The organism is Pseudomonas syringae pv. tomato str. DC3000 (assembly GCF_000007805.1).
Taxonomy (GTDB): domain Bacteria; phylum Pseudomonadota; class Gammaproteobacteria; order Pseudomonadales; family Pseudomonadaceae; genus Aquipseudomonas; species Aquipseudomonas avellanae.
This window is the reverse complement of the sequence record NC_004578.1, coordinates 115,344-171,772: the sequence shown is the minus strand read 5'-3', so window position 1 is coordinate 171,772 and position 56,429 is coordinate 115,344. Positions and strand designations below refer to the sequence as shown.

Genomic DNA, 56,429 nt, shown 5'->3' with positions numbered 1-56,429 from the left:
CCGAAAACACCCACGCCATCATCGGAATCGCATCCAGCTGCTGCCCCGTCAACAAGGTATAAGCCGGAATCGGCGCCACCAACCCACCGGAAATAATCGACGCCGCCGCCGACGCTACCGTCTGATTGATATTGCTCTCGTGCAACGTCCACGGCGGCTGATGGGGCGAGCGTTTGGCCAGCCCTTGCCAGATGGCGTAACCGATCAGCAGCGCAATGATCGACATGTTGAACGACCAGCCGATCTTCAGGCCTGCGTAGACATTGGAAGGGGTTAGCAGGATGCCCAGAACGATGCCGGTGATGACGGCACGCAGGCTGAGTTCGCGCTGGACCGGGGGGATTTGCGGGGTTGGGGCTGTAGGCATGCGAAGTCCTTTCGGCGGTTGGCGTTGAGGATGTTACAACTACGGCATTAGAAGGGAGTGTTGAGGTGGGGGACGGTTCAGGAGAGGCATGGCCTCTCGGCATTGTGTAATGTCGTTTCCGTGGCGCAGCGTCTTACGGATAAACCCGCCTATGCCGGCAGGCTTGTAGCGCCCGCCAATGACAATGGGCATTCGAATGTCCTTACAGTCACCGTGCCATCCGGCGCCTGCGAATCCATGCAGCCATGTGGTAACCGCCTCCTGCGGTAAACACGATTGCGAACAGGCCCGTCAGCAGGCTCACGCCCCATAGCGCGCCCTGGTCTTCAATGATCGCGGTGCTGGAGGGGGCTTCGCCGAGGTAGAGCACTGTCACCGGGTCGCCCACCGAATAGCCGAATATAAAGCCGCCTTGGGGGTAGCTGACCGCTTTGCCCACAGCATCGGTGAAGTCCACTTGTGGGTGGCTGCCGCCCGCATTCAGGGCGCTGACATGCCCTTCAGCGCGTTGCGCCTGGGCCAGGAAGTTAATCCGGTCAACGACCAGGCAAACAGTAAGGTAGAGCAGGCACAGGCCCAGCGGGATGAAAATCAGCGCGCGGGGCAGATCACCTCGGCCGGAAGTGGGTGTTTTGGTCATGGCAGGTCCCTTGCGTTGTCCGTAGCGCCAGCCATTACAGTGAACCGGCCGGAGTCTGTCAATTGGATACGGTTAACAAGCAGCGCAATGCGCCGTTTCATACCCTCACAACACTTGCACACCCGCACACCCGCACACCCGTCCGGCATAACATCACCGTATCCACACCACCAAAGCCCTGCCCTCCATGCCCATACCCTCTGCCTCACGCCTTCGCCACCTGTTCGCGCTAACGGCCCTTACGCTGCTCGCCGGTTGCTCCAGCGTTTCCTACTACGGCCAGTTGGCGCAGGGCCAGTGGCAGTTGCTGCAGGCGCGTGAGCCTGTGGAGAAGATTATTGCCGACCCGACTCGGGACGCAGGCTTGCGCGAGCACTTGGCTCGGTCACAGTTGGCGCGCAGGTTTGCCAGCGATCATTTGCATCTTCCGGATAACAAGAGTTATCGCCTGTATGCGGATCTGGGGCGGCCTTATGTGGTGTGGAATGTGTTTGCGACGGACGAGTTTTCGCTCGAGCCGGTGACGCACTGTTTTCCGATTGCCGGGTGTGTCGCGTATCGCGGTTATTACAGCCCTGGCGGGGCGCGTGGCGAGGCGGCGTTGCAGCGCCAGGCGGGCAAGGACGTTTATTTGAGTGGCGTGGAGGCCTACTCAACGCTGGGCTGGTTCGATGATCCGATTCTCAGCTCGATGCTGGGTTGGGGCGACGAGCGCTTGGCGACGCTGATTTTTCATGAGTTGGCGCATCAGCGTTTTTATGTGAAGGACGACACCGAGTTCAATGAGTCCTACGCCAGTTTCGTCGAGCAGGAAGGTACGCGGCAGTGGCGTGCTGCCCGGGGCTTGCCGCCGGAGAGTGTTTCTCAGTCGGCGCGGCGTGATCAGTTCATTCGGTTGGTGCTGGAGACTCGCGAGCGGCTAAAGGCGCTTTATCGTCAGCCGTTGTCGGCAGAGGTGATGCGGGCGCGCAAGGCTGCGGAGTTCGAGCGGTTGCGCCGTGATTATCGGCAGATGCGTGATGAACAGTGGGCGGGCGACAAGCGTTTCGATGGCTGGGTCAACGGCCCGATGAACAACGCCAAGTTGCTGCCGTTTGGCCTTTATGATCAGTGGGTGCCAGCATTTGCGGCGTTGTTCAGGCAGGTCAATGGCGATTGGCCGGCGTTTTATCAGGCGGTGGAGGCGCTGGGCGGGCTGCCGGTCGAGTCGCGCAAGACGGCGCTGCGGCGGTTGATGCACTGAGCGCGATCATCGTTACTACGCTCCGCGTGGTAATGCCTTTCTGGACGCTCTGCGTCCGGTCTTGAGTGAGCGGCGCTGCGCAGATTTGTAACGCAGAGCGTCACGGGATGCATTCCTAAGCTGGAGCGTAGGAATGATAGTTACGGCTTATCAAACCCCTCAGCCAGATGCTGGTCCTTGAGCTTCACGTAGTTGGTGGCGCTGTACGGAAAAAAGGCGATTTCCTTTTCGGTCAATGCACGCGCCTGTTTGACTGGCCTGCCGACATACAAAAAGCCGCTTTCCAGCACTTTGCCCGGTGGCACCAGGCTGCCTGCGCCGATGATCACTTCATCTTCCACCACTGCGCCATCCATGATGGTGGTGCCCATGCCGACCAGGATGCGGTTGCCAATGGTGCAGCCATGTAGCATCGATTTATGGCCGATGGTCACCTCGTCGCCGATCAGCAGCGGGAAGCCGTCGGGGTTGAAGGGGCCGGCGTGGGTGATGTGCAGCACGCTGCCGTCCTGCACGCTGGTGCGCGCGCCGATGCGGATGCGGTGCATGTCGCCGCGTACGACCGTCAGCGGCCAGATGGAGCTGTCGGCACCGATTTCGACGTCACCGATAACCATCGCTGAATGATCGATAAAGGCCCGTTCGCCGAGGGCTGGGGTGTGGTCCTGAAACTTGCGAATGGCCACGATAGGCTCCTTCTTTGGCAGTGATAGACGTCTGGAACAGGTTTGGGTGCTGCGCACGGCATCGATTGTAATTAAGATGGCTGAGTGTTTCTTCCAGGCAAGGTGCAAAACCGTGAGCGCGAACAACCCTCTTCTGCAATCGTACGACCTGCCACCCTTTTCGGCGATTCGTGCCGAACATGTCAAACCTGCTATCGAACAAATCCTGGCCGACAACCGTGCCGCGATTGTCGACATCCTCAGCAAACAGGGCTCGACGCCGACCTGGGCCGGGCTGGTGTTGACCATGGACGAGCTGAACGACCGCTTGGGCGCTGCCTGGAGCCCGGTCAGCCATCTGAATGCCGTGTGCAACAGCCCTGAACTGCGTGAAGCGTATGAGTCGTGCCTGCCGGCATTGAGCGCCTACTCCACCGAGATGGGCCAGAATCGCGCACTGTTTCAGGCTTATGAAGCGCTGGCCAACAGCCCTGAGGCCGCAGGCTTTGACGTCGGTCAGAAGACCATTCTGGAGCAATCGCTGCGCGACTTCCGCCTGTCCGGCATCGACCTGCCGCCCGAGCAGCAGAAACGTTATGCGCAAGTGCAGAGCAAATTGTCCGAGCTGGGCAGCCAGTTTTCCAACCAGTTGCTCGATGCCACTCAGGCCTGGACCAAGCTGGTCGCTGACGAGTCCGCCCTCGCCGGCCTGACCGATTCTGCCAAGCAACAGATGGCCGCAGCTGCCAAGGCCAAGGACCTCGAAGGCTACTTGATTACCCTGGAATTCCCGAGCTACTACGCGGTAATGACCTACGCCGAAGACCGTGCCCTGCGCGAAGAAGTCTACGCAGCTTACTGTACCCGTGCTTCGGACCAGGGTCCCAACGCTGGCAAGAACGACAATACGCCGGTGATGGAGCAGATTCTCGATCTGCGCCAGGAGCTGGCGCAGTTGCTCGGCTACGCGAACTTTGCCGAGCTGAGCCTGGCGACCAAGATGGCAGAGTCCAGTGATCAGGTGTTGAGTTTCCTGCGTGATCTGGCCAAACGCAGCAAGCCGTTCGCTGCTCAGGACCTGGAGCAGCTCAAGACTTATGCGGCCGAACAGGGTTGCCCGGACCTGCAAAGCTGGGACAGCGGTTTTTACGGCGAGAAGCTGCGCGAACAGCGTTACAGCGTTTCCCAGGAAATCCTGCGCGCCTACTTCCCCATCGATAAGGTGCTCGGCGGCCTGTTTGCCATCGTCCAGCGTCTGTACGGCATCGAGATTGCCGAGCAGAAAGGCTTCGACACCTGGCACCCGGACGTTCGTCTGTTCGAGATCAAGGAAAACGGCCAGCACGTCGGGCGTTTCTTCTTTGATTTGTATGCTCGCGCCAACAAGCGTGGCGGTGCCTGGATGGATGGCGCCCGTGATCGTCGTCGCACTGCGCAAGGTGCGCTGCAAAGCCCGGTGGCTAATCTGGTATGCAACTTCACGCCGGCCGCTGCCGGTAAGCCTGCGCTGCTGACCCACGATGAAGTCACCACCCTGTTCCACGAATTCGGTCACGGCTTGCACCACCTGCTGACCCGCGTCGAGCATGCGGGTGTTTCCGGTATCAATGGCGTGGCATGGGATGCGGTCGAGTTGCCGAGCCAGTTCATGGAAAACTGGTGCTGGGAGCCTGAAGGTCTGGCGCTGATCTCCGGTCATTACGAAACCGGCGAGCCACTGCCGCAGGACCTGCTGGAGAAAATGCTCGCCGCCAAGAACTTCCAGTCCGGTCTGATGATGGTGCGTCAGCTGGAGTTCTCGCTGTTCGACTTTGAATTGCACGCCACCCACGGTGACGGGCGCAGCGTGCTTGATGTGCTGGAAGGCATTCGTGACGAAGTGTCGGTCATGCGTCCGCCTGCCTATAACCGTTTCCCGAACAGCTTTGCGCACATCTTTGCAGGCGGTTACGCAGCCGGTTACTACAGCTACAAGTGGGCCGAAGTACTGTCTGCCGATGCGTTCTCCAAGTTCGAGGAAGACGGCGTGCTTAACGCCGAAACCGGTCGGGCGTTTCGCGAAGCCATTCTGGCGCGTGGCGGCTCACAGGTGCCGATGGTGCTGTTCGTCGACTTCCGCGGACGTGAGCCGTCGATTGACGCATTGTTGCGTCACAGTGGCTTGAGTGAGGACGCGGCAGCATGACCGATACACCGGCAGTCATTACCAAGAAACGCTTCATCGCCGGGGCTGTATGCCCGGCGTGCAGCGAGCCTGACAAACTCATGATGTGGAGCGAAAACGACGTGCCGCACCGCGAGTGCGTCGGCTGCGGGTACAGCGATACGCTCAACGAACAAGGTATTTCGATACCCAAAGAGCTGGGCACGCGGGTTAACAAGGCGGTGGTCAAACCGGCGGATCCGAAGGTCCAGGGCGTGCAGTTTTTTCCGAATCCAAAGTTGAAGAAGCCGGTTGATCTGGGATGAATTGATCTGCGTGTTTCACGTGAGGCGTTTTAACTAAAAGGTTCGCTCGTTTGAGCGAACCTTTTTTTATCAGCCCCTCGCCGTCGAGGCTCTCAAGAGCGGAATCACCAATCGGCAAGCTCCCCCACCTTTTTTCTGAACGCCAGCGCCAAGTCATGGAGCACGTCTTCGTCCCTGCCCAATTCGCCTTCTATTATCTTGTATCGCCCGTGAGGGTAGAGTTTTATCAGGGCATGTTCTTGCAGTTCATCTTCCTCGTAAAACTCAATGGCTATTACAGGATGGTTATGTCGCTCAGTATCTTCAGCCCACAACCGAATCTCGTACTTGACCATCACCCACCTCTTTTTCAGGTAAATGCGCCTGTACCCGATAGCCGAGTTGGCGTTTCGCTACACTAGGCTTGAATAAAAAGTGCGTCTACTGACAGAACTGACAGGTGGTTTTTTGTACATGAAGGAAAAGCATCTAACGATGGCAGAAATAACGCTGATTAGTGCAGTCTGGACAAGCGGCGGGTGCCGCTTGCCCTTGAGCAGGTGTATAGCTTCAGGCTGATGCCTGCAGCCTGCGTTTCTCTGCCAGCACGCTACGCCCGTAAAGCACGGCAATGGCAGTAAGGGCGATGGCCTGTGCACCGAGCGAGTACAGGTCGGCGTGAATGCCCAGCCAGTCGAACTCGAAGAACGGCACTGGCCGGGTACCGAAGATGCCAGCTTCTTGCAGGGCCTTGACGCCATGCCCGGCGAACACCACCGACAGCGCACACAGCAGTGCAGCGTTGATGCCAAAGAACAGCGACAGCGGCAGTTTCGCCGAGCCGCGCAGAATCACCCACGCCAGACCGACCAGCAGCACAAGTGCCGTGGCGCCGCCCGCCAGCACTGCGTTGTGCCCGGCTGGTCCTGCCTGCAGCCACAGGGTTTCGTAGAACAAAATGACTTCGAACAGCTCGCGATACACCGAGAAGAACGCCAGCACCGCGAATCCGAAACGGCCACCGCCGCCGACCAGGCTGCTTTTGACATAGTCCTGCCAGGCAGCTGCATGGCGACGGTCGTGCATCCACACGCCTAGCCAGAGCACCATCACGCTGGCAAACAACGCGGTGGCCCCTTCCAGCAACTCACGCTGTGCGCCGCTGACGTCAATGACATAAGCCGCCAGTGCCCAGGTCCCGAGACCGGCCAGCAGCGCCAGGCCCCAGCCCACGTTGACGCTGCGCACGGCGGACTGTTGGCCGGTGTTACGCAGGAACGCCAGAATCGCCGCCAGCACCAGAATCGCTTCCAGCCCTTCGCGCAGCAGGATCAACAGGCCTGAGATGTAGCTCAGCGAAAGGCTCAGACCATCGCTGCCCAGCAGGCCTGCCGACTCTTTGAGTTTGGCTTTGGCCACCTCAAGCTTTTGCTCGACCTGTGGTAGCGGCAGGCTGTCCTGCAATGATTGACGGTAAGCCATCAGGCTCTTTTCGGTGTCTTTACGGACGTTGGCATCGACGTTATCCAGCGAGCTTTCGACCAGCTCAAAACCTTCCAGATACGCCGCCACCGACAAATCGTAGGCCTGCTCGCGATCACCCGCCTTGTAGGCCGCCAGGCTCTTGTCCAGCGTTACACCGGTGTAATCGAGCAGTTGCGCCGGGCCGCGCTGCACCTGCGGCGGTTGTGCGCGCTGGGCGCGGAAGGTCGCTGCGGCGTCCGGGCCTTCCGCAGCCTGTACCTCGGCGGGGGTTTGACGGGCCAGGTCTGCCAGGTTGAACGCCTTGGTGGCAGTGGCCACAGGTTGCGCGCTGAAGCTTGCGATAGAGGTCGCGATGTCCCAGCGCTGGCGATCATCCAGCTGGTCGGCGAACGCGGGCATATCGGTGCCGGCAATGCCAAGGCCGAGGGCGTTGTAGAGATCGTAAAGACTCAGGCGATCCAGCCGCGCAGTGTCACGCAGGTTCGACGGCGGCGGCTCCAGACCGATACCTGCCGGGCCGTCACCTGCACCGGTGTCGCCATGACAGACCGAGCAATGCTGAGCATACAGAGGCGCGCCACGGGCTGGGTCTGGCGTGATGGCGGGTGCCTGGCTGACCTCATAGGCCACAGCCAGTTTTGCCGCCAGTTGCCGTGCCTGACGCGCAACCTGTGTGCCGTCCTGTTTGCTGCTCACGGCATTTTTCAGCTGCGCAACAGCCTGTTCCAGATCCGCGCGCTCGGCGCGTTGCGGCAGAGCGAGCACAAGGCCTTGTAGCGTGGTCAGGGCTTCAATCTGCTGCTGGTAGTCGGCAGCTTCGACAACCTTGCCATCCGCCACGCTGGCCGGGTAGTCAGCACCCAGATAATCCAGCAGGTGCAACGCCTGGGCTGCGCCCTCGACAGGGTCGGCCAGCGCGATGCTACTGCACAGCGTCAGTAGTGGCACCAGCAGCCAGACAAGGAAACGAGAACGGAGGGGCATTGCAGAATCTCAACAAGAATGCGATGCGTTGCATTGTTCACTCCGCAGGAGTGCTACTCAAGAGTCGAGATGGATTTTTGTTACTGAATTTTACGATCAGCCCATATGGGTTCCTGAAACAGTGCCTGATGCCCTGTTTCAGGTGATCGGGACACGGGCAAAAGCCGGTGTGCGGCCGATTCAGGCCGTGCCGCGGTGCAACGTCGCGAGAAAACCGGCCGCGCCGACGAACAGGCTGGCAAAGGTGCGGTTCAGGCGACGCTGTTGGCGAGGGGTCTTGAGCGCACGCAACACCTTCGACGCCAGCCCTGTGTAACCCGCCATGACGATCAGATCGACCACGACCATGGTCGCGGCGATGATCACGTACTGCATGAACAGCGGAGCAGTCGGCTCGATGAACTGCGGCAGGATCGCCAGGATGAAGATCAGCGCCTTGGGGTTGCTGATGTTGACCAGAAAACCGCGGAACACCAGCGTCATCGGCTTGCCCACCGGCCGCACGGCGGATTCGTCGGCAAGGTCGGTGGGCGATGCGCGCCACTGTTTGATGCCCAGATAGACCAGATACGCCACGCCGAACCACTTGATCAGCGTGAAGGCCATCTCGGAAGCTGCCAATACCGCGCCAAGCCCGGCCGCGACAATCGCGATCTGCGCCACCAGCGCTATCTGCAGCCCCAAGGCATTCCAGTAGCCGCGCAGGAAACCGTATTGCAGGCCGCAGGACATCGAGGCGATGGCACCCGCGCCAGGAGAGAGGCTGATAATCCAGCAGGCCGCAAAAAAGCCCAGCCACGTTTCAAGTGCCATTGCGCACCTCGCGAAAGTCGAATGTTCGATAAATTAATGCGTGTTGTTTCGCAAAGCCAATTATTTCTAGTCCTGCTCATCCGCCGGTTTTGCAGCCACCATCTGCGGGAACAGATCACTGCCGCGCCAGCGACGCACCGACTTCTGAAAGAACTGGCTATTGGGCACCTGAACCAGCGCGCCGCCGGCTTCCGGGGTCTCGATCAGGGTGGTGAACATCAGGTTGATGGCGACCACCCTGCCCTTCACGCCGGGCTTGTCCAGCGTATCGACCAGCTCGACCATGTCGCCAATGCGGAACGGGCCGATGGTGAAGATCAGAATGGCGCAAAGCAGGTTCGACAGCACGCTCCACATTGCGAAGAACGCGACAGCCGCGACCGCGACAAAGCCGGACAGCGCAGTCCACAAAACCGTTGCCGAAACACCAAGCCTGCCCAGCACGAAGACGAAAGCGCTGCCCATGATCAGCCAGCGCAAGCCGCCGCGAACCGGCACCAGCAGCTCCGGCGGCAGCGGATAACGTTCGCCCAGCCCGGTCAGAAAGCCGCCCACGACGCGTTGCAACACATAGCCGGCCAGCAGAATCAGCAAAATCTGCACGCCGATCAACAGCGGTTCTATCCAGTAGGCGGATATCGGCAACCCCAGGACTTCCATCAGACTTCTGCCTTGATCACGACAATGCTTCCAGCTCGGCCTGCATAGACTCGAGCAATTCCAGTGCTTGCATCCAGGCGTCTTCCAGCTCGGACTCACGCACTTTCAGTTTCGCCTGCTCGGCCAGCAGATCGCGCAGCTTGTCCTTGTTGGCAGCCTCATAGTTGGTGCTGTCCGCCAGTGCCTCTTCGACCTTGGCGAGTTTTTCATTCACCAGGCCGAGGTCGCGCTCCAGCTTGTCGGCTTCGCGCTTGTGCGGGGCCAGTTGCTGACGCAAGGCCGCTGCCTGTTGGCGCTGGGCTTTTTTGTCGGTCTTGTCGGCATTGACCGGCGTGTTGCTGACCGGCGCGTTGCGCAGTCGGTAGTCCGCCAGCCAGCGCGTGTAGTCATCCAGATCGCCGTCGAACTCCTGCACGCGGCCGTCGGCCACCAGCAGGAAGTCGTCGGTGGTGCTCTTGAGCAAGTGCCGATCGTGAGACACCACCAACACCGCACCGCCAAATTCCTGCAGGGCCATGGTCAGCGCCAGACGCATTTCCAGGTCCAGGTGGTTGGTCGGTTCGTCGAGCAGCAGCAGGTTGGGTTTTTCCCAGGCAATCAGTGCCAGCGCCAGGCGGGCTTTTTCACCACCCGAGAAATTCAGCACCGGCTCGTCCAGACGCGCGCCACGGAAGTCGAAGCCGCCGAGGAAGTCGCGCAGGGTCTGCTCACGCTCGGTCGGTGCCAGGCGCTGCAAGTGCAGCAATGGGGTGGCCTTGGCGTCCAGTGAGTCGAGCTGATGCTGGGCGAAGTAGCCAACCGTGAGGTTTTCACCACGCACCAGCCGGCCGCTCTGCGGCTCAAGCTCGCCAGCCAGGTTTTTGATCAGTGTCGACTTGCCGGCGCCGTTGGGGCCTAGCAGGCCAATACGTGCGCCCGGCGTCAGTTGCAGCTTGACCTTCTCCAGGACGGTCTTGTCGCCATAACCCAGGCGCGCGTCGGACAGGTCCAGCAGCGGGCTGGAGATCTTGTCCGACTCACGGAAGACGAAGTTGAAGGGCGAGTCAACGTGGGCAGCGGACAGCTCTTCCATGCGCTCCAGCGCCTTTATGCGGCTCTGTGCCTGGCGGGCCTTGGTGGCTTGTGCCTTGAAGCGCGCAATGTACTTCTCCATGTGCGCACGTTGCACTTGCTGCTTCTCGTAGGCCTGTTGCTGCTGGGCCAGACGTTCGGCGCGGGCCCGCTCGAAGGCGCTGTAGCCACCGCGATACAAGGTGATCTTGCGCTGCTCGACGTGAGCGATGTGATCAACCACGGCATCGAGAAAGTCCCGGTCGTGGGAAATCAGCAGCAAGGTGCCGGGGTAACTCTTGAGCCAGTCCTCAAGCCACAGAATGGCGTCGAGGTCCAAGTGGTTGGTGGGCTCATCGAGCAACAGCAGGTCTGAAGGACACATCAACGCCTGCGCCAGGTTCAGGCGCATCCGCCAGCCGCCGGAGAAGCTGCCAACCTGACGTTCCATCTGCTCGTTGGTGAAGCCCAGGCCCGCCAGCAGCTTGCGCGCACGCGCGTCGGCGGTGTAGCCGTCGGCACTGTCGAGCTCCGAATGCAGGCGCGCCTGAGCAGCGCCGTCCTGCGCCGCTTCGGCCTCGGCCAGCGAGCTTTGTACTTCGCGCAGGCGCTCATCGCCGTCCAGCACGTAGTCCACTGCCAGGCGTTCGAGGGTATCGACCTCCTGACGCATGTGCGCGATGCGCCAGTCGGCGGGTAGCAGGCAGTCGCCGGCGTCGGGCGTCAGCTCTGCGCGCAGCAAGGCAAACAGGCTGGATTTCCCGGCGCCATTGGCACCGATCAGGCCGGCTTTATGGCCGGCGTGCAGGGTCAGCTCGGCGTCTTCTAGCAGACGTTGCGGACCACGCTGTAAGGTAAGGCTCTGAAGTCGAATCATAATGGCGGCGGAGTCTACCAGCTTCGTCCTGAACAGGTGGATCACTATGCCTTCAGCGCTCTGGAGTTTCACCCTCGATTTCTACGCCCGACCGGGTGTGGAGCAGGCTTGTCTGACGCTGCAAGCCAACGGGGGCAATGTGTGCATGGTGCTTTGCGGGGTCTGGCTCGGTGCGCGCGAAGTGGCCTGCACCGCGCAACGATTAGCACAAATAAGACAATTGGCGACGCCCTGGCACGACGATGTGGTGCGTCCGCTGCGTAATTTACGCAGTGAATGGCGAAATGCGGCACTTGAGGATGTTGCGCTTGGCGGGTTGCGAGCAAAGGTCAAGGCGCTGGAACTGGAGGCCGAGCAGAGTTTGATGGCACGGCTTGAGGGGCTGAGCGCAGATTGGCCCGCTGGCGAGGCAAGGGATGCCGAGGAGTGGCTGATCGGGCTTGTCGATGAACGTGCAGAAGGCTGTGTCGAGGGTCACCGCGATGCGCTGCATGTGCTGCGCATCGCGGTGGGGCGTAGCGACGACCAGCTTTAGGAAGCGCTGGTTGGCGTTGCATTGTCGGCAGGTTTTGCCGATGCAGCGGCCGGTGCGGCAGGTGTCGGCTTGGCAGCGGCTGGCGCTGGTGTTGCCGACTTGGCGGCAGCTGGCTTGGCAGCGGGCTTGACGGCAGCAGGTTTGGTCACTGCTTTCACGGGCGCTTTGGCAGGCGCTTTCACAGCGGGCTTGGCGACCGCCGGCTTGGCAGCAGCTGGTTTGGCAGCGCTGCTCGCAGGTGCCTTGGCCGCAGCAGGTGCTTTGGTGACGGCAGGTTTGGCAGCTGGCTTAGCGGCAGTCGATTTGGCTGCAACGGGCTTGGCGGCTGCGGCTGACCGTGCTGCTGGCTTGGCTGCGGTTTTTGCCGGGGCCTTGACCACTGCAGGCTTGGCAGCCGGTTTTGCAGCGACCGCAGGTTTGGCTGCAGCTTTGGCAACCGGCTTGGCAGCGGCTGCTTTCACCGGCGGCTTGGCAGGTGCTTTGCTCGGAGCTTTTGCGGGGGCCTTGGCAGCAGGCGCCTTGGTTGCGGCTTTCGGGGCTGCAGGCTTGGCGCTGCGGGTGGTCAGAATCTTGCCGACGGCTTCTTTTACGCGACCGATACCCTGCGCAAGCTTGAGGCTCTCTTGAGCATCACGCTTGAGGTGCAGAATGTAGGTGCGGGTTTCAGTCTGGCGCGATTTGAGCGCATCAAGCAATTCTTCCAGTTCAGCCACGGCATCTTTGGCCTTGGTCTGTGCCTTGGATTTTCCGGCGGTGGCAGCGTCCTGCAGTTTGATGCGGGAGTTGTGCAGTTTTTCCTGCGCCTTGCCGCGTTGTTTCTCAAGCTTGGCGAGCAGTTTTTCGGCATCAGCCAAAGCTTGGGAGCATGCGTCTTCCAGATGTTCTAGCAAGCTGCCCGATAATTGTTGGAGCAAATGCAACGGAGTGTTTACTGGCTTCTTTTTGGCCGACATGACTTACCTCCTGGGTGACGAAATTGCGGCTCATACTAGGCTTCTGCGCGCATCGCCGCTAGGGCATCTTGACACCACCGAAGGGGCGCTGTTGCATACTGTCAAAAATGATTGCTTGATACGATGCGCAGGCATTGTGAAATTCACTTCGCAAGACTCGTCACTGCACGCGCTTGCGCTGGCATAATCGCTGCCTTCCCAGGCCGGAGAGCATTAATGTCGCGCTACTTGTTAACGTCGTTGTTCCTCTTGCTACCCTTGGCTCAAGCCGCCGAAGCACCACCGGACAATGATGCTCATGACCTTGCATACAGTCTGGGCGCCAGTCTTGGCGAGCGCCTGCATCAGGAAGTCCCGGACCTTGATCTGAAGGCGTTGGTCGATGGTTTGAAACAGGCTTATCAGGGCAAGCCGCTTGCGCTCAAACAGGAGCGTATTGACCAGATCCTGCGTGAGCATGATGCAGCGATCGCGCAAGCCGAGACCGCAGGTACCGATGCGCCTACCGAAGCCGCCCTCAAGGCCGAGCGCACGTTCATGGCCGGCGAGAAGGCCAAGCCAGGCGTCAAGGAACTGGCCGATGGCATTCTCATGACCGAGCTGACACCGGGCACCGGCCCCAAGCCTGATGCCAATGGCAGAGTCGAAGTGCGTTATGTCGGTCGTTTGCCGGACGGCAAGATCTTCGATCAGAGCACCCAGCCTCAGTGGTTCAGGCTCGACAGCGTGATCAGTGGCTGGACCAGCGCGTTGCAGAACATGCCGACCGGCGCGAAGTGGCGCCTGGTGATCCCTTCGGATCAAGCCTACGGCGCCGAAGGTGCTGGCGACCTGATCGATCCGTTCACACCGCTGGTGTTCGAGATCGAGCTGATCGCGGTTTCACAGTAAGCGCGCCCCAAGCCGAGTCTCCAGACATGCAAAAGGGTGCAAAAGCACCCTTATGGCAACGCTATGGACATGCACCGCGGGCATTCAGACCTGAGCGGCGACTTCTTCCTTGTGGGAGGTGTGCAGCACTTCAATCAGGCAGTCTTCCAGCTCGAAGCGCTCATGCAGCAACTGCCCCAGCTGGTTGAATTCCTTGGCCACGACCGCAGCGTCCGAGCAATCACCCTTGTCGCAACGATCATTGAACGTCAACGCAAACTTGGTGATGACATCGAGACGGGGATAGATCGTGTCAGCCAGCTCGAGCCCGCGCTCGTCGTTGAATGCCCGGGCTTCGTCACCCAGCTGTTCGTAGACTTCGAAGTGCCCGGCCGATACATAGTCAACCAGAATGCCGCAGAAATTCTGCAGGCCTTCACGGTCAGCTGCCAATGCCTCGGGTGTGTCGCCCAGTGCATCGTAAGCCTCGATCAGTTCGAGACGACTTTGGAGCCAGCGATCAATCAGCTTGTTGACTCCACCCCAGCGTTCCTGAGCATTCTGACAACTTTCCAGCATGGTCTTCTCTCTTCCCTTCAGGGGTATGCGGTCCTGTGCCGTTCTTGCTGGTCAGCAAGAACCTGGCCTGATAGATGCGTCAGGACAGCATATTTCCAGTGACGCGTGCGGCCCAGATTATGCTCGCTCGACAAGGCCATCAAGGTACGCAGGAGATAAAGTTCATACAAGCGTTTAATACTCGCCCTGACTTTTGCCAGCCAGCCAGTGGCTGAATTCGCTCAAGAGGGGGTACAGCGGCAGCAACGCAATGCCTGTAAATGCCAGCAGACTCCACTCAGGCAACGTGATGCCGAACAGCGACCAGGTGATCTCCGCGCAAAGCAGCGCATCGCTGCGCAGGCGGTCGACACAGGTGTCCAGCGACAACAGCCCCATGACGTGTTCCAGCCGGGCAATGAACGGTATCAATTGATCGGCGGAAGCCGTTTGCAGCCAGACCTGAACACCTGCTGCGCCCACTCCGGCGAGGGCGATCAGTAACAGCCCCAGACTGTAACGACGCCACCCGACCTGGCCCGGCGCGTGACACGTTGCCGTCAGCGCCAGCAGGCCACAACCGACAATGGCAGCCCGTTGCAAAAGACAGAGCACGCACGGGTCCAGGGCAAAGGCTTGCTGCAAATAAAGGGCGGTGCTGAAGATCGATGCACATGCCAGAAAGGCCATGAAAAACAGAAAGCGTGTGCGAGCCAGATACATGGCAAATCCGTAACAAAGGACGAGGCGATTACGGTAGAGGAAAGGGTGCGGCGCTTTCAAGGTGGCGGCGTACGGATGCGTCGCTGTTTACCGAGGAAAACAAGCACACCGTGGTGTGGTTCTTTTACATATCGGTGTAGGACGATTCTTACGCGCTGATTTTTCGGCTGTCGAAGTAAAACGGAGAGCCCTCGCACAGGGCTCTCCGGCAGATTCAGGCCTTGGTCAGCGCCGGCAAAGGACGAGACAAAAAGCGCTCGTCGAGCAGGCCCAGGCCTTCCTGGAACAGCATATTGCTGCGATCCGTCTCGCCCAGTTGCGCCAGCAGGCGTGCGAGCTCTGCGCAGGTCTCCGGGTTGCGCTCCAGACGCAGGCTGCTCTCCAGGTAATCCCGCGCCTTGCCCCACAGTCTGCCTTGCAGGCAGATGCGGCCCAGGCTCAGCAGCAGGCTTGGGTCAGCAGGATGATGTTTGAGCCAGCCCTCTGCCGTTTGCAGTTGCTTCAACGGGTCACTGCCGCGTACCAGCCCGTAGAGCCGCGCCAGATGGCTGTTGTAATCGCGCTTGAGGGCTGCGCGAAGCACCTCTTCAGCCTGAGCCTCGGCACCCAGGCGACGCAGTTGATCGGCATACGCCAGCACCAGTTGCGGTTCCTGGCGTTGCGCGGAGCTAAGCCCCTGCCAGGCCGCTTCCAGCGAAGGCAGGCCAGTGGGCGCGCCTTCGTGTTCATCGCGGTACGCCGCCAGCGTGAGGTTCTCGCCCCAGGCGCGGCGCTCCAGTTCGGCCAGCTCCTTGGGCGGCAGGACCTTGTCCTTGCGCAGTTCCGGCATCAGGCGGATCAGGTCGGACCAGTCACCACGTTGCTGGTACAGGCGCTGCAACTGACGCAGAACCTGCGGGTTGTGCGGGTGACGCTCGTTCATCGCCTGCAGTGTGACGAGTGCACCGTCGGTGTCGCCACGGTCCTGCTGCAACTGAGCGTGATTCAAGGCGACTGCCAGCTCGGCTTGCGGCTGACGTTCCAGTGCGCGTTCCAGCAGCGCGTCGCAGTCTTCGTAGCGACCTTGCTCATTGGCAGCGCGCGCAGCACCAATGTAGTAGAGCAATGGATGAGCATCGGCCTCGGCTGCGCGTTGCAGATGACGTTGCGCGCTGGACCAACGGCCCTCGGCAAGGTCCATCTGGCCTTGCTCGATAGCGATTTGCACGCGGCGACGGCGGTTACGACGCGACCACGGGTTGACCACACGGCCCGAGGTCGTCAGCAGCGTGATCAGCAGCCTCAGTATGGCGATGACCAGCAGAACTGCGACCAGCAGCGCCAGGGTCGCCCACAGGCTCGATTCATAGCGGAAGTTCTGGTACGCAATCAGTACGTAGCCCGAATGCTCGGCCACAGCGACACCGATCAGCGCCGCTGCGACGATCGCGATGAAGAACAGCACATAGACGCGCTTCATCGGCTGGTCCCCTGCTGCGCCTCGGCTGGCTGGCCGGCGGCGTGACGGCGTTCAAGGTAGGCTTGCACCGAGCTCAGGGTCGGGGCCAGGTCGGGGGTCTTGACCGATACCGGCTTGCTGGCCAGCGCCTCAAGCCCCTGCCCAAGCACCTTGCTCTGTGGGTCGTCCTGGTTGAAGTTGGCTTTCAGTACGTTTTGCGCTTCGGTGATGGCCTGGCTGTAGACCTGTGGTTCACCGTTGAGCGCCGCCCATTGCGCCTGCTCCAGTGCCAGGCTCAGGGCCAGACGCACTTGTGCCAGACTTTGCCCTGCCAATACCGGGCGGATGTCCTTGTTAGCGTTGAAATCGACACGGAAGTAATGGGAAATCTCGTCCCACCATTGCGACCAGCGGCTTTGCTCGGTGTTGTCGGCAGTCAGCCCCAGAAGCGACTCGCCCTTGTCTTCGTACTCGGGCGCCAGCTTGTTGAGCTGTACGGCCTGCTCACGCAAGGCGCCTAGTTGCAGAAACAGCCCGGTGCGGTCCGGTTGCTCGACACTGCGCAGGGCGGCAAGGCTCTTGGCCAGTTGCTCGCGGGCAGCGAAGGAGCCCGGATCATCCTGCTCACGCAGAATTTCGTCGGCACCCTGCACCAGTGCCTGGGCGCTGTTGATATCTTGCAGCGCCGAAAGACGCAGGCTGGCCAAGCGCAGCAGATGTTCAGCCTCGGCCAGACGCCAGTCCTTGCGGCTGGCACCCAGAACAGTTTCGAGTCGCTGGCTCAGACGCTGCTGATCGCCCTGCAACTGCGCGACCAGACGGCGACTGTCTTCCAGTTGATTGGCTGGCGGCAATTGCGCGAGTCGCGCGCTCAGTTGCTGGTCATTCTGCGCCAGCACCAGCGTCTGCTCGGCGATGTCCTCGACCTGACCGCGCTGCTGCTGGTGTCCGGCTTGCAGCATACGCAGTTGCCAGACGCCCCAGCCCGCGACGGCGATACCGGCGATGCCAAGCAGCAGCGCCAGAAATACCAGACCGCTGCTGCGGTTGCCGGTCCGCTCGACGCGTACCGGTTCAGGCTTGGATGCAGGCGTTTTCAACACCGATTCTTCGTCTTTAGGCAAGGCTGTTTCGCTCACGTATCCCATCCTTTGCATTTTGGCGTAATAGCGTAAACGACAAGTGTCGATCAATACGCTTTGACGGCAGGCTGGGGTTGATCCCGCAACGCTGCCAGCAATGCCGCTGCGCTGGCGCCACGACAATCAATAACGTTCCGGGCGCCCGCTGCCTGCGCAAGGCTGGCAACCCGGGGGCTCGGTACAAACAGCGGCAGACCGGCCAGATCCGGCCATGAATCACCTGCCAACTGAAGCAAATGTTCAAAACCCTGCCCACTGCTGACCACCAGCCCGTTCAAGCGTTCCACCTCTACGCGTTGCAACAGGGTGCCGGGGGCGTGCTGCGGCAGGTAGCGACGGTACAGCGGCAGGTAATCGACACCCACCCCCCGTTCGCGTAATTGCTCGGCCAGCAGTTCACGTCCCTCATTGCCGCGCATGATCAGTACGCGACTTCCAGGTACGGCAATCGCCTGTTTAAGGCGTGGATGGTCGAGCAAGGCCTCGCTGTCATCGCCCTGCTCCGGCCAGCTCGCATCGAGTCCGTAATCAAGGAGTATCTGCCCGGTTGCTGAACCCACACTGAACCACGGCTGCATAGGCGGTTGCGGCCACACTTCATCGATCAGTTCGATGGCCAGCCGCGCAGCAGGTTTGCTGACCACGATGACTGCACTGTAATTGAGCAGCTCGAAAATGATCGAACGCTGTGCAGGCGTCAAGGGTAAAGGCTCGGTTTCAAGTAAAGGCAGACTGCTGCTGAAGATTCCGGCATCTGCCAGCACCCTTGCCAGCGCCGCCGATTCTTCGGCGGGACGGGTCAGCAGCAGACGCCAGGCACTCATTCGTTGTTGGCCTCGCCGTAGACGGCCTTGAGGATCTCGGCAGCCCCTTGAGCCAGCAATGCTTCGGCAACCTGCACGCCCAGCGCCTGTGCAGAGGTCTGCGGCGCTCGGGCGTCGGCGTGCAGCAACACCCGCCCTGACGGATCGCCGACCAGCCCGCGCAGCCAGACATCATCGCCTTCCAGCACTGCGTAACAGGCGATAGGCACCTGACAGCCACCATTGAGGTGCTTGTTCAGCGAACGTTCGGCAATCACCCGCACAGCGGTGTCTTCATGGTGCAGCGGGGCCAGCAGGGCATGAATTTCGGCATCGACGCTGCGGCACTCGATACCCACAGCCCCCTGGCCACCCGCTGGCAGGCTGTCATCGACGCTGATCGCCGAGGTGATGCGGTCTTCGAAGCCCAGGCGGATCAAGCCGGCAGCGGCAAGAATAATGGCGTTGTATTCGCCGGCGTCCAGCTTGGCCAAACGGGTATTGACGTTGCCACGCAGGAAACGGATCTGCAGGTCAGGACGTCGCGCCAGCAGTTGGGCCTGGCGGCGCAGGCTGGAGGTGCCGACGATGCTTCCCGCCGGCAGTGCGTCCAGGCTCTCAAAGGTATTGGACACGAACGCATCGCGCGGGTCTTCACGCTCGCAGATGCAGAACAGACCCAGCCCCTGGGGGAAGTCCATCGGCACGTCTTTCATCGAGTGCACGGCGATGTCGGCGTTGTCTTCCAGCAACGCCGTTTCCAGCTCTTTGACGAACAGGCCTTTGCCGCCGATTTTCGACAGCGGGGAGTCGAGCAGCTTGTCGCCACGGCTGACCATGGGCACCAGGGTAACGAGCAGGCCGGGGTGAGCCTGTTCGAGGCGAGCTTTTACGTATTCGGCCTGCCAGAGCGCCAGCGCACTTTTGCGCGTGGCAATGCGGATTTCGCGAGAGGACATTGAACAATCCGTACTGAGTAGATGCGCCGGATAATAACAGCTCAGCCGGGGCGGCTTCAGCGCTGTCTGAAAACTTGGTCAGCGCACTGATCCCGATCAGCCCAATCGGCCAGTGGCTGGACGCTGCAACAGCTGTCAAACGACCAACCGGAAAACACACAGACCTGATACGCCTGTCAGTTCTGTGCCTCGGCTTCGCCGCCAGGCTCCAGGGGTAGAGCCCTAGAGCTGCTGCATCATTTTGCGCACACCCGCTACATGGCGGCGACTGACGATCAGCGCATCGCCATTCAGGCCTCTGAGGAACAGCTCGAAATGCCCCACCGGCGTGCGCTTCATGCTTTCGATTCGCTTTCGGGCTACCAGCGCATTGCGGTGAATACGCACGAACCGGTCGCCGAACTCGTCTTCCAGTGCCTTGAGCGGCTCGTCCAGCAGGACTTCACCACCTTCGTGGCGCAGGGTGACGTACTTGTGATCGGCGATGAAGTAGATCACCTGATCCAGCGGAATCAATTCGATACCTTTTCGGGTACGCGCACTGATGTGCGTGCGCGGCCCGGAACCGCTTTCTGCCGCCGGCCGTGTCATCGCCGCCAATTGCACGCGGTTTGGTCGCTCGGCCTTTTTCAACGCTTCGATAAGATGCTCGGCGCGCACAGGCTTGACCAGATAGCCGACCGCGCTGACCTGAAAGGCTTCCAAGGCAAATTCGTCGTGGGCGGTGCAAAAGACCACGGCGGGCGGAGCTTCCCGTTCGCACAGTTTGGCAGCCACCTGCAGGCCGTCGATACCCGGCATACGGATATCAAGTAGCACCACGTCAGGCTTGTGCTTTTCGATCAGCGCCAAGGCTTCTTCGCCATTGGAAGCGCTGTCTTCCAGTACTCGATAACCCTCGATTTCATTGACCATGCGGCTCAATCGCTCGCGGGCCAGGGGTTCGTCATCAACGATCAGGACATTCATATAGCTCTGGCTTCCTGCGTGAGTCTCGCACAAGGATAGCGTAGACAGGTGTAGTGACGACCGTCACGGCGCTCCACGCTCAGACTGGCGTGCGGGCCAAAAAGTGCCGCAATACGCGCACCTATATTCGACAGGGCCTGTTGAGTACCGTTGGAAGTCTGCCGATTGGCAACTTCTTCATAGGGATTGCTGACGCTCAATATGAACTCTCCCCCTTTATAGTCCGCTTCGACCGTTACCACGCCTCCGTCAATTCGCGGAGCAATGCCATAAATCAAAGCGTTTTCAAGTAATGGTTGCAAGGTTAGCTGGGGAATCGGCAAGTCATCAGGAATTGCGCTCACCCTCCAGTCCAACTGTAGACGCTCGCCGAGACGATATTGCTCAATCGATAAATATCGTTTTGCCAATGCCAGCTCTTCGCTCCACGTCACCAGGCTGCCGGGCTTGGCCAGACTGGCACGAAACAAGTCGGAAAGATCCAGCACTGCCTGCTCGGCCTTGCCCGGATCGCTGGCGACCAGGCTGGCGATGCTGTTGAGAGTATTGAACAGAAAGTGCGGGCGGATTCGCGCTTGCAACGATTCAATCCTGGCCCGCAGCTCGCCCTGCTGCTGTTTGCGCCACTGACTCTGCAAGTAGAAGTAGCGCAGCATCAGGGCTGACATGATCAGGGCGATGGTCGAGTAACGCAGGTAGCGCTCGACCATCCCGCTGATTGAAATCCGCCCGGTAAGCTGACAAACGTCGGTGACGGCTGTGCAAAGAAGGGTCAGGCCGACGACCAGCAGGCAACTGAGCATGCCGGCCAGCCCCGGCGTCAGGCGCGCCAGCCAGGGTCGCAAGCCGCAGAGCAGCGCTGCGGACAGCAACACGATCCACTGCACGAACAGCGACATCAGCGCCAGACGTACCCAGTCGAAACCGGCACGCATCGGTTCTACCAGCACCAGAATCACCACCAGCAGCTCGGCCAGCACGACAAGCACCAGCAATGCCTGCGGCAGGCACAGTTCGGGGAGAAAAAAATCTTTGCCGGGCGCAGGCCTGGCAGGGGTTTTCACAGGTTCTATTCGCATGCTTGCAGTCTCTGCCCAAGCCTTGTCAGCGGCAAGCCATCCGGAAATAAAAAAGCAGCAACCCTGTTATCATCGCAACCGCCCTTGTGCCAGGTATCGGGCACGCCACTTTCTGTTGAGCAACGAGCGAATCCATGAGCACCGACAAGACCAACCAGTCCTGGGGCGGCCGCTTCAGTGAACCCGTCGACGCGTTTGTCGCGCGTTTCACTGCCTCCGTCACCTTCGATCAACGCCTGTATCGCCACGACATCATGGGCTCCATCGCCCACGCCACCATGCTGGCCAAGGTGGGCGTCCTGACCGACGCCGAGCGCGATACCATCGTGGACGGCCTGAACACCATTCAGGCCGAGATCGAGGCCGGCAACTTCGAATGGCGCGTCGATCTCGAAGACGTGCACATGAACATCGAGGCCCGCCTGACCGATCGTATCGGTATCACCGGCAAGAAGCTGCACACCGGTCGCAGCCGTAACGATCAGGTCGCCACCGATATCCGCCTGTGGCTGCGTGACGAAATCGACCTGATCCTCAGTGAGATCACCCGCCTGCAAAAGGGCCTGCTGGTTCAGGCCGAGCGCGAATCCGATACCATCATGCCCGGCTTCACGCACCTGCAGACCGCACAGCCGGTCACATTTGGTCACCATATGCTGGCCTGGTTTGAAATGCTCAGCCGTGACTACGAGCGTCTGGTGGACTGCCGCAAACGCTTGAACCGCATGCCTTTGGGCAGCGCTGCGCTGGCAGGCACCACCTACCCGATCGACCGCGAGCTGACCTGCAAACTGCTGGGTTTCGACGTGGTGGGCGGCAACTCGCTGGACGGCGTTTCGGACCGTGACTTCGCCATTGAATTCTGCTCGGCTGCGTCCATCGCGATGATGCACTTGTCGCGCTTTTCCGAAGAACTGGTGCTCTGGACCAGTGCGCAGTTCCAGTTCATCGATCTGCCGGATCGCTTCTGTACCGGCAGCTCGATCATGCCGCAGAAGAAAAACCCTGACGTGCCTGAGCTGGTGCGTGGCAAGAGTGGCCGCGTATTCGGCGCGCTGATGGGCCTGCTGACCCTGATGAAAGGCCAGCCGCTGGCTTACAACAAGGACAATCAGGAAGACAAGGAGCCCCTGTTCGACGCTGCCGACACCCTGCGTGATTCGCTGCGTGCGTTTGCCGACATGATCCCGGCAATCAAACCCAGGCACGCCATCATGCGCGAAGCGGCGCTGCGCGGGTTCTCGACCGCTACCGATCTGGCTGACTATCTGGTTCGCCGTGGCCTGCCGTTCCGTGACTGCCACGAAATTGTTGGCCATGCCGTGAAATATGGCGTCGAGACCGGCAAGGACCTGGCTGAAATGAGCCTGGAAGAGTTGCGTCAATTCAGTAACCAGATCGAGCAGGACGTGTTCGCCGTGCTGACCCTGGAAGGCTCGGTCAACGCCCGTAACCATGTCGGCGGCACCGCACCTGAACAAGTCCGCGCCGCCGTGGCTCGTGGCCAGGAGCTGCTGGCCGGGCGTTGAATGCAACCAAGGCTTTCCTGGAGCCTGAGGAACGACAACTCAACGATCGTGCGACGCTCCGCGTCGCATGCTGTTCCGGACGCTCTGCGTCCGGTCTTGAGTATGCGGCGCAGCGCAGATTTGTGACGCAGAGCGTCACCCACGGCATTCCTACGCTGTGGACTGCCCCCCGGAAGTTGGACAGTTTTAGCTTGCCGCCTGAGTCCTGTATTTTACGGGGCTCAGGCCGCCTAGCTTCAGCTTAATGCGGTCATGGTTGTAGTAGCGGATGTACTCCTCCAGACCTGCCGTCAGCTCTTCTATGCTTTCAAATCGTTTCAAGTAGAAAAACTCGGACTTAAGCGTACCAAAAAAGCTTTCCATCGCAGCGTTGTCCAGGCAATTTCCCTTACGAGACATGCTTTGCTTCACACCCTTTGCCGCCAGTTTCTGACGGTACTGCGCGTGTTGATACTGCCAGCCTTGATCCGAGTGCATCACAAGCTTCGGCTCGTCTTGCAACTGCTGCAACGCCTTGTCCAGCATACTGGTGACCAGCTCAAAGCACGGCCTGGTAGACAATTCGTACGCCACGATCTCACCGTTGTACAGGTCCATCACAGGCGAGAGATACAGCTTTCGATTGGCCACTTTAAACTCGGTCACATCGGTCACCCATTTCTGGTTCGGGCGTTGCGCCGTGAAATTGCGCTCCAGCAAATTCGGTGCAATTTTTCCGACGGTGCCCTTATAGGAACGGTATTTTTTTGGTCGAACAACGGAGCGCAGACCCAGTTCAGCCATCAATCTCTCCACAACCTTCTTGTTGACCAGCGTGCCTGAGTTGCGGATAACCGCTGTGATGCGCCGAGCCCCATAAAGACCTCTCTCCTCGTGATAAATCCGCTCTACCTCCTGCTTTAGAGCAGCATCTGGATCGGGTCTGGATTGCACCTGAACCTGATAGTAGAACGTACTGCGCGCCAAGCCCGCCAGCGTCAGAAGGGCGCAGAGCGAGAAGCGGCTCCTCAGTTGTTTGACGATCAGGGCTTTTTCTTTTGCCGTCGTTGCTGCTCCTTCAACTCTTCCAACTTTTTTAGGTAAGCGTTCTCCATGCGCAGGTATTCGAGCTCGGCCATTAACTGGTCACGCGTCTTCTGCGTATCGTCGTCGATTACTGGTGCGGTGGGATAAGGCTTCTTGGGCATGGCAACAGACTTTCTTCTCTTGGGAACGTAGGGGGCTAGATCGTTACTGTAATGCTGCTGTTCCCAAATGACTATTTGGCCAGGATCACCAATACCAAAATGCGCTGCGGTCTGGCGAAGGGACAGCCCGTGCTCGCGCTTGTGCTCCAGCACTGAGCGTTTGAAGGCTTCGCTGTACCGAAGACCAGGCTTACGATGGCCTGTGTGCCCATGGCTCTTGTAATTGGCGACCCAGCGTCGAAGCAGGCTGGAATCGATCGAGAACTGGCTGGACACCTTGCGAAAGCCTATGTTGCCTGCAAGATAGGCTTTGACGACGGTGAGCTTGAATTGCTCTGAATACTTGGCCATTTGAACACCCCCATTAGGTCGGATTGGTGTCCAACTTCTTGGGGGCAGTCCACTGGAGCGTGAGGAACGATAACCTCAACTGTCGTGCGGAAGTTTTTCAACGATCGTGCGACGCTCCGCGTCGCATGCCGTTCCGGACGCTCTGCGTCCGGTCTTGAGTATGCGGCGCAGCGCAGATTTGTGACGCAGAGCGTCACCCACGGCATTCCTACGCTGGAGCGTGAGGAACGATAACCTCAACTGTCGTGCGGAAGTTTTTCAACGATCGTGCGACGCTCCGCGTCGCATGCCGTTCCGGACGCTCTGCGTCCGGTCTTGAGTATGCGGCGCAGCGCAGATTTGTGACGCAGAGTGTCACCCGCAGCATTCCTACGCCGGAGCGTGAGGAACGATGATCTCAACTGTCGTGCCGAAGTTTTTCAACGATCGTGCGACGCTCTGCGTCGCATGCCGTTCTGGACGCTCTGCGTCCGCTCTTGATTGTGCCGCGCAGCGTCAGCCGATTTCCCTCCAGCGCACCCCGCCGTTATCATCGCCGCATCTTGTGAGGGACTTATCCGATGCTCAATGGCCTGTGGCTTGGTTTTTTTGTCGTGGCGACGATTTCTGCGCTGGTGCAGTGGCTGGTGGGCGGCAATGCGGGGATTTTTGCGGCAATGGTCGAAAGCATCTTCGCCATGGCCAAGCTCTCGGTCGAAGTCATGGTGCTGTTGTTCGGCACCCTGACGCTGTGGCTGGGCTTTTTGCGCATTGCAGAGAAGGCCGGGATCGTCGACTGGCTGGCCAAGGTGCTGGGGCCGCTGTTTCTGCGCCTGATGCCGGAAGTCCCGCCAGGCCACCCGGCGCTGGGCCTGATCACCCTCAACTTTGCCGCCAACGCACTGGGGCTCGATAACGCGGCCACGCCTATCGGCCTGAAGGCCATGCGCTCGCTGCAGGAGCTCAACCCGAGCAAGACCGCTGCCAGTAACGCGCAAATCCTGTTTCTGGTGCTCAACGCTTCATCACTGACCCTGCTGCCAGTGACAATCTTTATGTACCGCGCCCAGCAAGGTGCTCCCGATCCGACCCTGGTGTTTCTGCCTATCCTGCTGGCCACCAGCGTCTCGACGTTTGTCGGCCTGTTGTCGGTGGCGTTCATGCAGCGCCTGCGCCTGTGGGACCCGGTGGTGCTCGCCTACCTTATCCCCGGCGCACTGCTGCTTGGTGCGTTCATGGCCTTTCTCGGCACCCTGTCGGCCGCAGCGCTGGCGGGCCTTTCGTCGATTCTCGGCAACCTCACGTTGTTCGGCCTGATCATGATGTTTCTGATCATAGGTACGCTGCGCAAAGTGCTGGTCTACGAGGCGTTCGTTGAAGGCGCGAAAGAAGGCTTCGATGTCGCCAAGAGCCTGCTGCCTTATCTGGTCGCCATGCTCTGTGCGGTCGGCGTGCTGCGCGCATCCGGCGCATTGGACTTCGGCCTGGAAGGCATTCGGCATGTGGTGCAATGGCTGGGGCTGGACACACGCTTCGTCGATGCGCTGCCGACCGCGATGGTCAAACCATTCTCCGGCAGCGCGGCCCGGGCGCTGCTGATCGAAACCATGCAGACACAAGGCGTGGACAGTTTCGCCGCACTGGCTGCCGCGACGATTCAGGGCAGTACAGAAACCACGTTCTACGTGCTGGCGGTATACTTCGGCGCCGTTGGCATCCAGCGCGCCCGACACGCAGTAGGCTGTGCCTTGCTGGCGGAGTTTTCCGGCGTTGTGGCGGCAATCTTCGTCTGCTACTGGTTCTTTGGTGCCACCGCCACCTGAGGCGTCACTGAGCCGGAGCTGCGGGCGCTGACTCAGCCGCAGCAGGCGCCGGTGCCGGTGCCGGTGCCGGTGCCTGAGGTTGCGCCGGTGCCGATTCAGGCGCAGCTTCGTCGCTCGAGTCGCCACCCGGCTTGAGTTTGATGATCCGCCCGGTAGGTCGCTTGACGGCCGGTTGATCTTTGTCGGTCACCACGAAACGCAGAACGCCGATCATCTGACCGTCCTCGGTCAATACCCGTACCTGCCAGCGCCCTGTCACGTCCTCCGGGAAGTTCTGCTTGCGGGTCCAGGCGCGATAGCCCTCCTTGCGCCCACCGTGGATGTCCAGGGCAATGCGGTCCATCTCCTTACCTTCGTGCCACCACACATGGTAGATGCGCTCGTCCAGTCCACGCGGCGCGTTGATGGCGGTGTAGGCGTACAAACCGCCATTGCGCAGTTGTTTGACGCTGATCAGCGAGATGCTGTCGCCCGGCGTCCGGTTCTTGTTATCGAAATCCGGGCTGACGGCCACTTCGGTCAGCCAAAGAGTCGCCGGTGGTACCCACGAACGCAGCAGCCAGCCCGCAGCGCCAATAGCCAGAATCATCGTGATCACCGTCAGCGCGTTACGCCAGGTATTGAGCGCGAAGGTCGACATCAGGCTGGGGACCGACAACAGCATCGCCACGCCCAGCGCCAGTTTGTAACTCTCGGCGGTGGTCAGGTGCAGAATGATCGGTAGCGCGGTAAGCAGTGCAGCAAACAAGGTCAGCGTGTGCAGCGTCATGAACAGCCAGCGTTTGGGGGCCAGCCATTTGTAGTACAAGGGGTCGATGATCGAGATCAGCCCGGCAGCCCCGAGTGCCGCCGTGAACACCGCCTGACCGCTGTTCCAGGTGGTGGTGATGAAAAAGAACGGCAGTACGAAAAACAGACTTTCCTGGTGGATCATCTGCGTGCCGTAGCGCAGCAGGCCCTGCGGAATCTCGCGGCCCAAGGCCTTGTTGAGCAACCCGACCATGGTGTTTTCGACCATCAACCACAGCCAGCTGATCAGCATCACCACGGCGATCCAGGTCGCCAGCGCTTCCTGGCGGTCGACCAGAATGAAACTGGCGATACCGGACACGAAACCGAACGCCGCAATGAGCCCCGGGTAGCGCTGCATCAAGTCGAGCACGGGTGTCACAAAGCGGTTCAGATCACGCATTTCAGTTGTTCACTCGGTTTGAAACATACAAAAAACGCGCAGCTTAACAAACGCTGCGCGCGGCACGCACCCAGAGTGCGGTTCGGCGTCAGAATTCTATGCTTTGCCCCGTGCCCGCCAGCGCCACACGGCCAGCAGCACGATCAGGCCCAGCACGCCACCCGCCAACCAGTACAGTCCGTCATAGCTGAACAGCGGTTTTTCGATGCGCATATAGCCTGGCTGTGCGAGTAACTGGCGCATGGCCTGGTTGGCTGTTTCCAGCTTGACCGCCTTGATGCGCTTGGCCGGATCCTCGAAACGCCCCTTTTCGTAATCGTTGAGCGCGCTCCAATAATAGTCGGCCAGCGCACTATTGCCTTGCGTGGCCCACGATTGCCGGTCGATGGCGAGCTGCTGCAGCCGCGCAAACGTGGCGGGCTGCATACCGTCTTTTTGCAGGCGCTCGACCAGTGCCCGAATATCCCGCTCGGCTTCATCGGTATCATTGCGTTCGACGTCAGCATTGAGGCTCAGAAACCCCACATCGCCGAACACTTCGCGCTCGGCAGACGGCCCATAAGACAGGCTGCGTTTCAGGCGCAGTTCCGTATAGAGCGCCCAGTCCAGGTAAGCCTTGACCAGATCCCAGGTTTCGTCGTGCTGGTCGTCAAGCTGCGGCTCGGGGTAGATCAGGTGCAGCTTGGCGCTCTCGCCCAGCCCACCGCGCTGTAATTCTTGTCGCGCTTGTGCCGAGCCGCTGCCTGGTGCCAACGGTGGGTGATCAATCGGGTCGGTAGGTGCGAGTTTGCCGTAGGTGCGCTCCAGATAGGCAGGCAGGAGCTTGTCCAGATCGCCGACCACGATCAGCGTCATGTTGTTGGGCGCATACCAGTTGGCGAATACGTCTTCGATGTGCTCAAGCTTGATGCCGCCCACTTCGGGACGCTCGGCGCACTTGAGCCCCATCTCCACCGCCAGTTGGCTGATGGCGCTGCGGCCTGAGTCTCGGCGGTCCAGCAGGCGCTGCAAGTGTGAAAAATGCCCGCCGTCTTCGCGCTCTACCACGCGTTTGACGCCGTCCAGACGCGCCTGACTGAGCTCTGTGCGGGTCATGATTTCCAGCAGCAGGTCCAGCACCTTGCGTTGATTGCGCGCAGGCGCTTCGATCACAAACGTGGTGTCGGCGTTGCTGGTGAAGGCGTTCCACTCGCCGCCCAGCGCCTGCATGCGCTCTTCCAGCCCGCCTTCGCCGCCGTCATCAATACCGCTGAACAGCAGATGTTCCAGCAGGTGCGGCAGCTCCTTGTCCTGGCAGGGGAAATCGTCAAAGCCGATGCCCACCACCAGGCGAATGGCGACGTGACCTTTTTCATAGCCGGGTTTGAGCAAGACCTGCAAACCGTTGGGCAGCAGGTAGCCCTCGACCTGAAGGCGGTCAAGGGCAAACGAGGGGAGTGAACCGAGAAGCAGACAAGCGAACAGCAGGCAACGCATAAAACAGCTTTCCTGGCGGGCCGGTATGTTTAACAGACTTCATACCTGGCCTTACGTTCACAGTGATCGTTCGGGCTGGTCCTCACTCGACAAGGCCCCGGTGTCGGACGTTTCCAGCACCACGTAGGCACTGCTGCAAAACAGCGAGTTGAGGCGCTTCATGTCGGCAATCAGTTCCAGGTGCAGAGAACTGGTCTCGATACTTTGCACGACTTTATGTCGCAGACGGCTCACATGCGCGTGCGCCAGGCGACGCTCCTGAGCCCTGAAACGGCGCTTCTCACGCAGCAATTGCCGCGCGCTTTCTTCGTCGCCGCTGAGAAATACCGAAAGGCCCAGGCGCAGATTCGACTGCAGTTGAACCTGTAGATCGGCAAGCTCTTCAAGCCCGACCTCGGAGAATGAGCGACGATGCGAAGTTTTCTGCTGCTGGATCTTGCGCAACATGCGCTCGATCAGGCCGCTGGCCAGTTCCAGGTTGATGGTCAGCTCGATGATTTCAGCCCAGCGCCGGTTGTCGTGCTCGCCGAGGTCTTCGCGGGGCATTTGCGCCAGGTACAGTTTGATCGCGCTGTACAGTGCTTCGACGTCATCGTTCAGACGCCGTACTTCCTGAGTGACCGCCGTTTGTGTGCCGCGCAGCACGGCCAGCATCGAGCCGAGCATGCTCTCGATCAGGTCGCCCATGCGCAGCGTTTCGCGTACGGCGTTGGCCAGTGCGAGGCTGGGCGTCGCCAGCGCGGTCAGGTCCAGATGCCGAGGCCTGGCCAGCCCGCCAACCTCGTTCTGCTGCGGCAGCAAGCCTGCGCATAGCCGCGCCATCGGGCCGACCGTAGGTAGCATGATCAGGCAGCGCACCGTGTTGTAGATCAGGTGGAAGCCGATGACCAGCTCCTGTGGGCGAAAGCCCAGCGTATCGATCCAGGCAACCAGCGGGTCGAGCACCGGAATGATCAACAACAGGCCGAACAGCTTGTACAACAGGCTGCCCAGTGCAACCTGCCGGCCAGCGACGTTCTGCATGCTGGTGCTGAGAAACGCCAGCAGGCCGCTGCCGATGTTGGCACCAATCACCAGGCCGATCGCCACCGGCAGGCCAATGACTTCGGTACCTGCCAGGGTGGCTGTCAGCAGCACTGCCGCCAGGCTAGAGTAGGAAATCAACGCGAACATCGCGCCCACCAGCGCATCCAGCAGCAGATCACCCGTCAGTGAGGCAAACAGCACCTTGACCCCGGCCGCCTGAGTGATCGGTGCGGCAGCGGCGACGATCAATTGCAGCGCCAGCACGATAAGGCCCAGGCCGATACCGACCCGGCCCAACTGACCGGCGCGGGTCTGCTTGCGTGACAGAAAGAACACCACGCCGAGGAAAATCAGCAGCGGCGACAGCCACGACAGGTCGAACGTCAACACACGGGACATCAAGGCCGTGCCGACATCGGCGCCGAGCATGATCACCAGCGCAGGCGTCAGCGTCATCAGCCCCTGGCCCACGAAGGATGTCACCAGCATGGCCGTGGCATTACTGCTCTGCACCATGGCGGTGACCAGAATGCCAGCGATGAAAGCCAGTGGTCGTTTGGACATGTTCTGGCTGAGCAAGCGGCGCAGTTGTGCCCCGTAAACTCGAAGGATGCCAGTACGCACGATATGCGTGCCCCAGATCAGCAGGGCGACGGCAGATAGCAAATCGAGCAGGGTCAGCATGCTGAAAGCCCCCTGAGGTTTGCCCATTCAGGCGATGAATTGAAAGATGCAGCATGTAGCGAGCGGGGAAAGGGTGTAATGCTCTACTAAGCTTTTAGTCGGCCTTTGGCCTTGACGCCAGCATCGCACAGGGTTGGGTTCATTGAAATAAAAGTGTCATAAATCGTTGGCTGATTGTTACGCGTACGCTTGAGCGCTCTGCGTCACAAGACTGCGCCGCGCTGCAAATGCAAGATCGGACGCGGAGCGTCCAGAACGGCATGCGACGCGGAGCGTCGCACGATAGCTGAGATTATCGTTTCTCACGCTCCGGCAGCCCTCAACGAAACCGGTCAACCTCGTTACGCAGTTCGGTCGCCAGGCCATTGAGCTCCTGAGCGGTGATGGCGAGGTTGGACATGACCTGGCGTTGTTCGCTGTTGGCCATGGCGATGCTTTGCAGGTTGCTGCTGAGCATCGTTGCAGTGCTGCTCTGTTCCTGGGTTGCGGTGGTGATGGCTGCGAACTGGTGGCCGGCCGAGCGGCTTTGTTCGTCGATCTGGGCCAGTGCCGAGGCGACTTTGGCGTTGAGCGACAGGCCTTCCTGCATCAGCGTATTGCCCTGCTGCATGGTGCTGATCGCGTTGCCGGTTTCCTGCTGGATACTGGCGATCATGCCGGAAATCTCGTCGGTCGCTTCGCGAGTACGAGACGCCAGGCTGCGCACTTCGTCAGCCACCACGGCAAAGCCGCGGCCTTGTTCACCGGCACGCGCGGCCTCGATGGCGGCGTTGAGGGCCAGCAGGTTGGTCTGGTCGGCAATCGAGGTGATCACCCCGACAATGCTGCCAATTTCCTGCGAGCGCTGGCCCAGTGTGTCGATGACTGTGGCGGTGCTGCTCAGCGAGGTGGCGATTTGTTGCAGCGATGAAGACGCCTCGTCCATCGAGGTGCGACCGATGCGGGTCTGCTGGGCGTTTTCCTGCGCCAGGCGCTCGGTGTTGCCCATGTTGTCGGCGATGTTCATCGACGTGGCGCTGAATTCTTCGACCGCACCGGCCATGCTGGTGATCTCGCCGGACTGTTGTTCCATGCCCTCGTAAGCGCCGCCAGACAACCCGGACAGTGCGTGGGCACGGGTGCTGACTTCCTGCGCGGCGGTACGGATATGCGACACCATGGAGGACAGCGCTTCACTCATCTTGTTGAAGCTGCCGGACAGTTGGCCGATCTCGTCGTTGCTGGTCACATTGAGGCGCACGCTCAGGTCGCCCGCGCCCAGTGCATCGGCCTGGCGAACCAGCTCAGACAACGGACGCAGCTTGCTGCGCAGCAGCCAGATAGCGCTGATGACGGCGATCAGCATGGCCAGCAGGCTACCGATGGCCAGTTGGGTGCCGACGCTCCAGGTCACTTCGCTGATTTCACTGCGTGGCATGCTGGCGATGACTGTCCAGGGGCCACCAGCGAACGGTTGGCCGACGCTGTAGAAGTCGCCGCCGCCTTCATTCCAGAACTGTGCCTTGCCCGGTTTGCTTGCAAGGTCAGCGACAGCTTTCGCGGCACCGTCGAGGGATTTGATGCCCGCAGGCGGAACCAGCCAGGTGCCCTTCTCATCGAGCAATGCCAGCGAGCCGGTAGAGCCGATGCGGAAGCTCTTCAGGTTATCGAACTGGGTTTTCTGTGCATCGGTGTAATCGAATCCTACAAACAGCGCGGCAATGATCTTGCCGCTGCTGTCGCGAACCGGGCTGTATTGCGTCATGTAGTAGCGATCAAACAACACCGCTTTGCCTACGTAGCTCTGACCGGCCATCAAACGCTCATAGGCAGTGCCCTTGCGATCCAGCACGGTGCCGATGGCGCGCGTACCATCCTGTTTGCTCAACGAGGTGCTGATACGAATGAAGTCGTCGCCGCTGCGCACGAATATCGTCGCGACGCCTGCGGTCATCGAACGAAATTCGTCGACTTCGGTAAAGTCGTTGTTCAGGGCAGTATCGCGCAGATACAGGCCTGGGGTCTGGGTGCCCGCGACCGCAACCGGTTTGTCGGTCTGCAAGGTCAGGCCGCCGGCGAAGCGCTTCTCGAACAAGCCGCTCAGGCGCTGGGTGCTGTCGCGCAGTGTGCTGTGAAAGGTGCTGAGCTGATCGGCCAGCAACCGGGCTTCGCTCGACATGTGTTCTTCGCGAATGACCAGATTGGATGCGTCCAGAGACCTCAGAGCGAACAGCGTACTGCCGCTGATAACAACTGCCAGGATCACCGCCAGAGCAATACCGAGTTGCGAGGCAATTCGGGTACGGGGCTTGGACATAGAGACTCCACGCCAAATGATTGGAGTCGCCGGGTCCGTGGCTTACCATTCAGCTGATTTTAGTTAAGGTTTTCAAGCCACCGGATGGGCGGTCGTTAAACATTTCTTCGGCCAGTAAGATCGTTACTTGAGCGCGAGGCGCGACATTAACAAATGATGGCAGTTCAATACTAAACAAATTTTTCAACGCAGTACTTCAACTAGCGGCAACTTCATCGCCTTCACTTCCGCCTGAAGAAAATCGCTCAGCCGCCGCAACCGCTCTGCGCCGGGCCTTGTGCGCGGCCACACCAGGTAATAGTTCTCGCCACTGAACACTGCCGTGCGCCACGGCAGGCTCAAGCGCGACTGCGCCAGATCCTCGGCGACCATCAGCAAATCGCCCATCGACACGCCATAACCCCGTGCTGCCGCAATCATCCCCAGTTCAAGCGTGTCGAAAACCTGCCCGCCCTTGAGCGAGACCTGGTCTGCCAGACCCATGCGGTTGAGCCAGGTGCGCCAGTCACGCCGATCAGGTGTGGGGTGCAGCAATTCGGCCTTGGCCAGCCGCTCTACATCCCACGGCGGATCCTGCGACAACGTCGGTGCACCCACCGGAATCAACAACTCCGCAAACAGCAGCGTGGCTTCCCAGTCCGAGGGGAAATGCCCCTGGCTGAGCAGAATCGCGCAGTCGAAAGGCTCCCGGGTAAAGTCCACGGCATCGATGTCCATCCATGCGCTGGTCAGTTGCACCTCGTTACCCACTTGCAGATGACGGAAGCGGCTGAGCCGGGCCAGCAGCCAGCGCATGGTCAGGGTCGATGGCGCTTTCATGCGCAGGACGCCCTCGTCGGTCTGCAGCGTGCTGCACGCTCGCTCCAGAGCCAGGAAGCCGTCGCGTACGCCGGGTAACAAGGTGCGTGCCGACTCGGTCAGTTGCAAGTTGCGCCCGTTACGCTGAAACAAACGGCAGGCAAAGTGCTCTTCCAGCGTGCGGATATGGCGGCTTACTGCACTTTGAGTAATCGATAGTTCTTCAGCCGCCCGCGTGAACGAGGTATGTCGTGCGGCGGCTTCAAACGCCCTTAGTGCATAAAGAGGAGGCAGATTACGAGGCATGCGGAGCTTCCTGCTGGCGACGAGCAGCTACTTTACTGCAGATTGATTCAGATGAGTTTTACTCATGCAGCGCATCAGGTTTATCGTTTTGTGCTTCGACGTCCAAGCGCCCAGAATAGATGCTCATCCGAACTCCCGCCGTAGAGCACCGCCGACATGCAGCCGCCCGCCTTCAAAGAACTCTGGATCATCCTGCGCCTGGCCGGGCCGCTGATCGCCTCACAGATGGCGCACATGCTGATGGTCTTCACCGACACCGTTATGATGGGCAAAATTGGCCCCGAAGCGCTGGCGGGCGGCGGTCTGGGCGCTGCCACATACAGCTTCATCTCGTTCTTCTGTGTGGGCGTGATGGCGGCGGTTGGTACGCTGGTGTCGATTCGGCATGGCGCAGGCGACAGCGAAGGGGTAACCCGCCTGACGCAGGCGGGCCTGTGGCTGGCGTGGGGGATGGCGTTGATCGCCGCACTGCTGCTGTGGAATCTCGAGCCGATCCTGTTGCAGTTAGGGCAGGCCGAAGCCAACGTGCACATGGCTGCTCAATTTCTGATCACCCTGCCCTTCGCGCTGCCCGGCCTGCTCAGCTTCATGGCGCTGCGCGGCTTTACCAGCGCGCTCGGCCGCGCAGGCCCGGTGATGACTATCAGCGTGGCCGGGGCTGTCGCCAACTTTGTGCTTAATTACGCGATGATCAATCAGTGGCTCGGGCTGCCCAATCTGGGGCTGATGGGGATCGGGCTGGTGACTGCGATGGTGACCAACTGCATGGCGCTGGCGCTCGCCTGGCACATCAAAAGGCACCCCGCCTACGCGGCGTACCCGATCAGCAAGGGGCTGTCGAAGCTCTCGCGCAGTCACCTGAAAGAGCTGTGGCGTCTTGGCCTGCCGATTGGCGGGACTTATGCGGTCGAGGTCGGTCTGTTCACCTTTGCGGCGTTCTGCATGGGCGCAATGGGCAGCACGCAGATGGCGGCGCACCAGATCGCCCTGCAGACGGTGTCCATGGCGTTCATGATCCCGGTGGGTATTTCTTACGCAGTGACCATGCGCATCGGCCAGCACTACGGTGCCGGCAACATACTGATGGCGCGCACGGCAGGCCGTCTGGGCATCGGTTTTGGCGGCAGCGTGATGCTGCTGTTCGGCATTTTTTTCTGGCTGGCCCCGCATTGGGTCATCGGCCTGTTTCTGGACCTTGATGACCCGGCGTTTGCCGAGATTGTCGTGCTGGCCGCAAAACTGCTGGCCATTGCGGCCTGGTTCGAGTTTTTCGACGGCACCCAGACCATCGCCATGGGCGCGATTCGCGGGCTCAAGGATGCCCGCACCACATTCCTGATCGGGCTCGGCTGCTATTGGCTGATCGCCGCGCCTGCCGCATGGCTGCTGGGTTTTTATGCTGACGGCGGTGCGTCGGGTGTCTGGTGGGGGTTGGCGCTGGGCCTGTTCTGCTCGGCCGTGGCGCTGACATACGCGTTTGAATGGAAGACCGCCCGCCTGTTGCGCAAGGAAGCCGTCGGTGCGGCAGTGCCTGGCTAAGCCAGCGCACTGTCTCAGCCAGACTGAGAAGCATCGGCCTGACTGGCTTCCAGGCGCAGGTACGTCAGCAGTTGCTCCATCGGCAGCGGCCTGCTGATCAGGTAGCCCTGCACCTGATTGCAGCCGAAACTGCGTAACAGCTCCAGCTGCCCGGTGGTCTCGACGCCTTCGGCGACCACTTCCAGATTGAGGTTGTGCGCCAGCGTGATCATGGCGTTGACCAGCTTGCGGTTCTCTTCGCGTGCTTCCATCTGCTCGACAAAGCCCATGTCGACCTTGAGCAGCGCAATGGGCAGGCTATTGAGGTGCATGAACGACGAATAGCCCGTGCCGAAGTCATCCAGTGAAAACCGCACGCCCAGCCGGCCCAACGCTTCCATGGTCTGTCTGACCTGATCGCTGCGGCGCATCACCGCTGTTTCGGTCAGTTCGAACTCCAGCCAGTGCGCGTCGACGTTGTGCTCTTCGATCAGGCGATTGAGCGTCGGCAACAGCTGACTGTCCTGAAACTGCCGGAACGACAGGTTGATCGCCATGTGCAGCGGCGCCAGGCCTTGCTCGCGCAGGGCCTGCATGTCTTTCAAGGCCCGGAAGATGACCCAGTAGCCGAGTGGCACGATCAGGCCGCTTTGCTCGGCCAGCGGTATGAACTCACTGGGCGGCAACAGCCCACGCTCTTGATGACGCCAGCGCACCAGCGCTTCGAGGCCGACAATACGGCCCGTGTTCAGGCACAGCCGCGGCTGGTAATGCAGCTCCATCTCGTCGCGGCGCAAGGCCCGTCGCAGTTCGCCCTCCAGGTCGGCGAGGCTGCGCGCGTTGCGATTGATGCGCTCGTCGAACAGGTGGAAGGTGCAGCCCTGCATGCTTTTGGCCTGACGCATGGCGATATGCGCGTGCCACATCAGCGGGTCGGCTTCGGGGCGGGTGGGTGAGTGCGCAATGCCCAGGCTGCAGCCGAGCAGCAGGCTTTCGCCATCGACCCAGTAAGGCTCGGCCAGCACGTCGGTAATACGTTCGGCCAGTTGCAGGGCGCGCGTGGGGGTGGTTCGGGTATCGATCAACAGGGCAAATTCATCACCGCCAAGACGGGCGATCTGGTCGCCGGCATCGAGCTGGTTTTTCAGGCGCGCCACCACTTGCAGAATCAGCCGGTCGCCGGCTTGATGCCCCAGCGAATCGTTGGCGTGGCGGAAGTTGTCCAGGTCCAGATGCCCCAGCGCCAGGCTGCCGCCCTCTGCCAGACGGTTGGCCAGCAGCGCCTGAAAACCCTGACGGTTGGCGATGCCGGTCAACGGATCCTGGCCAGCCAGACGTCGCAAGGTGTCTTCCAGGCGGCTGCGCTCATGAACGTAGCGCAGGCAGCGGCGCAGGACATCGCCGGTCAACGTGTCGCGCACCAGCCAGTCACTGACACCGCTCGGTCCGACCAGCGGTTCCTCTTCCAGCAGCACCACGGTTGGCAGCAGGCAGGTTCCGGTTTTGGGCAGCAGGTCGGGCGTGGTAAGCAGCACGGTATTGCGCTCGCTGCCGTACCGAGCACTGAAAACATCCCAGTTCGCGCCATGCAGCAGGATCACATTGCCGCCCGGTGCGGCGGCGCAACCGTTCAGAAGCGCCTGCCAGAAAGGCTCGTGTGCCAATAAAAGCAATCGCAGGGGTTCGACAGGTGTAGGCAATCTAACTTCCTAAGTACAAAGGAAAAATCGGTGGCCGCACTCTTCAGGGAGCGCGACAGATACACGTATCGTCGCGTCGCGGCGCAAATGTAACAAAACCAGAAAAATTAGATAGCCGTCACTGACTGCCTACGATGATCGCTGCACAAACGCGTGGGCCTGTTAAAATGCCCGACCTTTTTTACAGACGACTCTTCATACCGCCATGTCCCGACTCAATCCCCGGCAGCAGGAAGCCGTGAACTACGTCGGCGGCCCTCTTTTGGTGCTCGCCGGTGCCGGTTCCGGCAAGACCAGTGTGATCACCCGCAAAATTGCCCACCTGATCCAGAACTGCGGCATCCGTGCTCAATACATCGTCGCCATGACCTTCACCAACAAGGCCGCGCGCGAGATGAAAGAGCGCGTCGGCACGCTGCTCAAGGGCGGTGAAGGGCGTGGCCTGACGGTCTCGACCTTCCACAATCTGGGCCTGAACATCATCCGCAAGGAACACACGCGGCTGGGCTATAAGCCGGGGTTTTCGATCTTTGACGAGACCGACGTCAAGGCTTTGATGACCGACATCATGCAAAAAGAGTACTCGGGTGACGACGGCGTCGACGCAATCAAGAACATGATCGGCTCGTGGAAAAACGATCTGATCCTGCCTGCCGAAGCTCTGGAAAACGCTCGCAACCCCAAAGAGCAGACTGCCGCCATCGTCTACACCCACTACCAGCGCACGCTCAAGGCGTACAACGCGGTGGACTTCGATGACCTGATTCTGGTGCCGGTCAAGCTGTTCCAGGAGCACCCCGACGTTCTGGAAAAATGGCAGAACAAGGTGCGCTACCTGCTGGTGGACGAGTATCAGGACACCAACGCCAGTCAGTACCTGCTGGTGAAACTGCTGATCGGCACGCGCAACCAGTTCACCGTGGTGGGCGACGACGACCAGTCGATCTACGCCTGGCGTGGTGCGCGGCCGGAAAACCTGATGTTGCTCAAGGACGACTATCCGTCGTTGAAAGTCGTCATGCTGGAGCAGAACTACCGCTCCACCAGCCGCATCCTGCGCTGCGCCAACGTGCTGATCTCCAACAACCCGCACGCCTTTGAAAAACAATTGTGGTCCGAGATGGGCCATGGTGACGAAATCCGCGTCATCCGCTGCCGTAACGAAGACGCCGAAGCCGAGCGGGTGGCGATGGAAATCCTCACCCTGCACCTGCGCACCGACCGGCCTTACAGCGACTTCGCCATCCTCTATCGCGGTAACTATCAAGCCAAGCTGATCGAGCTGAAATTGCAGCACCACCAGGTGCCGTATCGCCTGTCGGGTGGCAACAGCTTTTTCGGGCGCCAGGAAGTCAAGGACCTGATGGCCTACTTCCGCCTGCTGGTGAACCCCGACGACGACAACGCCTTCCTGCGGGTGATTAACGTGCCGCGCCGGGAAATCGGCTCGACCACGCTGGAAAAACTGGGCAACTACGCCACCGAGCGCAAAGTGTCGATGTACGCCGCCACCGAAGAAATCGGCCTGGGCGAGCATCTGGACAGCCGCTACACCGACCGGTTGCAGCGTTTCAAGCGCTGGATGGACGGCGTGCGCCAGCAGTGCGCGCAGAACGACCCTATCGCCGCGCTGCGCAGCATGGTCATGGACATCGATTACGAAAACTGGCTGCGCCAGAACAGCTCCAGCGAAAAGGCGGCCGATTACCGGATGAGCAACGTCTGGTTCCTGATCGAAGCGTTGAAAAACACGCTGGAGAAGGACGAAGAAGGCGGCATGACCATCGAGGAGGCCATCGGCAAGCTGGTCCTGCGCGACATGCTCGAGCGTCAGCAGGAAGAGGAAGACGGTGCCGAAGGCGTACAGATGATGACCCTGCACGCGTCCAAGGGCCTGGAGTTTCCGTACGTGTTCATCATGGGCATGGAGGAAGAGATCCTTCCGCACCGCTCCAGCATCGAAGCCGACACCATTGAAGAAGAGCGCCGTCTGGCCTACGTGGGCATTACCCGTGCGCGGCAGACCCTGGCGTTCACCTTCGCCGCCAAACGCAAGCAGTACGGCGAAATCATCGACTGCGCGCCTAGCCGTTTTCTGGACGAGCTGCCCCCGGACGATCTGGCCTGGGAAGGCAACGATGACACGCCTACGGAAGTTAAAGCGGTGCGCGGCAACACCGCACTCGCCGACATTCGCGCCATGCTGAAACGCTAGCCGACACCACGAAATTGATCATTTATTGCGCAATGGCGCAGCCAAGGAATTGAAGTGGAAGCACTGCACAAGAAGATTCGCGAAGAAGGCATCGTACTGTCCGATCAGGTGCTGAAGGTCGATGCGTTTCTCAACCATCAGATCGATCCGGCGTTGATGAAAGCCATCGGTGACGAATTCGCCCGCCTGTTCGCCGACGCAGGCGTGACCAAGATCGTGACCATCGAAGCATCCGGCATTGCCCCAGCGGTCATGGCCGGCCTGAACATGGGCGTACCGGTGATCTTCGCGCGCAAGCATCAGTCGCTGACCCTGACTGAAAACCTGCTGTCGGCGACCGTGTACTCGTTCACCAAGCAGGTGGAAAGCACCGTCGCCATCTCGCCGCGCCATCTGAACAGCACAGACAACGTGCTGATCATCGATGACTTCCTGGCCAACGGCAAAGCCTCGCAAGCGCTGATCTCGATCATCAAACAGGCTGGCGCCACCGTCGCAGGTCTGGGTATCGTGATCGAGAAATCCTTTCAGGGCGGCCGTGCCGAGCTGGATGCACAAGGCTATCGCGTAGAGTCGCTGGCACGGGTCGAGTCACTTGCCGGTGGCGTGGTGACGTTTAAGTAAGGCGCTTGGGGTTGCACACAAGTCCGCTTTTGATTCTGGCCGAAGGCTGTGGGACCGGGCGGCGCTTCGCTTGTCCGCGATGGGCTGCGAAGCGGCCCTGATCCAGACTACCTCGGTTGTACCTGATGTAACGTATGCACCGGTTTACTGCCGGTCCCCGGCAGTTCGCGGACGAGTCCGCTCCCACGAAAACCGAGAGATCCCGGACGAGCGAAGCATCGCCCGGTCCGCACACATAACGGGCTTCTGCCCACAGGGCGTGGGAGCGGACTTGTCCGCGATGGGGCCGCTAAGCTTTCCGAAAAATGCATCGCCCGGTCGGCTTCCACGGCCTCCGGCCAGAATCCAAAGCAGGCTTGCGTATCAGCCCGAAACACCCAGCGCACGCAAACGCCGATACAACGTGCGTTCGCTCAGCCCCAGTTCTCTGGCCAGTTCGCTGCGCGAGCCGTTGAATACGCGTAGCGCGTGGGCGAGTTTTTCCAGGCTGTCATCCGTTCTGCGGTAAGCCAGGCCGCTCTCTTCTTGATGCCCGCGCACTTCTGCGGGCAAGTCCTGTGCGCGAATGATGCCGTCATCGGTAAACAGTCGGGCGCGTTCAAGGATGTTGCGCAGTTCGCGGATGTTGCCCGGGTAGTGGTAGTGGCTCAGCAGCTTCATGGCATGGGCATCGATGCGCGGTGCAGCGCCCTGTGAGGTGCGTTGCAGCAGGCTGTCGATCAGCAATGGCAGGTCTTCGCTGCGTTCGCGCAGAGCGGGTAAGCGAATCGGGAATGCGCTGATGCGGTAAAACAGGTCCTGGCGAAAACTACCTTCGGCGACCATGTCCTTGATCGGTTTGTGGGTGGCAGCCACCAGACGGAAATCCGAGTGCACGGTTCTCAGGCTGCCCACCGGACGAAAGCTGCCGGACTCGATCAACCTCAACAGCTTGACCTGCATGGCCAGCGGCACCTCGCCGATCTCGTCCAGAAACAAGGTGCCGCCATGCGCCGCTTCGGCCAGGCCGGTCTTGCGTTGCAAAGCGCCGGTGAAGGCGCCTTTTTCATAGCCGAACAGCTCGCTTTCCAGCAGGTTCTCCGTCAGGCCCGTGCAGTCGACCACCACCAATGGCCCGGCGGACCTTGAGCTGCTGGCGTGCAGCGCGCGGGCAAACAGCTCTTTGCCGGTCCCGGACTCACCTTGCAGCAGCACGGGAATCTGCGCGGGTGCGGCACGTTGCAACGCACTCAAGACGTCCTTGAAAGCCGCCGAACGACCGACCAGCCCGTGCTGCTGAGGCTGGACCGAAGCCACTGCCACCGATGTCAGTCGTTCGACATAGGCAATGACCTCGCCACGATCATCAAGGATCGGCCGCAGCTCCACATCCACATGTTCCGGGCCACGCGGTGTGTGGTGAATGTGCAGCAAGCGCTCCGGACGCCGCGTCTCATCAGCCTTGCGCATCGGGCAATGCTCACCGGCCTGGTCGCAGGGCACTGCAAACTGATGGGAAACCCGGTAGCACTTTTCGCCCACGTGCGGCATGCCCTCGACCCCGAACTGGCGCTGATAGGCCGTGTTGGCAGCGATGATGTTGTAATCGGTGTCCAGAACAATGGTCGGCTGCACGTCGTGTTCGAGGTACGACACCAGCGATTGCATGCGGCTGCCGGGCAGATCGGTGGCGATGAGTGACATACGTGCTCCTGCGGAGGGCTCAGCCTGGGTTAAGTGGCTGCCAGTCTATGCCAGAAGCTGCCACATGACTGCCAGAATATGGCAGTCAATCCATGCTGATTGCCGTCCGCCCATCTTGTAGAACTGTTCAGACCCCCGTGCCCACTAAGCTCCACATGCTCAAACGCTGTTGGCATGTTTATTGAGAGTCAATAGCAACGTCTGCCAACCGCCTGGCCCCTATGGGCTTGTCTTGAGGCGATCTACAGCAACGGAAATCGCACATGATCATCGCTGAAAAGCTTTATGTCGAAGCGCTCTTCGACAGTCATACCTGGACCATCAGCTATCTGGTGATGGATCTGGAGAGCAGGCAATGCGCGCTGATTGACAGTGTGCTCGATTACGACCCCAAGTCCGGCCGTACCCGCACCGAAGCTGCAGACCGGATGATTGGCCGGGTGCGTGGTTTGCAGGGCTCGGTGCAGTGGATACTCGAAACCCATGTGCATGCCGATCATCTGTCGGCAGCGCCCTACCTTAAACAGAAGCTGGGCGGGCAAGTAGTCATCGGCAGTCACATCACGGTGGTCCAGGAAACCTTCGGAGCGCTGTTCAACGCGCCGGCGGATTTTGCGCGCAATGGCAGCCAGTTCGACGTGCTGGTCGAGGATGACGCCTCATTCGCCATTGGCGGGCTTCAGGTAAAAGCCATGCATACGCCGGGGCACACGCCAGCCTGTACGAGTTACCTGATACAGGTGGGCGAAAAGATGGTCGCGTTTGTGGGCGACACGCTGTTCATGCCCGATTACGGCACCGCACGCTGCGACTTTCCTGGTGCCGACGCACGCACGCTGTACCGCTCCATTCGCAAACTGCTGGCGTTGCCGCAGCAAACCATCCTGTTCATGTGCCATGACTACTTGCCCGACGGGCGAGATCTGAAATACATGACCACTGTCGCTGAGCAGCGCGCCAGCAATATCCATGTGCATGACGGCGTGGATGAAGACGCGTTCGTCAGCATGCGCGAAGCACGCGACGCCACGCTGGAGATGCCGGTGCTGATGCTCCCGGCGGTGCAAGTCAACATGCGCGGTGGCCACTTTCCCGAGCCGGATGACAACGGCGTCGTCTATCTGAAGATCCCGCTCAATGCTTTTTAAGCCCTGCCCGCTTTCGGAAACCCTGCGATGACTGCCTTGAACACTAACTGCCAGATCCTGATTGTCGGCGGCGGCGCTGCCGGCATAGCGACTGCCGCAAGCCTGCTTGCCCGTGACGCCTCGCTGCAAATCACGCTGGTGGACCCGGCCGATACCCATTACTACCAGCCAGGCTGGACCATGGTCGGTGCGGGGGTTTTTGAGCCGCAATCGACGGCGCGCAGTATGGAGTCGCTTATTCCCAAAGGTGTGCAGTGGATCAAGGCTGCGGTAGCGACGTTCGAGCCGCAGGATAACGCCCTCACGCTGGAAGACGGGCGTTCGATTGGCTATCAGCAACTGGTGGTTTGCCCTGGCCTGAAACTGGATTGGGCGGCCATCGACGGGCTGGTCGATACGCTGGGTGCCAATGGCGTGACCTCCAATTATCGTTATGACCTGGCGCCCTACACCTGGAAACTGGTGCAGGGCCTGAAACAGGGTCGCGCGTTATTCACCCAGCCGCCCATGCCGATCAAATGCGCGGGTGCGCCTCAGAAAGCCCTGTACTTGTCCTGCGATCACTGGCTCAAAGCGGGTCGTCTCGGGCAGATCAACGCACAGTTCTATAATGCCGGTGGCGTGTTGTTCGGCGTGGCGGACTATGTTCCTGCGCTGATGAAGTATGTTCAACGCTATGCCATCGACCTCAAGTTCAGCCATCGACTGATCGCGGTCGACGGGCCTGGAAAGCGCGCGACGTTCATCCAGACGCTGCCGGACGGAACCTGTGAGACCGTCGAGCAAAGCTTCGAGATGTTGCACGTAGTGCCACCGCAGATTGCCCCGGACTTCATCCGCAACAGCCCGCTGGCCGATGTGGCAGGCTGGGTGGACGTGGATCCCGCCACGCTCAGGCACCGCCGGTTCGCCAACATTCATGGCCTGGGCGATGTCACCAACACCAGCAATGCCAAGACGGCCGCGGCAGCGCGCAAGCAGGCGCCGGTGGCGGCCAACAACGTGCTGGTTGCGATGGGTCGTCTGAGTGAACCCGTCATTTACGACGGTTATGGCTCCTGCCCGCTGACGGTCGAAAAAGGCAAGATCGTGCTGGCCGAGTTCACCTATGGCGGCAAGGTTGCCCCCAGCTTTCCGGGCTGGTTGCTGGATGGCCGCAAACCGACCCGTCTGGCGTGGTGGTTGAAGGCGAGCGTGCTGCCGGCGCTGTACTGGAACGGCATGCTCAAAGGCCGTGAATGGCTGGCCCGACCGAAGAAGGCCACAGCCAGACATGATTGATCACTCGCTATTGGGTGCAGGTCTGGGCGTGATCATCGGGGCGGTCCTGGCGTTGACGGGTGCTGGCGGTGGCATTCTGGCAGTGCCGCTGCTGGTATTCGGGCTGGGCCTGACGATTATCGAAGCAGCGCCGGTAGGCTTGCTGGCTGTCGGTCTTGCCGCCGGGGTCGGTGCGGTATTGGGGCTGCGTCAGGGCATCGTGCGCTATCGCGCTGCGGGTTACATTGCGGGTATCGGCGTGCTGATGGCACCCATCGGTCTCTGGCTTGCCCATCGTTTGCCCAACACGCCGCTGGCGCTGATCTTTTCTGCCGTGTTGCTGTATGCCTGCGGGCGTATCTTCATCAGGGCCAGCCGCGAACTGCGTGATGGCCGCCAGGCACCGCGTGCGCAAATGCTGCCTTGCGTGCTCAATCCGTTGCAAGGTCGCCTGCGCTGGACAATGCCGTGCCTGCGCGCCCTGACGTTGACGGGTATGTGCTCGGGGTTGCTCTCCGGGCTGCTTGGTGTTGGCGGTGGTTTTGTGATCATTCCGGCGCTGACACGCTACAGCGACCTGAACATGAAAAGCGTCGTGGCGACATCGCTTGCGGTAATCGCGCTGGTCTCGACCGGTAGCGTCATCATCGCGTCGCTCAGTGGGGTGATGCACTGGGCAGTGGGCGCGCCCTTCGCACTCGGCGCAGTGGCCGGTTTGCTAGGTGGCAGGCAGGTCGCCCGCTACCTGGCAGGGCCGCGCTTGCAGCAGTTGTTTGCTGTTTGCGGGATTGCGGCAGCGTTGATGCTGGTGTTTGCGGTGGTGCAGGTGTGAGCGCCAGGCATTGAGATCGGATGCCGAGCGTCCAGGGCTGTGTACCGACGCTGGAGCGTCGGCACAATATTTATCCGTCTATCCTGTCAGCCCGGTTGTATTGTGCAATCCGGCCAGCAATAGCCGCTGATACAGTTCCTCGCGCAGGCCTTGAGGCTGGTCGAGTTGCATGCGTTGCAAGTGCTGCGGGAAGGTCTCCGGGTCGGGGGCGTCGAGGGTGGCTTTGCCCAGTTCGAGTATTTCGGTGAGCTTGAGTTTGCTCTTCAGCCAGTTCAATGCGCGCAGCAGATCACGCTCCTCGGGGGTGAAGTCGCAGCCTAGCGGGTACTCGGTGAACAACGACGGATAGTGAGCAGCAATGCCACGCAGGCGCTCCGGCGTATTCTGGGTAAAGCGCGGGTCGAGGATGAAGTCCTTGGGCAATTTACCGGCCTTTTGCGCCTGCTCGATCAAGCCGGGCTGAAACCGCGAATCGCTGATGTTCAGAATGCGTTCGATCACTGTGGCGTCAGTCTGACCGCGCAAGTCAGCGATGCCGTATTCAGTCACGACGATATCGCGCAGGTGCCGGGGGATCGTCGTGTGGCCGTACTGCCAGACGATATTGGAACTGACCTCGCCGCCTGACTCGCGCCAGCTGCGCAGCATCAGAATCGAACGCGCGCCCTCAAGCGCATGGGCCTGCGCGACAAAGTTGTACTGGCCGCCCACGCCGCTCAGCACCCGCCCGTCTTCCAGTTGATCGGCCACCGCTGCACCCATCAGGGTGACGGTGAACGCGCTGTTGATAAAACGCGCATCGCGGCGTTGCAGACGCTTGAGGTCTTCCTGGCCGTAAAGCTCGTTGATGTAGCTGATGGCAGTCATGTTGAACTGCGCCAATCGCTCGGCGGGTAGCTCGCGCAGCCGCTCGTAGAAGCTTGACGGCCCTAGAAAAAACCCACCATGCACGACCACACCTTCAGGGTGCGCGTCTTCATCCAGCGTGCCCATGTTGGCCAGTCTTTGCAGTTCGGCATCGGCATACACCTTGCGCCGCACAATGCCCGCATCGGCCAGCACCAGCAGCCCGTTGACGAACATCTCGCTGCAACCATAAAGCCCGCTGGCGAAAGGCTGAGTACCGCCTTCCCGGTCGATCAGGGTCTGCCAGTTGCTCATGTTCAGGTCAGCCAGCAGGCTGCGCCAGGTTTCGTTGTCGGCCTGCCGCGCCAGCAATGCGCCGGTCAGTGCGTCGCCCATCGAGCCGATGCCAATCTGCAATGTGCCGCCGTCGCGCACCAGCGTGCTGGCATGCAGACCGATCAGGTGATCCTGATAACCCACCGGCATGTTGGGCGTGGAAAACAGCGTGCTGTGTTCGTCTTCGTTCAACAGCAGGTCGAAGGCTTCGACGTCCAGCTCCGAGTCGCCCGGCATGTACGGCAGGTCGGCATGGACCTGCCCAAGCATCAGAATGGTCTCCCCGGCGGCGCGCCGTTTGGCGATCATCGGCAGCAGGTCGAGGGTCACGTCGGGGTTGCAACTGAGGCTCAGCGTGCCCGGCCGCTGGTCGTCACGCGCGACCAGTTGCGCCACCAGATTCAGGCCATGGGCGTTGATATCGCGGGCGGCGTGGCTGTAATTGCTGCTGACGTAGTCCTGCTGGGCCGGAGCACTGTCGAGCAGGCTGCCCGGCTGCATGAAGAACTGCTGAACGCGGATGTTGGGAGGCAGCTTGTCGCGGCGCAATGCGGCGAGAAATTCAAGCTCCGGGTAGTCACCGAAGGTGCGTTCCAGAAACGGCTCGAGAAACCGCGCCTGCAAACCCTCACCGGGTGTGGGGCGTCCCAGGGTCAGGGCGGTGTAGATCGTCAGCCGTCGCTCTGGCAGCTGGCTGATGCGCTGGTACAACGCGTTGACGAACCGATTGGGCTTGCCCAACCCCAGCGGCATGCCGAGATGGACATGCTCGGGTAACTGCGCCAGAACGTGATCGACGGCTTGCTCGATGGAACAGGAATACGGCATCCCAGCTCTCCTGAATTGTTATTGGGTGCAGCTTGGACCTTTGATGCAGTGAAAGTGCTGCATGGCGGGTGCGCAGAGCGGCCAGTACAGCTCCGCTCACTCCAGCCCGGACATGCTCCGTATGGCATTCTTCAGTTCGTCGTCAGTGCAATCGGCGCAGCTGCCTTTGGGCGGCATGATGCTCAGGCCTTTCAGGGTGCTGGCCAGCAGGCCATCGAGCCCGCCGGCTTTATTCGCGCGCTCTTCCCAGGCCGCGGTGTCGCCGATTTTCGGCGCTTTCAGCAAGCCGACGCTGTGACAGGCCACGCAGTGCGTGGCAATGATGTCGTCAGGGGATCGGGCGTTGTCGGCAGCCTGGGCGTTGAACGCCCAAACCGTCAGTGCACCTGCGGTGGCCAGAATCTTCAGGGTAAGGTTCACGCTGCACTCATCGCGATAAGGCGCTCAGAAATTGGCGGGTGTTGCCGCGCTGATCAACCGCGCAGGCACGTCGAACGGGTTGCGGAAGCGATGCGGTCGGGTGCTTGCGAAATAGTAGCTGTCGCCCGCTTCTAGCAAGTAGGTGTCGAGCCCGACCACCAGCTCAAGACGCCCTTCCACAAGGATTCCGGTTTCTTCGCCCTCATGAATCAGCATTTCTTCCCCGGTGTCTGCACCCGGCGGGTAGGTTTCGGTGAGAAACGCGATGGCGCGGCCCTGATGCGATTTGCCGACCAGCTTCATGGTCACGGCGCCGTCAGAGATATCGATCAGCTCGCTGGCCTTGTAGACCACCTGAGCTGAGTTTTCCGGCACGGTCTCTTCGGAAAAAAACTCGACCATGGACATGGGAATGCCACCCAGCACTTTGCGCAGGGAACTGATCGACGGGCTGACGCTGTTTTTCTCGATCATGGAGATGGTGCTATTGGTCACGCCTGCCCGTTTGGCGAGTTCACGCTGGGACAGGCCCTTGAGCTTGCGAATCGATTGCAGCCGTTCACCCACGTCCAATGCGATATTCCCCCAGTTTTTGTCAGGTCTAGTCGAGATGAACGCCATCATGGCAACAGCGTTCATTATTTACAACACTTCGACCGACACCGCGCGCCTCGGGGGCCTGGCGGACAGATCAGGCAATCAGTTTTCTGAATAGATGCGCGGAACGCGACGCAGGTTGCAGAAGATCTGATAGGGAATGGTGCCCGCTTGCGTGGCCACTTCGCTGGCGAGCACGGCCTTGCCCCACAGCTCGACGCGGCTGCCGAGCCCGGCCTGCGGCACGTCGGTCAGGTCTACGCAGAGCATGTCCATCGACACCCGGCCAAGCAGCCTTGAGCGTTGGCCGTCGATCAGCACCGGCGTACCCGTCGGCGCATGGCGCGGATAGCCGTCGGCGTAGCCCATTGCGACTACGCCGATGCGCAGGGGGCGCTCACTGACGAAAGTCGCGCCGTAACCCACGGCTTCGCCAGCGGGCAGTTCGCGCACGCTGATGACTTTCGATTCAAGGGTCATGACCGGTTGCAGACGCTCGGCAAGCGGCTGCGTCTGGTCAAACGGCGTGGCGCCGTAGAGCATGATGCCGGTGCGTGACCAATCGCTGGGGATCTTCGGCCAGCCCATCACGGCGGGAGAATTTTTCAGGCTGGTTTCAGCCACAAGCCCTTGGCGAGCGGCTTCAAATACCGCGACCTGCTGATCGCTGCAGGCGCTGTTCAATTCGTCGGCACACGAAAAATGGCTCATCAGGACGACCCTGGCCACTTTGCCGGTCGCCAGTAAACGTTGATACGCCGCGCGATACTCGGAAGGGTGCAGGCCCACACGGTGCATGCCGGTGTCGAGCTTGAGCCAGACCGTCAGAGGTTTGCCAAGCTGCGCCTGTTCAATGGCTTCCAGTTGCCAGATCGCGTGCACCACCGTCCACAAGTCGTGCTCGACAATCAGTGCCAGCTCGTCGGCTTCAAAAAAGCCTTCGAGCAGCAGAATCGGCGCTCGGATACCTGCCGCGCGCAGTTCCAGTGCTTCTTCGATACACGCCACCGCGAAACCGTCGGCCTGCGCTTCCAGTGCCTGAGCGACATGCACCGCGCCGTGACCATAGGCGTCGGCCTTGATGACGGCCAGCGCTCTGCCGCCGCTGCTGTCACGGGCCAGTCGGTAGTTGTGGCGCAGTGCCTGAAGATCAATAAGGGCGCGGGCTGGACGCATGGTGACGTTTCTTGTCTGGAGAGGTGAAAAGGGTCAAAACGCCCGACGCCGATAGAGCGTCGCCGGGCTTTTCGATGTGTTACGGCAGCGCGGCAATAACCGACAGTTCGACGAGGATTTGCGGCTCGCACAGTTTGGCTTCGACCGTTGCACGCGCAGGTGCGAAGCCCTTGGGCAGCCATTTGTCCCAGACGCTGTTCATGCCCGCGAAGTCAGCGTCGATGTCTTTGAGGTAGATCGTGACCGACAGAATGCGCGTTTTGTCGGTGCCGGCCAGGTCGAGCAAACGCTCGATGCTGTTCAGCACCTCTCGGGTTTGCTGCTCGACACCCGCAGTCATGTCATCGCCTACCTGCCCCGCCAGATAAACGGTGCCATTGTGGACGACGACCTGACTCATGCGCTCATTGGTGAGCTGGCGCTGGATTGACATGCTGTGCATTCTCCTGGGGGTTGCCGTAACGAGAAATATCAAGCCCTGCGGCACTGATCTGAGGTCTCTTGCGGGCAATGAGGTCTGCCAGCAAGCGGCCTGAACCGCACGCCATCGTCCAGCCCAATGTACCGTGACCGGTATTGAGGAACAGGTTGCGCAACGGTGTTGCACCCACGATCGGTGTGCCATCGGGTGTAGTCGGACGCAGCCCGGTCCAGAAACTGGCCTGGCTCAGGTCGCCGCCCTGAGGATAGAGGTCGCCGACGATCATCTCCAGCGTTTCACGCCGACGCGGGTTGAGCGAGAGATCGAACCCGGCGATTTCCGCCATGCCGCCGACCCGGATCCGGTTATCGAAGCGGGTGATGGCGACTTTGTAGGTTTCATCGAGAATGGTTGAAGTCGGTGCCATGGCCGGGTTGCTGATCGGCACGGTCAGCGAATAGCCCTTGAGCGGGTAGACCGGTGCCTTGATGCCCAGCGGCTTGAGCAACTGCGGCGAATAGCTGCCCAGCGCCAGCACGTAGCGGTCAGCGGTTTCCAGTACACCATCAATCCACACGCCACTGACGGTGTCGCCTGCATGCTCAAGGCGTTCGATGTTCTGCCCGTAACGAAACTCGACACCCAGCTCGACAGCCATCTGAGCCAGGCGCGTGGTGAACAACTGGCAATCGCCGGTCTGGTCGTTGGGCAGGCGCAGTGCGCCACTGAGGATGCCGGTCACACCGGCAAGCGCAGGCTCGACACGGGCAATGCCTGCGCGGTCCAGCAGCTCGTAAGGCACGCCGGACTGTTCAAGCACGGCGATATCCTTGGCGGCGTTATCCAGTTGTGCCTGGGTCCGAAACAACTGGGTGGTCCCCAGGCTGCGCCCTTCATAGGCAATGCCGGTTTCGATGCGCAGCTCATCAAGGCAATCGCGGCTGTATTCGGACAGACGCACCATGCGCTCTTTGTTGACGGCATAGCGGTTGGCCGTGCAATTGCGAAGCATTTGCGCCATCCACAGGTATTGATCAATATCTGCGGTGGCTTTGATTGCCAGAGGCGAATGACGCTGCAGCAGCCATTTGATTGCCTTGAGCGGCACACCCGGCGCAGCCCAAGGCGAGGCGTAGCCCGGCGAGACCTGACCGGCATTGGCGAAGCTGGTTTCCATGCCGACCGCCGGCTGACGATCGACCACTGTCACCTGGAAGCCGGCACGCGCCAGATAATAAGCACTGGTTGTACCGATTACGCCACTACCAAGGACCAGAACGCGCATGTCGATGACCTCATCGCGGATATCCGCTGACGTTTTAAGTTTTAAGCAAGGATGTGGGCAGTATATTGAGCAATGGGCAGTGCTTCTCACTGTATAAGCATCTATATTTGGCGTTTATTCACGGCAATAAACGCTTTGCTAGAGGGGAAATTACCCGTGCGCACTCAACACCAGTCAAATCGCGAGCTGGACAAGATCGACCGCAACATCTTGCGCATCCTTCAGGCCGACGGTCGTATCTCGTTTACCGAGCTTGGCGAGCGGGTTGGCCTCTCGACCACGCCGTGCACCGAGCGCGTGCGTCGGCTGGAGCGCGAGGGGATCATCATGGGGTACAACGCCCGTCTGAACCCACAGAGCCTCAAGGCTAGCCTGCTGGTGTTCGTGGAAATCAGTCTGGATTACAAGTCCGGTGACACGTTCGAGGAATTTCGCCGCGCAGTGCTCAAGCTGCCGCACGTGCTGGAGTGTCATCTGGTGTCCGGCGACTTCGACTACCTGGTCAAGGCGCGTATTTCCGAAATGGCCTCTTATCGCAAGCTGCTGGGCGACATCTTGCTCAAGCTGCCGCATGTGCGCGAGTCCAAGAGCTACATCGTGATGGAAGAAGTCAAAGAGAGCCTGAACCTGCCGATTGCCGACTGATCATGCTCGCCGGCCTAGACCAGCACTTGCCGGGTTGAGGCCATGTACTCGTGAATCTGCTTTTCGGCCCGTGGATGAATCAGTTCGACCGGACGACGGCCGTTCGGGCACGGCAGGCTTGCGGTGGTGCCGAACAGGCGGCAGATCAGCGGGCGTTCGTCATACACGGTGCAGCCTTGCGGGCCGAGGTGTACACAGTTGAGTTCATTGAAGGCCGCTTCCTGCTCGGCGACCGTCTTGCGCGGCAGGCGCGACATTTCTTCGGACGAGGTCGTCACCGGGCCGCAGCAGTCGTGACAGCCGGGCACGCAGTCGAACGAAGGAATCTGGCGGCGCAGATCGCGGACTTTTTCACGGTTACAGCTCATTGAATCGATCACCCGAACGTGTTGCCGCAAGTGTGCCTCAGTTGGCAGGCGCATGACAGCGGCTTATCCTCCTGACAACCCAGACGCCGCCAACAGGACAAATCCATGAACGCCCGCGTTCAGCACCTAGCCCGTGACGATCAGCATGTTGCCTCCTATTACGCCGCCAGCAGCCACCCGCAAGCGGATCACCCGGCGTTGCAAGGTGAGTTGAAGGTCGATGTGTGTGTCGTGGGTGGCGGGTTTTCCGGGCTTAACACCGCCATTGAGCTGGCCGAGCGCGGGCTGAGTGTTGCGCTGCTGGAAGCACGCAAGATCGGCTGGGGGGCGAGCGGGCGTAACGGCGGCCAATTGATTCGTGGTGTCGGTCATGGCGTCGAGCAGTTTGCCAATGTCATTGGCAGTGAAGGCGTGAGGCAGCTCAAGCTGCTGGGCATCGAAGCGGTTGAAATCGTGCGCCGGCGCATCGAACGGTACGGGATCGAATGCGACCTGAAGTGGGGTTATTGCGATCTGGCCAACAAGCCGCGTGATCTGCACAGCCTTGCCAAAGACGCCGAGGAGTTGCGCAGCCTGGGTTATCGACATGAGTTGACGTTGCTGCAAGCCGATCAGATGCGCACTGTCGTGGGCTCCGACCGCTATGTCGGCGGGTTGATCGACCTGGGTTCCGGGCATCTGCACCCGTTGAATCTCGCGCTGGGCGAAGCCGCCGTCGCGCAATCTCTGGGCGTGCAAGTGTTTGAGCATTCTGCTGTCACGCGCATCGACTACGGTCCGCAGGTCAAGGTGCACACGGCTCAGGGCTCGGTGCTTGCGAAAACCCTGGTGCTGGGTTGCAACGCTTATCTCGACGAGCTGAACCCGGAAATCAGCGGCAAGGTGTTGCCCGCAGGCAGCTACATCATTGCGACCGAGCCTTTGAGTGAGGCGCAGGCACGCGAGTTGCTGCCGCAGGACATGGCTGTTTGCGACCAGCGGGTAACGGTTGATTACTATCGGTTGTCTGCTGACCGCCGCTTGTTGTTCGGCGGTGCCTGCCATTATTCGGGGCGCGATCCGCAGGATATCGCCGCTTACATGCGCCCCAAAATGCTGGATGTATTTCCGCAACTGGCCAGCGTGGCCATTGATTATCAGTGGGGCGGGATGATCGGGATCGGTGCCAACCGCTTGCCGCAGATTGGCCGACTCAGCCAGCAGCCAAACGTGTTTTACGCCCAGGCTTACTCGGGGCATGGCGTGAATGCCACGCACCTGGCGGGTCGCTTGCTGGCCGAAGCCATCGCCGGGCAACACAGCGACGGCTTCGAACTGTTTGCCAGGGTGCCGCACATGACCTTTCCGGGCGGCAAACACCTGCGCTCGCCGTTACTGGCGCTGGGCATGCTCTGGCATCGCCTGAAAGAGCTGCGCTGAAAGGCTCACGCCCTCCAGAACGGCTTCATCGCCTCCACTCTGGCCTGCTGAAAATCCAGGCCAACGTCGCGCAGTTGATCGTCGGTCAGTGTCAGCAAGGTGCGGCGCGATGCCCAGCGGTGACGATACAGCGCCCAGCGGCTCATGATCGCCAGTAGGTCGGCCTTTTTCGGGCGGACCGTTCGGAGCACTGTCGGCCGATATTCATTCAATTCCTGGCTGTGAAGCGCAAGGCGCACATCGCTGAACCCGTTCATCTCCAATTCCCTCATCCTGGGTGGGTGTGGGTCTATGATGAAGCGAACAACCAAACCATTACAGATTCAAAAAGTTCTTATATTTTCCATACAGAAGATTCAAATACGCTGCTGAATGCTATATTTTCGGCTGATCTGTATTGCTTTACAGCGTTGAATAACTTGAGAGTACGCCATGACGCTCTACGTCAACCTTGCCGAACTGCTCGGCTCGCGCATCGAAAACGGCTTTTACCGGCCCGGCGACCGTCTGCCGTCGGTACGCGCCTTGAGCGTCGAACACGGTGTCAGTTTGAGCACCGTGCAGCAGGCGTACCGGGTTCTGGAAGACAGCGGGCTGGCCGCGCCGAAACCCAAATCCGGCTATTTTGTCTCGGTCAGCAGGCATGCACCCGCGCTCCCGGCGGTGGGTCGGCCAGCGCAACGGCCTGTGGATATCTCTCAATGGGATCAGGTGCTGGACCTGATTCGGGTAGCGCCCCGCGAGGCGGTCACCCAACTGGGGCGCGGCATGCCCGACGTCACCAGCCCGACTCTGAAACCGCTGATGCGCGCCTTGGGCCAGTTGAGCCGCCATCAGGACATGCCGGGCCTGTATTATGACAATATTTACGGCGTGCTCAGGCTGCGTGAGCAGGTTGCCCGGTTGATGCTCGACTCCGGCTGCAACCTGACCGCCAATGACGTGATCATCACCAATGGCTGTCATGAGGCACTGTCTGCAAGCGTGCGGGCGATCTGCTCGCCCGGTGACATCGTGGCGGTGGACTCGCCAAGCTTCTTCGGTGCCATGCAGACCCTCAAGGGTGTGGGCATGAAGGCGCTGGAAATCCCCACCGATCCGTTGACTGGCATCAGCCTTGAAGCGCTGGAACTGGCCCTTGAGCAGTGGCCGATCAAGGTCATCCAGCTGACGCCCAACTGCAACAACCCGCTGGGTTACGTCATGCCGGAAGCCCGAAAGCGCGCCTTGCTGACCCTGGCGCAACGCTTTGACGTGGCGATCATTGAGGATGATGTGTATGGCGATCTGGCCTACAACTACCCTCGCCCGCGCACCATCAAGTCGTTCGATGAGGATGGCCGCGTGCTGCTCTGCAGTTCGTTTTCCAAAACCCTGGCACCTGGGCTGCGGATTGGCTGGGTCGCGCCGGGCCGCTATCTGGAGCGGGTGCTGCACATGAAATACATCGGCACCGGTTCCACTGCCCCGCAGCCGCAACTGGCCATCGCCGATTTTCTTGAAGGCGGGCATTACGAGCCGCACGTGCGCCGCATGCGTACGCAGTATCAGCGCAGCCGTGACCAGATGATCGACTGGGTGATGCGCTATTTCCCGGAAGGCACCCGCGCCAGTCGTCCACAGGGCAGTTTCATGTTGTGGGTGGAGCTGGCCGAGGATTTTGACACGTTGCGCTTGAATCGCGCCTTGCTGGACAAGGGTGTGCAGATTGCCGTGGGCAGTATTTTTTCGGCCTCGGGCAAATACCGCAACTGCATGCGCTTGAACTACGCAGCCAAATCGAGCCGCGAAATCGAGAGCGCCGTGCGTATCGTGGGCGAGACGATTGCGCAACTGATTGCGCAAAGTGACTGACGCGGGCAAATCTTTCCCGGTTTTGTGGGTCATATCGCCAAGTCGAGCCATCTCCAGACGCGGAAGGTCAATTTGAACAACTCATGGGCCTTGCCCTTTTGCTTGCTGGTGGCTGTGTGCGTCAGTGGTTGCGCGCACCAGCAGATCGCCAGCGAGCCGAGCCAGGCCATGCCGCCCTCGGATTCTGCCTTTGGCCGTTCGATTCAGGCCATGGCGATGCCGCACGAGGGGCGTTCGGGTTTTCGGCTGTTGCCTGACAGCAGCGACGCCTTCAAGGCCCGCGCCGAACTGATCCGTAACGCCAAAACCAGCCTCGACCTGCAGTATTACATCGTCCACGACGGCCTTAGCACGCGCGCGCTGATCGACGAGCTGCTCAAGGCGGCAGACCGTGGCGTGCGGGTGCGCATCCTGCTGGACGACACCACCAGCGATGGCCTCGATCAGGCCATCGCCACGCTTGCTGCGCATCCGAACATTCAGATTCGCCTGTTCAACCCGCAAAACCTGGGCCGCGAAACCGGCGTCACCCGTAGCCTGGGACGCTTGATGAACCTGTCGCGTCAGCACCGGCGCATGCACAACAAGCTGTGGCTGGCCGACAGCAGTGCGGCCATCGTCGGCGGGCGCAATCTGGGCGATGAATACTTCGACGCCGAGCCCAATCTCAATTTCACCGACATCGACATGCTCAGCGTCGGGCCGGTCGCCGAGCAGCTCGGCCACAGCTTTGATCAGTACTGGAACAGCACGCTCAGCAAGCCCATCGATCAATTCATGTACTTCCTGCCCGATGGCCAGGACCTGGCCGAGGCCCGGCAGCGGCTGGACGATTCGCTTGAGCAGGCTCATCAGCAGCACAAGGCGCTGTATGAGCGGTTGATGGCCTACAAGACTCAGCCACGCATGAAAACCTGGCTCAACGAGTTGGTCTGGGCGCATAACCAGGCGCTGTGGGATGCGCCGACTAAAGTGCTGGCACAGGGCGAGCCTGATCCACACCTGCTGTTGACCACGCAACTGGCCCCCGAGCTGCTGAACACTCGCAAGGAGCTGATGCTGATTTCTGCGTACTTTGTGCCCGGTCAGGAAGGCTTGCTGTACCTGACTGGCCGTGCCGATGCCGGGGTCAACGTCAGCCTGCTGACCAATTCGCTGGAAGCCACCGATGTGCCCGCCGTGCATGGTGGTTATGCGCCGTATCGCAAGGCGCTGCTGGAGCACGGTGTGAAGCTGTATGAACTGCGTCGCCAGCCCGGTGAGACCGAAACCATGCGCAGTAGCGGCCCGCATTTGTTCAGGAAAAGCCATTCACTGGTCAGCTCGGAATCGAGCCTGCACAGCAA

The 56,429-nt window shown here is 60.5% G+C and carries 50 protein-coding genes (2 of these 50 cut by a window edge); 17 read left to right on the top strand and 33 right to left on the bottom strand.

Translation table 11 applies throughout. The annotated features are described in order from the left end of the window. Both PSPTO_RS00785 and PSPTO_RS00780 read right to left on the bottom strand, forming a co-directional pair. On the bottom strand, nt 1-367 hold the beginning of the coding sequence (locus PSPTO_RS00785) for an OPT family oligopeptide transporter (RefSeq protein WP_005768135.1). 1,370 nt of this gene lie to the left of the window's left edge; the window shows 367 of its 1,737 coding nt (coding positions 1-367); the start codon lies at nt 365-367; its stop codon lies beyond the left edge, outside the window. Nucleotides 368-575: 208 nt separating this feature from the next. Next, on the bottom strand, nt 576-1,007 hold the full coding sequence (locus PSPTO_RS00780) for a DUF3592 domain-containing protein (RefSeq protein WP_011103012.1): 432 nt from the start codon (nt 1,005-1,007) through the stop codon (nt 576-578). A gap of 187 nt (nt 1,008-1,194) precedes the next feature. Here PSPTO_RS00780 and PSPTO_RS00775 point away from each other — a divergent pair, with 187 nt between their 5' ends. Further along, nucleotides 1,195-2,250, top strand: a complete 1,056-nt coding sequence (locus PSPTO_RS00775) for an aminopeptidase (RefSeq protein ID WP_011103011.1) — start codon at nt 1,195-1,197, stop codon at nt 2,248-2,250. A 140-nt stretch (nt 2,251-2,390) separates the two neighbouring features. Here the strand turns inward: PSPTO_RS00775 and PSPTO_RS00765 are convergent, their stop codons facing one another. Beyond that, a complete protein-coding gene (locus PSPTO_RS00765) occupies nt 2,391-2,936 on the bottom strand; it encodes a gamma carbonic anhydrase family protein (RefSeq protein ID WP_011103010.1) in 546 nt (181 codons plus the stop codon). Nucleotides 2,937-3,048: 112 nt separating this feature from the next. On the opposite strand from PSPTO_RS00765, the gene prlC reads away from it, so the two are divergent. Both prlC and PSPTO_RS00755 read left to right on the top strand, forming a co-directional pair. After that, complete coding sequence (gene prlC, locus PSPTO_RS00760) at nt 3,049-5,100, top strand: oligopeptidase A (RefSeq protein WP_011103009.1); 2,052 nt, start codon at nt 3,049-3,051, stop codon at nt 5,098-5,100. Further along, nucleotides 5,097-5,384 (top strand): YheV family putative zinc ribbon protein, encoded by a 288-nt coding sequence (locus tag PSPTO_RS00755; protein WP_005769461.1) that lies wholly within the window; start codon nt 5,097-5,099, stop codon nt 5,382-5,384. The genes prlC and PSPTO_RS00755 overlap by 4 nt, the downstream gene beginning before the upstream one ends. A gap of 104 nt (nt 5,385-5,488) precedes the next feature. Here the strand turns inward: PSPTO_RS00755 and PSPTO_RS00750 are convergent, their stop codons facing one another. The 5 genes from PSPTO_RS00750 to PSPTO_RS00730 all read right to left on the bottom strand — a co-directional run bounded on the left by PSPTO_RS00750 (nt 5,489) and on the right by PSPTO_RS00730 (nt 11,232). Next, complete coding sequence (locus tag PSPTO_RS00750; RefSeq protein ID WP_005769463.1) at nt 5,489-5,719, bottom strand: hypothetical protein; 231 nt, start codon at nt 5,717-5,719, stop codon at nt 5,489-5,491. Between the two features lie 214 nt (nt 5,720-5,933). Then, nucleotides 5,934-7,832, bottom strand: a complete 1,899-nt coding sequence (locus PSPTO_RS00745; RefSeq protein WP_011103008.1) for a cytochrome c/FTR1 family iron permease — start codon at nt 7,830-7,832, stop codon at nt 5,934-5,936. A 180-nt stretch (nt 7,833-8,012) separates the two neighbouring features. Next, on the bottom strand, nt 8,013-8,645 hold the full coding sequence (locus PSPTO_RS00740; RefSeq protein ID WP_007247202.1) for a LysE family transporter: 633 nt from the start codon (nt 8,643-8,645) through the stop codon (nt 8,013-8,015). A 66-nt stretch (nt 8,646-8,711) separates the two neighbouring features. Continuing rightward, nucleotides 8,712-9,305: a mechanosensitive ion channel family protein gene (locus PSPTO_RS00735; RefSeq protein ID WP_005769469.1), complete on the bottom strand. Its 594-nt coding sequence runs from the start codon at nt 9,303-9,305 to the stop codon at nt 8,712-8,714. A 16-nt stretch (nt 9,306-9,321) separates the two neighbouring features. After that, complete coding sequence (locus tag PSPTO_RS00730) at nt 9,322-11,232, bottom strand: ATP-binding cassette domain-containing protein (RefSeq protein WP_046463329.1); 1,911 nt, start codon at nt 11,230-11,232, stop codon at nt 9,322-9,324. Nucleotides 11,233-11,278: 46 nt separating this feature from the next. Between PSPTO_RS00730 and PSPTO_RS00725 the strand changes: the two genes are divergently transcribed. Then, nucleotides 11,279-11,767, top strand: a complete 489-nt coding sequence (locus tag PSPTO_RS00725) for a TIGR02444 family protein (RefSeq protein ID WP_005769473.1) — start codon at nt 11,279-11,281, stop codon at nt 11,765-11,767. Here PSPTO_RS00725 and PSPTO_RS00720 read toward each other — a convergent pair. Further along, entirely contained in the window at nt 11,764-12,720 is a 957-nt protein-coding gene (locus PSPTO_RS00720) for an AlgP family protein (RefSeq protein ID WP_011103006.1), read from the bottom strand. The genes PSPTO_RS00725 and PSPTO_RS00720 overlap by 4 nt on opposite strands. 216 nt (nt 12,721-12,936) lie before the next feature. Here PSPTO_RS00720 and PSPTO_RS00715 point away from each other — a divergent pair, with 216 nt between their 5' ends. Then, nucleotides 12,937-13,611, top strand: coding sequence for an FKBP-type peptidyl-prolyl cis-trans isomerase (locus tag PSPTO_RS00715; RefSeq protein WP_005769477.1), 675 nt, complete (start codon nt 12,937-12,939; stop codon nt 13,609-13,611). An 84-nt stretch (nt 13,612-13,695) separates the two neighbouring features. Here the strand turns inward: PSPTO_RS00715 and PSPTO_RS00710 are convergent, their stop codons facing one another. The 8 genes from PSPTO_RS00710 to PSPTO_RS00675 all read right to left on the bottom strand — a co-directional run bounded on the left by PSPTO_RS00710 (nt 13,696) and on the right by PSPTO_RS00675 (nt 21,261). Next, a complete protein-coding gene (locus PSPTO_RS00710; RefSeq protein WP_005738602.1) occupies nt 13,696-14,169 on the bottom strand; it encodes an Rsd/AlgQ family anti-sigma factor in 474 nt (157 codons plus the stop codon). A gap of 174 nt (nt 14,170-14,343) precedes the next feature. Further along, on the bottom strand, nt 14,344-14,871 hold the full coding sequence (locus PSPTO_RS00705) for a disulfide bond formation protein B (protein WP_005769478.1): 528 nt from the start codon (nt 14,869-14,871) through the stop codon (nt 14,344-14,346). A gap of 214 nt (nt 14,872-15,085) precedes the next feature. Next, complete coding sequence (locus PSPTO_RS00700; protein ID WP_011103004.1) at nt 15,086-16,330, bottom strand: heme biosynthesis protein HemY; 1,245 nt, start codon at nt 16,328-16,330, stop codon at nt 15,086-15,088. Then, nucleotides 16,327-17,448 (bottom strand): uroporphyrinogen-III C-methyltransferase, encoded by a 1,122-nt coding sequence (locus PSPTO_RS00695; RefSeq protein ID WP_046463328.1) that lies wholly within the window; start codon nt 17,446-17,448, stop codon nt 16,327-16,329. The genes PSPTO_RS00700 and PSPTO_RS00695 overlap by 4 nt, the downstream gene beginning before the upstream one ends. Before the next feature lie 50 nt (nt 17,449-17,498). Further along, the gene (locus tag PSPTO_RS00690) at nt 17,499-18,275 is read right to left on the bottom strand and encodes a uroporphyrinogen-III synthase (RefSeq protein WP_011103002.1); all 777 of its coding nucleotides are present in this window, start codon (nt 18,273-18,275) and stop codon (nt 17,499-17,501) included. Further along, nucleotides 18,272-19,213: a hydroxymethylbilane synthase gene (hemC, locus tag PSPTO_RS00685; protein ID WP_011103001.1), complete on the bottom strand. Its 942-nt coding sequence runs from the start codon at nt 19,211-19,213 to the stop codon at nt 18,272-18,274. Before hemC ends, PSPTO_RS00690 begins: the two co-directional genes overlap by 4 nt. A gap of 222 nt (nt 19,214-19,435) precedes the next feature. After that, the gene (locus PSPTO_RS00680; protein WP_007247212.1) at nt 19,436-20,182 is read right to left on the bottom strand and encodes a LytR/AlgR family response regulator transcription factor; all 747 of its coding nucleotides are present in this window, start codon (nt 20,180-20,182) and stop codon (nt 19,436-19,438) included. Next, nucleotides 20,179-21,261: a sensor histidine kinase gene (locus tag PSPTO_RS00675; RefSeq protein ID WP_007247213.1), complete on the bottom strand. Its 1,083-nt coding sequence runs from the start codon at nt 21,259-21,261 to the stop codon at nt 20,179-20,181. The genes PSPTO_RS00680 and PSPTO_RS00675 overlap by 4 nt, the downstream gene beginning before the upstream one ends. Nucleotides 21,262-21,395: 134 nt before the next feature. Here PSPTO_RS00675 and argH point away from each other — a divergent pair, with 134 nt between their 5' ends. Then, nucleotides 21,396-22,790: an argininosuccinate lyase gene (argH, locus tag PSPTO_RS00670; protein WP_011103000.1), complete on the top strand. Its 1,395-nt coding sequence runs from the start codon at nt 21,396-21,398 to the stop codon at nt 22,788-22,790. 186 nt (nt 22,791-22,976) lie between these two features. Here the strand turns inward: argH and PSPTO_RS00660 are convergent. After that, nucleotides 22,977-24,328 (bottom strand): IS3-like element ISPsy8 family transposase gene (locus PSPTO_RS00660; protein ID WP_149032136.1). Its coding sequence is split into 2 segments (ribosomal slippage): nt 22,977-23,869 and nt 23,869-24,328, totalling 1,353 coding nucleotides; the frame shifts between segments, so codons are not numbered across the junction. A 560-nt stretch (nt 24,329-24,888) separates the two neighbouring features. On the opposite strand from PSPTO_RS00660, the gene PSPTO_RS00650 reads away from it, so the two are divergent. After that, complete coding sequence (locus PSPTO_RS00650; RefSeq protein WP_007247215.1) at nt 24,889-26,130, top strand: nucleoside recognition domain-containing protein; 1,242 nt, start codon at nt 24,889-24,891, stop codon at nt 26,128-26,130. A gap of 4 nt (nt 26,131-26,134) precedes the next feature. Here PSPTO_RS00650 and PSPTO_RS00645 read toward each other — a convergent pair whose 3' ends face one another. From PSPTO_RS00645 to PSPTO_RS00620, 5 genes are all read right to left on the bottom strand, one after another. Then, nucleotides 26,135-27,322, bottom strand: coding sequence for a DUF5924 family protein (locus PSPTO_RS00645; protein ID WP_011102998.1), 1,188 nt, complete (start codon nt 27,320-27,322; stop codon nt 26,135-26,137). A gap of 96 nt (nt 27,323-27,418) precedes the next feature. Next, nucleotides 27,419-28,798 carry a M16 family metallopeptidase gene (locus PSPTO_RS00640; protein ID WP_011102997.1) on the bottom strand — a complete coding sequence of 460 codons (1,380 nt, stop codon included), beginning with the start codon at nt 28,796-28,798 and terminating at the stop codon, nt 27,419-27,421. Nucleotides 28,799-28,855: 57 nt separating this feature from the next. After that, nucleotides 28,856-30,508, bottom strand: coding sequence for a Na/Pi cotransporter family protein (locus PSPTO_RS00635; RefSeq protein WP_011102996.1), 1,653 nt, complete (start codon nt 30,506-30,508; stop codon nt 28,856-28,858). 319 nt (nt 30,509-30,827) lie between these two features. Further along, a complete protein-coding gene (locus PSPTO_RS00625; RefSeq protein ID WP_005769504.1) occupies nt 30,828-32,804 on the bottom strand; it encodes a methyl-accepting chemotaxis protein in 1,977 nt (658 codons plus the stop codon). Nucleotides 32,805-32,987: 183 nt separating this feature from the next. Then, entirely contained in the window at nt 32,988-33,908 is a 921-nt protein-coding gene (locus PSPTO_RS00620) for a LysR substrate-binding domain-containing protein (protein ID WP_005769505.1), read from the bottom strand. Nucleotides 33,909-34,064: 156 nt separating this feature from the next. Between PSPTO_RS00620 and PSPTO_RS00615 the strand changes: the two genes are divergently transcribed. Further along, nucleotides 34,065-35,447 (top strand): NorM family multidrug efflux MATE transporter, encoded by a 1,383-nt coding sequence (locus tag PSPTO_RS00615; RefSeq protein ID WP_011102995.1) that lies wholly within the window; start codon nt 34,065-34,067, stop codon nt 35,445-35,447. 14 nt (nt 35,448-35,461) lie between these two features. Here PSPTO_RS00615 and PSPTO_RS00610 read toward each other — a convergent pair whose 3' ends face one another. Next, nucleotides 35,462-37,126, bottom strand: coding sequence for a putative bifunctional diguanylate cyclase/phosphodiesterase (locus tag PSPTO_RS00610; protein ID WP_007247222.1), 1,665 nt, complete (start codon nt 37,124-37,126; stop codon nt 35,462-35,464). Between the two features lie 205 nt (nt 37,127-37,331). Between PSPTO_RS00610 and rep the strand changes: the two genes are divergently transcribed. Both rep and PSPTO_RS00600 read left to right on the top strand, forming a co-directional pair. Next, nucleotides 37,332-39,341 carry a DNA helicase Rep gene (gene rep, locus PSPTO_RS00605; protein WP_011102994.1) on the top strand — a complete coding sequence of 670 codons (2,010 nt, stop codon included), beginning with the start codon at nt 37,332-37,334 and terminating at the stop codon, nt 39,339-39,341. Between the two features lie 54 nt (nt 39,342-39,395). Then, complete coding sequence (locus PSPTO_RS00600) at nt 39,396-39,965, top strand: xanthine phosphoribosyltransferase (RefSeq protein ID WP_003378039.1); 570 nt, start codon at nt 39,396-39,398, stop codon at nt 39,963-39,965. 363 nt (nt 39,966-40,328) lie between these two features. Here the strand turns inward: PSPTO_RS00600 and PSPTO_RS00595 are convergent, their stop codons facing one another. Next, on the bottom strand, nt 40,329-41,648 hold the full coding sequence (locus PSPTO_RS00595) for a sigma-54 interaction domain-containing protein (RefSeq protein WP_005769514.1): 1,320 nt from the start codon (nt 41,646-41,648) through the stop codon (nt 40,329-40,331). A 263-nt stretch (nt 41,649-41,911) separates the two neighbouring features. On the opposite strand from PSPTO_RS00595, the gene PSPTO_RS00590 reads away from it, so the two are divergent. Genes PSPTO_RS00590 through PSPTO_RS00580 form a run of 3 tightly spaced genes read left to right on the top strand, consistent with a single transcriptional unit; the run spans nt 41,912 to nt 44,888 of the window. Further along, the gene (locus PSPTO_RS00590; protein ID WP_005769516.1) at nt 41,912-42,796 is read left to right on the top strand and encodes an MBL fold metallo-hydrolase; all 885 of its coding nucleotides are present in this window, start codon (nt 41,912-41,914) and stop codon (nt 42,794-42,796) included. A gap of 27 nt (nt 42,797-42,823) precedes the next feature. Next, on the top strand, nt 42,824-44,077 hold the full coding sequence (locus PSPTO_RS00585) for an NAD(P)/FAD-dependent oxidoreductase (protein ID WP_011102993.1): 1,254 nt from the start codon (nt 42,824-42,826) through the stop codon (nt 44,075-44,077). Then, a complete protein-coding gene (locus PSPTO_RS00580; RefSeq protein ID WP_011102992.1) occupies nt 44,070-44,888 on the top strand; it encodes a sulfite exporter TauE/SafE family protein in 819 nt (272 codons plus the stop codon). Before PSPTO_RS00585 ends, PSPTO_RS00580 begins: the two co-directional genes overlap by 8 nt. Before the next feature lie 78 nt (nt 44,889-44,966). Here the strand turns inward: PSPTO_RS00580 and PSPTO_RS00575 are convergent, their stop codons facing one another. From PSPTO_RS00575 to dadA, 6 genes are all read right to left on the bottom strand, one after another. Continuing rightward, nucleotides 44,967-46,898, bottom strand: a complete 1,932-nt coding sequence (locus PSPTO_RS00575) for an acetyl-CoA hydrolase/transferase C-terminal domain-containing protein (protein ID WP_011102991.1) — start codon at nt 46,896-46,898, stop codon at nt 44,967-44,969. Nucleotides 46,899-46,994: 96 nt separating this feature from the next. Continuing rightward, nucleotides 46,995-47,318 (bottom strand): c-type cytochrome, encoded by a 324-nt coding sequence (locus PSPTO_RS00570; protein ID WP_005769524.1) that lies wholly within the window; start codon nt 47,316-47,318, stop codon nt 46,995-46,997. A gap of 24 nt (nt 47,319-47,342) precedes the next feature. Next, nucleotides 47,343-47,891: a cupin domain-containing protein gene (locus PSPTO_RS00565; protein ID WP_010208319.1), complete on the bottom strand. Its 549-nt coding sequence runs from the start codon at nt 47,889-47,891 to the stop codon at nt 47,343-47,345. A gap of 126 nt (nt 47,892-48,017) precedes the next feature. Then, nucleotides 48,018-49,091 (bottom strand): alanine racemase, encoded by a 1,074-nt coding sequence (gene alr / locus PSPTO_RS00560; protein WP_005769528.1) that lies wholly within the window; start codon nt 49,089-49,091, stop codon nt 48,018-48,020. Between the two features lie 79 nt (nt 49,092-49,170). Further along, entirely contained in the window at nt 49,171-49,524 is a 354-nt protein-coding gene (locus PSPTO_RS00555) for a RidA family protein (RefSeq protein ID WP_005769531.1), read from the bottom strand. After that, nucleotides 49,496-50,797 carry a D-amino acid dehydrogenase gene (gene dadA, locus PSPTO_RS00550; RefSeq protein WP_005769533.1) on the bottom strand — a complete coding sequence of 434 codons (1,302 nt, stop codon included), beginning with the start codon at nt 50,795-50,797 and terminating at the stop codon, nt 49,496-49,498. Before dadA ends, PSPTO_RS00555 begins: the two co-directional genes overlap by 29 nt. A gap of 156 nt (nt 50,798-50,953) precedes the next feature. Between dadA and PSPTO_RS00545 the strand changes: the two genes are divergently transcribed. Beyond that, nucleotides 50,954-51,442: an Lrp/AsnC ligand binding domain-containing protein gene (locus PSPTO_RS00545; RefSeq protein WP_004655323.1), complete on the top strand. Its 489-nt coding sequence runs from the start codon at nt 50,954-50,956 to the stop codon at nt 51,440-51,442. A 14-nt stretch (nt 51,443-51,456) separates the two neighbouring features. Here PSPTO_RS00545 and PSPTO_RS00540 read toward each other — a convergent pair whose 3' ends face one another. Continuing rightward, nucleotides 51,457-51,810, bottom strand: a complete 354-nt coding sequence (locus PSPTO_RS00540; RefSeq protein WP_005769534.1) for a YkgJ family cysteine cluster protein — start codon at nt 51,808-51,810, stop codon at nt 51,457-51,459. Nucleotides 51,811-51,915: 105 nt separating this feature from the next. Between PSPTO_RS00540 and PSPTO_RS00535 the strand changes: the two genes are divergently transcribed. Next, nucleotides 51,916-53,229 carry an NAD(P)/FAD-dependent oxidoreductase gene (locus PSPTO_RS00535; protein ID WP_005769536.1) on the top strand — a complete coding sequence of 438 codons (1,314 nt, stop codon included), beginning with the start codon at nt 51,916-51,918 and terminating at the stop codon, nt 53,227-53,229. A gap of 5 nt (nt 53,230-53,234) precedes the next feature. On the opposite strand, the gene PSPTO_RS00530 is transcribed toward PSPTO_RS00535, so the two are convergent. Next, entirely contained in the window at nt 53,235-53,486 is a 252-nt protein-coding gene (locus PSPTO_RS00530) for a DUF1127 domain-containing protein (RefSeq protein WP_005769538.1), read from the bottom strand. A gap of 175 nt (nt 53,487-53,661) precedes the next feature. Between PSPTO_RS00530 and PSPTO_RS00525 the strand changes: the two genes are divergently transcribed. Further along, nucleotides 53,662-55,083: a PLP-dependent aminotransferase family protein gene (locus tag PSPTO_RS00525; protein WP_005769539.1), complete on the top strand. Its 1,422-nt coding sequence runs from the start codon at nt 53,662-53,664 to the stop codon at nt 55,081-55,083. Between the two features lie 72 nt (nt 55,084-55,155). Next, nucleotides 55,156-56,429 carry the 5' portion of a phospholipase D family protein gene (locus PSPTO_RS00520; RefSeq protein ID WP_010208311.1) on the top strand. 307 nt of this gene lie beyond the right edge of the window, so 1,274 of the gene's 1,581 nt are visible here — the first part of the coding sequence; its start codon is at nt 55,156-55,158; its stop codon lies beyond the right edge, outside the window.

What these genes read in the sequence shown, in the direction of transcription:
- PSPTO_RS00650 (WP_007247215.1), top strand. Translation starts at nt 24,889, where the DNA reads ATGCTCAATGGCCTGTGGCTTGGTTTTTTTGTCGTGGCGACGATTTCT.
- PSPTO_RS00725 (WP_005769473.1), top strand. Translation starts at nt 11,279, where the DNA reads ATGCCTTCAGCGCTCTGGAGTTTCACCCTCGATTTCTACGCCCGACCG.
- PSPTO_RS00640 (WP_011102997.1), bottom strand. Translation starts at nt 28,798, where the DNA reads ATGCGTTGCCTGCTGTTCGCTTGTCTGCTTCTCGGTTCACTCCCCTCG.
- PSPTO_RS00540 (WP_005769534.1), bottom strand. Translation starts at nt 51,810, where the DNA reads ATGAGCTGTAACCGTGAAAAAGTCCGCGATCTGCGCCGCCAGATTCCT.
- hemC (WP_011103001.1), bottom strand. Translation starts at nt 19,213, where the DNA reads ATGTCCTCTCGCGAAATCCGCATTGCCACGCGCAAAAGTGCGCTGGCG.
- PSPTO_RS00720 (WP_011103006.1), bottom strand. Translation starts at nt 12,720, where the DNA reads ATGTCGGCCAAAAAGAAGCCAGTAAACACTCCGTTGCATTTGCTCCAA.
- PSPTO_RS00530 (WP_005769538.1), bottom strand. Translation starts at nt 53,486, where the DNA reads ATGAACGGGTTCAGCGATGTGCGCCTTGCGCTTCACAGCCAGGAATTG.
- PSPTO_RS00780 (WP_011103012.1), bottom strand. Translation starts at nt 1,007, where the DNA reads ATGACCAAAACACCCACTTCCGGCCGAGGTGATCTGCCCCGCGCGCTG.
- PSPTO_RS00775 (WP_011103011.1), top strand. Translation starts at nt 1,195, where the DNA reads ATGCCCATACCCTCTGCCTCACGCCTTCGCCACCTGTTCGCGCTAACG.
- PSPTO_RS00645 (WP_011102998.1), bottom strand. Translation starts at nt 27,322, where the DNA reads ATGCGTGATCTGAACCGCTTTGTGACACCCGTGCTCGACTTGATGCAG.
- PSPTO_RS00755 (WP_005769461.1), top strand. Translation starts at nt 5,097, where the DNA reads ATGACCGATACACCGGCAGTCATTACCAAGAAACGCTTCATCGCCGGG.
- PSPTO_RS00525 (WP_005769539.1), top strand. Translation starts at nt 53,662, where the DNA reads ATGACGCTCTACGTCAACCTTGCCGAACTGCTCGGCTCGCGCATCGAA.
- PSPTO_RS00620 (WP_005769505.1), bottom strand. Translation starts at nt 33,908, where the DNA reads ATGCCTCGTAATCTGCCTCCTCTTTATGCACTAAGGGCGTTTGAAGCC.
- PSPTO_RS00585 (WP_011102993.1), top strand. Translation starts at nt 42,824, where the DNA reads ATGACTGCCTTGAACACTAACTGCCAGATCCTGATTGTCGGCGGCGGC.
- PSPTO_RS00580 (WP_011102992.1), top strand. Translation starts at nt 44,070, where the DNA reads ATGATTGATCACTCGCTATTGGGTGCAGGTCTGGGCGTGATCATCGGG.
- argH (WP_011103000.1), top strand. Translation starts at nt 21,396, where the DNA reads ATGAGCACCGACAAGACCAACCAGTCCTGGGGCGGCCGCTTCAGTGAA.
- PSPTO_RS00715 (WP_005769477.1), top strand. Translation starts at nt 12,937, where the DNA reads ATGTCGCGCTACTTGTTAACGTCGTTGTTCCTCTTGCTACCCTTGGCT.
- PSPTO_RS00730 (WP_046463329.1), bottom strand. Translation starts at nt 11,232, where the DNA reads ATGATTCGACTTCAGAGCCTTACCTTACAGCGTGGTCCGCAACGTCTG.
- PSPTO_RS00555 (WP_005769531.1), bottom strand. Translation starts at nt 49,524, where the DNA reads ATGTCAATCCAGCGCCAGCTCACCAATGAGCGCATGAGTCAGGTCGTC.
- PSPTO_RS00575 (WP_011102991.1), bottom strand. Translation starts at nt 46,898, where the DNA reads ATGCCGTATTCCTGTTCCATCGAGCAAGCCGTCGATCACGTTCTGGCG.
- PSPTO_RS00745 (WP_011103008.1), bottom strand. Translation starts at nt 7,832, where the DNA reads ATGCCCCTCCGTTCTCGTTTCCTTGTCTGGCTGCTGGTGCCACTACTG.
- PSPTO_RS00735 (WP_005769469.1), bottom strand. Translation starts at nt 9,305, where the DNA reads ATGGAAGTCCTGGGGTTGCCGATATCCGCCTACTGGATAGAACCGCTG.
- PSPTO_RS00635 (WP_011102996.1), bottom strand. Translation starts at nt 30,508, where the DNA reads ATGCTGACCCTGCTCGATTTGCTATCTGCCGTCGCCCTGCTGATCTGG.
- dadA (WP_005769533.1), bottom strand. Translation starts at nt 50,797, where the DNA reads ATGCGCGTTCTGGTCCTTGGTAGTGGCGTAATCGGTACAACCAGTGCT.
- alr (WP_005769528.1), bottom strand. Translation starts at nt 49,091, where the DNA reads ATGCGTCCAGCCCGCGCCCTTATTGATCTTCAGGCACTGCGCCACAAC.
- PSPTO_RS00710 (WP_005738602.1), bottom strand. Translation starts at nt 14,169, where the DNA reads ATGCTGGAAAGTTGTCAGAATGCTCAGGAACGCTGGGGTGGAGTCAAC.
- PSPTO_RS00750 (WP_005769463.1), bottom strand. Translation starts at nt 5,719, where the DNA reads ATGGTCAAGTACGAGATTCGGTTGTGGGCTGAAGATACTGAGCGACAT.
- rep (WP_011102994.1), top strand. Translation starts at nt 37,332, where the DNA reads ATGTCCCGACTCAATCCCCGGCAGCAGGAAGCCGTGAACTACGTCGGC.
- PSPTO_RS00615 (WP_011102995.1), top strand. Translation starts at nt 34,065, where the DNA reads ATGCAGCCGCCCGCCTTCAAAGAACTCTGGATCATCCTGCGCCTGGCC.
- PSPTO_RS00705 (WP_005769478.1), bottom strand. Translation starts at nt 14,871, where the DNA reads ATGTATCTGGCTCGCACACGCTTTCTGTTTTTCATGGCCTTTCTGGCA.
- PSPTO_RS00590 (WP_005769516.1), top strand. Translation starts at nt 41,912, where the DNA reads ATGATCATCGCTGAAAAGCTTTATGTCGAAGCGCTCTTCGACAGTCAT.
- PSPTO_RS00625 (WP_005769504.1), bottom strand. Translation starts at nt 32,804, where the DNA reads ATGTCCAAGCCCCGTACCCGAATTGCCTCGCAACTCGGTATTGCTCTG.
- PSPTO_RS00675 (WP_007247213.1), bottom strand. Translation starts at nt 21,261, where the DNA reads ATGCGAATAGAACCTGTGAAAACCCCTGCCAGGCCTGCGCCCGGCAAA.
- PSPTO_RS00690 (WP_011103002.1), bottom strand. Translation starts at nt 18,275, where the DNA reads ATGAGTGCCTGGCGTCTGCTGCTGACCCGTCCCGCCGAAGAATCGGCG.
- PSPTO_RS00680 (WP_007247212.1), bottom strand. Translation starts at nt 20,182, where the DNA reads ATGAATGTCCTGATCGTTGATGACGAACCCCTGGCCCGCGAGCGATTG.
- PSPTO_RS00535 (WP_005769536.1), top strand. Translation starts at nt 51,916, where the DNA reads ATGAACGCCCGCGTTCAGCACCTAGCCCGTGACGATCAGCATGTTGCC.
- PSPTO_RS00740 (WP_007247202.1), bottom strand. Translation starts at nt 8,645, where the DNA reads ATGGCACTTGAAACGTGGCTGGGCTTTTTTGCGGCCTGCTGGATTATC.
- PSPTO_RS00595 (WP_005769514.1), bottom strand. Translation starts at nt 41,648, where the DNA reads ATGTCACTCATCGCCACCGATCTGCCCGGCAGCCGCATGCAATCGCTG.
- PSPTO_RS00700 (WP_011103004.1), bottom strand. Translation starts at nt 16,330, where the DNA reads ATGAAGCGCGTCTATGTGCTGTTCTTCATCGCGATCGTCGCAGCGGCG.